Below are 56,087 nucleotides of genomic sequence, written 5' to 3' on the forward strand. Positions count from 1 at the left end.
AGCGCCGCGCCAGCGCCACCACCGAATTCTGCCACGGCCGCTCGGTCAGTTTTCCTTCGTTCCAGAACGCGATGCGCCCGGAGGGAAACAGCACAACCGCCTTGCCTTCGGAGAAGGCGCGCGCCGTCATTTCGAGCGTGTCGCGGCTCTTGGAATGGGTCTTCTCGCCCTGTCGCCATTCGACGGGAATGATGAGGTCGCGGAAGCCTGCGGCGACCCGCAACGCGTCCCGGTTGGCGAAGATCGCCATGTCCGGGCGCCGCGACTTCAAAAAGTCGAACACCGCAATGCCGTCGGCGATGCCGGTCGGATGGCTGGGCGCGAGAATGAACCCGCCGGTCGCAGGCAGGTTGGAAGCGCCCGTAATGCTGACGTTCAGATCGAGCAGGCGGCTGAGATATTCCATCGCGTCATGGCCGGACAGCAAAGCCACGTCGTCGGCCATCCGTACGGCCTGCCGGTAGTGAAAGAAACGGTAGAGGACCGGACGAATCACCGGCCATAGGGGATGACGCGACAGGCGCGTCGCACGCTCGGCGATCAACTGGTCGATGACATGCCCGGAACCGCCTGGCACGCTGTCACGCACAAGGGCTGATGTGAGAGAAGCGGGCATCATTCTCAAGTTCATTCGCAACCCCTCCGTCACGCCTGTCTGGGCCACAACGGTGACGTCCCTGTGACAGCCCGCACTCGACCGAAACATTCAACGCGGAACGATCGGAAAGGTTCCGCGCGAAACGAGGCATGAAGCGGTTACCGCGACCGCGCGCCGACGGTTCCTTCGGCACGTGCGCTGTCTTCGATCTCTTCGGGGCTGGAGACGATTGCCGGCACCGAACGCGAGGTAGGCTTCTCGAGTTCCTGCGCCACGACGAGCCGCATCAGTTCCGCAAGTTCGCGTGCGGCCCTGTTTTCCGCGTCGCGCACGGCGCGAAGTGCGGCAAATTCCTGGCTCGGAATGTCGTAGGGCGCCTGCATCGAACGCACGCCGCGCGAGATTTCCTTTCCCGTCGCGGTCTCGATGAGACGATAGTTCGTCCGAACCGTCATGACACCCGAGGTCGGCTCGAGATTGACGCGGCTCGTGCTGACTGCCGTCGCGCTCGACGCGATCGCAGTCGTTGCCAGCGTCAGCGTGTAGGCCGGACGCGACGGTTGGCCGGCACCGCCTGCCAGAAGGAAGATGAGCTGGTTGCGCAGTTCCTGCCCGACGCGTGTCGTCGCGGGCTTGATCTCGACGGAGGCCAGCGCGGCAGACGTGGCGCTCTGCGACGAGCCGGGGCTCATGTCGCCATACATCGGGCGCACGGTGCAGCCGGCCGCTGTGACCAGGGCTGCGAGCACGCCGATCACGACGGCGCGACCGAAATATCCTGCGCTTCGGACGCGGGCACGATCAGATGACGACATTGACGATCCTCTGCGGAACGATGATCACCTTGCGCGGCGATTGCCCCTCGAGCGCCTTCTGGACGAAGTCCAGCGCCAGCGCGGCAGCCTGTACGGAAGATTGATCTGCGTTTCGCGCGATTGTCAAATCGCCACGCTTCTTCCCGTTGATCTGCACCGGCAGCACGATCTCATCATCCACGACAAGCGCCGCGTCGAAGCCGGGCCACGGCTGATTCGCAACCATCCCCGCGCCGCCGATGACCTGCCAGCACTCTTCGGCCAGATGCGGCATCATCGGCGCGATCATCTTGATCAGCGCTTCGACCGCCTCGCGCATGGCGGCTCTGGATGCGGCATCCGCCGACCCGGCATTCGCCACCTGCGGCGACAGCGCGTTGACCAGTTCATAAAGGCGCGCCACGGCTTTGTTGAAGCCCAGGCGCTCGATGTCTTCGCCGACCGCCTTGATCGTCTTGTGCGCGATGCGCGAGATGGCGGCAGCCTCTCCGTCGCCAGAGGCAGCGGGTGCGACGCCCGTCAGCGCGGGACCGGCCTCGCCGATCAGGCGCCAGACACGCTGGACGAAACGGTGCGCGCCTTCGACACCTGCCTCGGTCCAGATCACGTCGCGCTCGGGCGGCGAATCCGACAGCATGAACCAGCGCGCGGTGTCCGCGCCGTAGCTGGCGATGATGTCGTCGGGGTCGACCACGTTCTTCTTCGACTTCGACATCTTCTCGATCGAGCCGATCTCGACGTCTTCCCCGGACGACAGAAGCGTGGCGCGGCGCTTGCCGTCACTCTCCTCGATCCGGATTTCGGCGGGCGTCACCCACGCGCCGTTCGCGCCGGAGCCGAGACGATAGGTCTCGTGGACGACCATGCCCTGTGTGAACAAGCCTTCGAAAGGCTCCTCGACCGTGTTGAGATGCCCGGTCGCCTTCATCGCCCGCGCGAAGAAGCGCGAATAAAGGAGATGCAGGATCGCGTGCTCGATTCCGCCAATATACTGGTTGACCGGCAGCCATCCGTTCGGCCCGTCCACATGCGCCAGGTCGGTCGGCTGCGTCTCGTTCCACGGATCGGTGAAGCGGGCGAAGTACCAGGACGAATCGACGAACGTATCCATCGTGTCGGTATCGCGCCGCGCAGCCTTGCCGCATTGCGGGCAATCGACATGCTTCCACGTCGGATGATGATCGAGCGGGTTGCCGGGCTTCTCAAACGAGACCTCGTCGGGCAGCAGCACAGGCAGTTGCTCGGCCGGAACCGGCACCGCGCCGCAATCGTCGCAGTGGATGACGGGGATCGGGCAGCCCCAGTAGCGCTGCCGCGAGATCAGCCAGTCGCGCAGGCGGAACTGCACCTTGCGCTCGCCCTGAGGACGATTGCCGAGCGTCTCGCCCGAAAGCCGCATCGCGACTTCGTCGAACGCCTGCGTCGGCTTCATGCCATCGAGGAAGCGCGAGTTGATCATCACGCCGTCGTCGGTATAGGCCTCTTCGGTGATCTGGAATGTCGCGGCATCGGCGCCTTCCGGCATCACCACGGGCACGACCGGCAGGCCGTATTTGTTGGCGAAGTCGAGGTCGCGCTGGTCGCCCGATGGGCAGCCGAAGATCGCGCCCGTGCCGTAATCCATCAGCACGAAGTTCGCGACATGGACCGGCAGCGTCCAGTTCTCGTCGAATGGATGGACGACACGAATGCCGGTGTCGAAGCCCTTCTTCTCGGCAGTTTCCAGCGCAGCCGCCGACGTCCCCGTACGACGCACCTCCTCGATGAAGGCAGCCAGTTCGGGGTTGTTCTGCGCAGCCTTCCGCGCCAGCGGATGGTCGGCCGCGATCGCCATGAAGGACGCGCCGAAGATCGTGTCGGGCCGGGTCGTGTAGACTTCGAGTTCGGTTTCACCGTCAGGCGCGGTCGCCGGATCGAGCTTCCAGCGGATCTGCAGGCCCTCGGAACGGCCGATCCAGTTCGACTGCATCAGCTTGACCTTTTCGGGCCAGCGATCGAGCGTATCGAGGCCGTCGAGCAGGTCCTGCGCCATCGTCGTGATCTTGAAGAACCACTGCGTCAGGTCGCGCATCTCGACCGGAGCGCCGGAACGCCAGCCGCGTCCGTCGATCACCTGCTCATTGGCGAGCACGGTCATGTCGACCGGGTCCCAGTTCACCTTGGCGGTCTTGCGCTCGACGAGGCCCGACTTCCAGAAGTCGAGGAACATCTTCTGCTGGTGGCGATAATAGGACGGGTCACAGGTCGCGAATTCGCGCGCCCAGTCGAGCGACAGGCCCATCGTCTTCAACTGGCCCTTCATCGTCGCGATATTTGCGTAGGTCCAGTCGCGCGGGTTGACCTTGTTGTCGCGCGCCGCGTTCTCGGCCGGCAGGCCGAACGCGTCCCAGCCCATCGGATGCAGGACGTTGAACCCCTTGGCACGCTTGTAGCGCGCGACCACGTCGCCCATCGTGTAGTTGCGGACGTGGCCCATATGGATGCGACCCGATGGATACGGGAACATCTCGAGCACGTAATATTTATCGCCCGGTGCGTCGTTCTTGGTGGCGAAAAGCTGCGCCTCGTCCCAGGCCTTCTGCCATTTGGGTTCGGATGCGCGCGGATTGTAGCGTTCGGTTGCCATGATCAGGAATTCGCCGGATAAGGTGCTCGAATTTTCAAACCGGGTCTTCACCACGGATAGGGTGAAAGATCAACCAACTGTTGAATAGGCCAATCTCGGAGAAACGATGATCGACGCAGTTACGCGCCTCTCCGCCGTCAAGACAAACATCGCACAGGCCGAGCGTGAGGCGAACCGCGCGGCGGGCGCGGTGACGCTGGTCGCGGTGTCGAAGACCTTCGAGGCGCACGAAATTCGCCCGGTGATCGAGGCCGGGCAACGCGTCTTCGGCGAAAACCGCGTGCAGGAAGCGCAAGGCAAATGGCCCGCGCTGCGCGAGGCGTTTCCAGACCTCGAATTGCATCTGATCGGCCCGCTCCAGTCCAACAAGGCCAAGGAGGCGGTCGCCCTTTTCGACGTGATCGAAACGGTCGATCGCGAGAAGATCGCAGCCGCGCTCGCGAAGGAGATCGCGGCACAGGGCAAGGCCCCAAAGCTCTACGTGCAGGTCAACACCGGCTTGGAAGACCAGAAGGCCGGCATCGATCCACGCGAGGCGGTCGCATTCGTGCAACGCTGCCGCGACGTTCACGGCCTCGCGATCGAGGGCCTGATGGCGATCCCCCCCTTTGACGAGAACCCCGGCCCACACTTCGCATTGCTCGAAAAGCTTGCCCGCGAAGCCGGCGTCGAAAAACTCTCCATGGGCATGTCGGGCGACTACGAAACGGCGATCGCCTTTGGCGCAACCAGCGTCCGCGTCGGCTCCGCGATCTTCGGCAGCCGCTGACGCTCAGTAATAGCGGGTCAGCCGTGGATGCCTCGAAAGCGTTCGTGGCCGGTAGGATGGCTGATGCTTGTCGAACCGCATCTCCACATCACCGCACAGCGCATCGACATCGTGTGACATGCCTCGGATCGTCCGCTCGCCCGGAAGCCAGAGCGTACCCATGCCGGTGCGCTCGTCATGCGCGTTTCCGAGAATGTTGTCGGCGAGCGTCACCTGAAGCGGGATATGAAGCGTCGCCAGCTCTTGCAGCCGCTCGATCATCCAGGCGAGCGTGAGGTCCGCGAGCCGACCGTCCTCATAGCCGCCGCCGATATCCGAGTGTGCGCCCGGAAACCAGCATTGCTCGATGACCTGACCCGCCGCGATCGCATCGGCATCGGGATCGTCCCAGAGCACCGGCGCAAAGGTCTTGCGATTCTCGTCGATCGACAGCGCGTGCAGGCCGACCGGCACCCGGTTCGACAGTTCCGTGTCGTGAAACGCGTGCTTCCATGGATTGGCCATATCCATGATCCCCGGCAGGCCAAGCGCCTTGACCGTGTCGAACACGCCGACGACGTCCGGCGTCATCGGTGCCGCGCCATAACGCTGCGCGAAGTCGCGGCCGGCGGCCTGCCGCTGCACCTGTTCCTTGATCTTGTAGGCGGCGACCGCCTCCTCGACGATTTTCCGCCGTCGTTCGGCATTGGGGCCTTCCGCGTCGCGCGGGATCGGCGCGCCGCCCGCCGTCGTCGCCACGCCGCATGTCGAGAGAACTCCGCCGAGGCAGCGCACCGTGTAGGCCCCGCGGCTGAACCCGAACAGGCCGATCCGCATGCCCGGCTTCCACCGCACCAGGAGCGCCTCGTAGCAATCCACGATGTTGGCGGTGATGCCCCAGCCGGTCGCCTTGCTCCAAAGATTGCGAAACGAGCGCGTCCAGTCGTTGGAGCCGTCCTCCGGCGCGCCGAGACCGGGGTCGTAGAACGCCTCGAAACCGGGCTTGTCCTCCACCGCGACATACATCTGGAACACGTTCGTGTTCTTGACGTTCGCATCCTCGCGAACCCCGCGCTGGCCGGTTCCATCCGAAAAGATCAGGCACCAGGGTTCGGGGTTGGGCATGCGTGCCTCGCGAACTGGACAGGGCCATCATCCTCGGCATCACGACGCGCGTCAATTGGCCGGCGATGCCGCCTATGAGCCATATGCGCCGGCGTAGCGCCGCCCGCAGATGCTCACACGCCGAGGGAAACCCGCCGTCGTGGTTCTCTCTGCCAAGGAGTACGGTGAACTCACGGCAGGCAAGCCCAACTTTATCGAGCATCTCCTGTCAGGACCCGAATGGGACGACGAGATGCATGAGGAGGTCAATCGGCGGTCGAAAGGTCCAAGTCGCCCGCCGATCGAGTTCTGATGTTCGTTCTCGATACGAGTATCGTCTCGGATCTCCAGAAGCGCCGTCAGCCAGTGGTCGATTGGATCTCCGGAAAGACGTCGGAGCAATTGTACATCAGCGTCCTCACGCTTGGCGAAATTGCGCGCGGTGTCGCCATGAAGGCGCGCCGCGACCCATTATCCGCGGAGGCGCTGGAAAGATGGCTCGAGCGAACGCGAACCGCATTTGCCGACCGCGTCCTCCACGTCTCGGAAGACATAGCCATCGAATGGGGCAAGCTGTCGTCGATCCGCACGCGAGGCGACGCCGACGGCCTTATCGCTGCCACGGCGGCGATTCATGGATTCGTGCTCGTCACGCGCAACGTCAGCCACTTCTCCGACGCCGGCCTCACCCTCATCAACCCGTGGACGATCTGATCCTGCCTCTCAGTGCAGCACCAGTTCGCCGGACACGTTTCGCCATTCATTGGGCGCGATCAGGCGCTTGTGCGTGTAGCTCACCGAATGCAGAGCGCCCTCGATTTTTTCCTGCCAGAAGTCGATGAATGTGTAGAGCGCCGGAAACTTTGGCGCGAGATCGTAGTGCTGCCAGATGAAGGTTTGCAGCAGGCTTGGATGATCCGGCATGCGATAGAGAATCTGCGCAGTCGTCAGGCCGTAGCCCTTCAGCATCAGTTCCAGTTCACCGTGTTCCCGCATCGGTCGCTCCCGCTACGTTTGACTCCTCCACGCAAGGAAGTGTGCAGCGAGTCTGACGCTTCGTCCACGGGATTTTCAGCGCTCACGATTGATTTACCGCACGATTCCAACGACTTGGCAGCCGCGAGATGCGAGTGCTGACATAACATGGCGTGTCATCGGGATGAGATGTCATCCGTGCCCATCGTCTAATGTTGTGGCCCGGCGCGAATTGGTAATAATGCGCGCGATACAGGGCGGCGACAGTCCGCGCACCGGCTGGCGACAGGCCGGCAGAACGATCCGGGAAGGAAGAGTGCATGTCCGAGGTAAAGCTTCATCGTGTCCAGCCTGCATGGAAGAAGGACGCGCTGATCGACAACGACACCTATCAGAAATGGTATCGCGACAGCATTTCCAACCCCGATAAATTCTGGGGCAAGCACGGCAAGCGCATCGACTGGATGAAGCCCTACACCAAGGTCAAGAACACGTCGTTCGACGGCAAAGTGTCGATCAAATGGTTCGAGGACGGCCAGACCAACGTCTCGGTGAACTGTATCGACCGCCATCTCAAGAAGCGCGGAAACCAGGTCGCGATCATCTGGGAAGGCGACAACCCGTATGACGACAAGAAGATCACCTATAACGAGCTCTACGAGCACGTCTGCCGCCTCGCCAACGTGATGAAGAAGCACGGTGTGAAGAAGGGCGACCGCGTCACCATCTACATGCCAATGATCCCCGAGGCGACCTATGCGATGCTCGCCTGCGCCCGCATCGGCGCGATCCATTCCGTGGTCTTCGGCGGCTTCTCGCCCGACGCTCTGGCGGGCCGCATCGTCGATTGCGAATCCACTTTCGTCATCACGGCCGACGAGGGTTTGCGCGGCGGTAAGCCGATCCCGCTGAAGGAGAACACCGACAAGGCGATCGATATCGCCGCGCGCCATCACGTGAAGGTCGAGAATGTTCTGATCGTGCGCCGCACCGGCGGCAAGATCGGCTGGGCCGATGGCCGCGACCTCTGGTATCACGACGAAATGGCCTCCGTTAAGCCCGACTGCAAGCCGGAGAAGATGAAGGCCGAAGACCCCCTCTTCATCCTCTACACGTCGGGCTCGACCGGCAAGCCGAAGGGCGTGCTGCACACCACCGGCGGCTATCTCGTCTATGTCTCGATGACGCACCAATACGTCTTCGACTATCACGACGGAGACATCTACTGGTGCACCGCCGATGTCGGCTGGGTGACGGGCCACAGCTATATCGTCTACGGCCCGCTCGCCAACGGCGCGACGACCCTGATGTTCGAGGGCGTGCCGAACTACCCGTCCGCCTCGCGCTTCTGGGAGGTCATCGACAAGCACAAGGTCAACATCTTCTACACCGCCCCCACCGCCCTCCGCGCCCTGATGGGCGCTGGCGACGCGCATGTGAAGAAGACCTCGCGCAAGAGCCTGCGTATTCTGGGCTCGGTCGGCGAACCGATCAACCCGGAAGCCTGGGAGTGGTATTACAAGGTCGTCGGCAACAAGAAGATTCCGATCGTCGATACATGGTGGCAGACCGAGACCGGCGGCATCCTTATCACGCCGCTGCCGGGCGCGACCGACCTGAAGGCCGGCTCGGCGACGCGTCCGTTCTTCGGCGTCCAGCCGCAACTCGTCGACGGCGAAGGCAAGGTTCTCGAAGGGGCCGCCGACGGCAATCTCTGCATCGCCGATTCCTGGCCGGGCCAGATGCGCACGGTCTATGGCGATCACGAGCGGTTCATCCAGACCTACTTCGCGACCTACAAGGGCAAGTACTTCACCGGCGACGGCTGCCGGCGGGACAAGGACGGCTATTACTGGATCACGGGCCGCGTGGACGACGTGCTGAACGTGTCGGGCCACCGCATGGGCACGGCGGAAGTCGAGTCGGCGCTGGTCAGCCACGACAAGGTCTCGGAGGCAGCCGTCGTCGGCTATCCGCATGACATCAAGGGCCAGGGCATCTACTGCTATGTGACCCTGATGGCCGGTGAGCAGGGCTCGGACGCCCTGAAGAAGGAACTCGTGGCCCATGTCCGCAAGGAGATCGGCCCGATCGCCTCGCCTGACCTGATTCAGTTCTCGCCCGGCCTGCCCAAAACCCGCTCCGGTAAGATCATGCGCCGCATCCTGCGCAAGATCGCCGAGGACGATTTCGGCGCCCTGGGCGACACCTCTACACTTGCGGATCCGGCGGTCGTCGACGATCTGGTCGAGAACCGCCAGAACAAGAAGAAGTAAGCCCATGCGCAGGGGGTTGCACTGCGACGGAAACCGACCCACATTGGGGTCGTGTTCAACGAACTGAAAGGAGGTGATCCAATGTCGAGTGATTCCATGTTCCGTAGCGTGGTCCCGGCGGATCGTCCTTTCGGGAAGCAGTCTTCCTGACAGGCGCGTGAGGCGCGGCTGGTAGTTACCTACCGCCACGGGTCGCGCCACGAACGGAAACACGGGGGCCGCTCTTCGGAGCGGCCCTTTGTTTTTGCGAACCGTCGGCTTGCTGGATTATTGTGTCAGAGCAAGGCGTTCGACGTTGCGGGCAATGGTCATGAAGGCGTCGTTCAACTCTTCGCCGCTGGATGTCTCGTAGTAGTGCTTCAACGAGCCGGTGTCGGCCGAGGCACAGTTCTTCATGACGTTCCGGGCATTGTTGCTGTCAAGCTTGAAACCGATCGTGAAGACCTCGATTCCGTCTGCCTTCATCCGATCGCAGAGAGATTCGGCATAAGAGCGCGACTTGCTGTCCTGCCTGCGCACGGCTTTCTCGTCTCCCGCAACATCCGCATGCGCCGTGTTGAACGCGCCATCGGTCATGAGGATCGCAATTTTCGCGACTTCCTTCGGATCCGCGTCGGCAGGGCCGTCTCCCAAGCCCGCCTTCTGGATCGCGGGCCGCCATTTCTGCGAAAGCATGTAGTAGGTCCACTGAACACCGATGGCGCCTGCGGTGTATCCAGCAACGGAAAAGTCGTCGATCTGCTTTTTCAAGGCCGTCGCATCGGGGCTTAGCGGCTTGAGAACAGCCTTGGCGCAACTGTTCAACCTGTCGTCGCGGTTTACCTTTGCAAGGTAACGCTGGCCGTCCTTGCGCTCGCGCACCGCGTCTGGCGCATCGTCACTGAAGTCGGCCTTCAGATTCACGTCCTTGCGTTCGGTCGCGCAATTGTTGTCCTGCTTGCCGGTGTTCGCGTCGATTTCCGCTTTCTTGGCATCCATGGGTGGCGGCAGGTCGGACCCGCCCTTTCGCTCAACGAAGACCACGTCCTTGGCAAGCGCACCGACATTGACGCCGTCCGAGTAAGGCACGAGTGCAATTCTTACCCGCGGATTGGTCTGGTTCTGCCCCTTGGTTAGCGCATCCACGGCGTTCTTCGCGGCAACTTTCAAATCCTTGATCTTCTGGCCGCCCATGGAGTCGGTCACATCCAGCATCATCGCGATCTCGATCTTCTTGTCCGAATAGAGCGAAGCCGACTGCGCCGTGATCGTCTGCCGGTTCGCGGCCCCGAACAGCGGGAAGGCGACGTCGAGGATGATGCTCGCCTCGGCGCTGACCGTTCCGCGTGCCTTGTCGATCACGAGGCTGTCGAGCGTGATGCGGTCGGCATCGGCAAACGCACGGCCGCCATTGGCGAGCAGGAACGCTTCCACCATCCCCCTCGCATCCTTCTCGGCGATCACGCCCGTGGTAAGGTCGCGCGCGGTCGAGGTGACGGCGGAATCGAGCGCGGCCAGAAGGTTCGAACGCACGATCGTCATCTGCGCAATGTTCAGCCCGTATCCGGCCGACAGCGCCAGAAGCGGCGTGACGATCGCCATCATCATGCCGAAATTGCCGCGCCGGTCGCGCCGGAACGCCTGTGCCGCTTTCATGATCGTCGTGCCTGCCCGCATCGCCTGTCTCCCTTCGAAACACCTGAACCCCGTTCACGAAGACAGGTGCAGAAGACGGGCCGGATGAAGCAGTGCCCGGCTCATGGCGCGGGCACGCAGGCTTAAGCTATTGAAATGGCTTGATCGCGGCGGTTGCCATGGTTGATGCCGAGTTAACATCATCTGGCGCCCATCGCGTCCGCCGCTAAGCAGACGCCGGCGTGTCCCTGTCCGGCACAGCTTGCGCTATCCGCAACGGCTTTCGCGCTTTCCGCCGCCATAAGGGCGCACGACGGCGAGATCGAGCAGCGCCGGCGCGACCGCCGTGCCGCTCGCGGTCGATACATCCGCCAGCACCCGACCGTAATATTTGTCGCCGCCGATATTGGAGATCGAGACGGGTTCGTCGCCGATCAGGCGCTGGAGCACCTGCCGCGCATGCAATCCCGCCGCCTTCTCGGCCTCGCATCGGCTCCTTGTCTCCGGCGCGTCGATGCCACGGATGCGTATTTTCACCCGCACGGAATGGCCGGGCCAGACACGCGCATCGGCTTCGAACGTGTCGCCGTCGAGAACCCGGACCACATGGGCCTCGACCGGTCCGGTCATGCCGTCGCGTCCATGCGCCGGTCCGAAAACCAGCATCACGAAAACAGCGGTCGCCACGAGAAGAATGCCTTGCCTCATGGCAAGGTATATATTCCTATATCGCGTTCGTTTGCAAGCGGGGATGTGCAATAGCGGCTGTGCAGCGATGCCGTCGCGGAAACTTCCTCAGAAGTCGCAGGCCATCCCCTTGACCTCCCAATCGCCGTAGCGCACGGGATCCTTTCCGCCACGTCCACCAAGCTCCGTGGGCAGTTCCGCTTCGCGTTGCAGCGCCTCCCGACGACGAGCCTCCGCCTCGTCCAGCGCCCGTCGCGCGGCGGGCGACACGGTTTTGGATGACGTGTCGCGCACGATTTCGGTGGCCTCGGCGGTTGGCTTGGTGTTCATGGGCGGACTTCCGGAAACATTGAATTTTTACATCGCGTTTCCCATCATATATTCCAACATGGCGGTGCATTCGAGCCCCGCGCCTTTTTTCGAACCGGAGACCTGGATGAACCTCATCCGCACTGCGATGCTTCTTGCCCTCATGACGGCGCTCTTCATGGGCATCGGCTATATGATCGGCGGCTCCGGCGGCATGATGATCGCCTTCGTGATCGCCGCGGGCATGAACCTGTTCAGTTACTGGAACGCCGACAAGATGGTGCTGCGCATGCATCACGCCGTCGAGGTCGATGAGCGCAATGCGCCGGAATATTACGGCATCGTCCGCGAGCTGGCCGCACGCGCCCAGCTTCCCATGCCCAAGGTCTACCTGATCGACAATCCCCAACCCAACGCCTTCGCGACCGGCCGCAACCCGCAAAATGCCGCTGTCGCCGCGACGACCGGTCTTCTCCAGCGCCTCACCCAGGAGGAAGTGGCCGGCGTGATGGCGCACGAGCTGGCGCACGTTCAGAACCGCGACACGCTGACCATGACCATCACCGCGACGCTTGCCGGCGCGATCTCCATGCTGGGCAATTTCGCCATGTTCTTCGGCGGCAACCGCAACAACAACAACCCGCTCGGCATCATCGGCGTGCTTCTGGCGATCATCGTCGCGCCGCTTGCCGCGATGATGGTTCAGATGGCGATCAGCCGCACCCGCGAATATTCGGCCGATCGGCGCGGCGCGGAGATTTGCGGCAATCCGATCTGGCTGGCATCCGCGCTCGACAAGATCGCGCGCAGCGCAAAGGCGATCCACAATCCCGACGCCGAGCGCAATCCCGCGACCGCGCATATGTTCATCATCAATCCGCTCTCGGGCGAGCGCATGGACAATCTCTTCTCGACGCACCCCAACACCGACAACCGCATCGCGGCGCTGCAGGCGATGGAGCAGGAGTTCAGCGGCGGTGGCAGCGCGCCCCGGTCCGCGCCACGCCCGGAACCGCGCGCCGCGCCGCAGGCTTCCACGCCAAGCCCGCAACAGGACGAACAGGAACAAGGCGGTCCATGGGGCCAGGCCAAGGCGCAGCCGTCGCCGGAGTCTGAAGCACCCCCGGCCGAGCCGGAATCGAACCCGTGGGGCCGCAGCCCGACAGGGCCGAAAAGCCGCAAGGGCGGCTGGTCGTGACGGCCGACCGCCGTCGCGCAGGCGGCGGGAAGCGAAACAGCGCGCCACGATTCGACGAATTTGCGGACATGCCGGGCCTTGCTGCCCGGCGGGCCGCGACGAGGCTTCTCGCAGCCGTGGTCGAAGCGAAGACGTCGCTCGACGGCCTGACCGACCATGACAACGGACACCCGCAGTTCCGCGTGCTCGAAATGCGCGACCGCGCCCTCGTCCGCGCGATCCTGACGACCGCGCTGCGCTTCCGGCGCACCATCGAGGCGCTGATCGCGGCGCGCCTGGAGCGCCCCTTGCCGGGAAATGCCCACACGCTGTCGCATGTGTTGCATGTCGCGGCGGCTCAGATGCTGTTCCTTGACGTGCCGGACAGCGCGGCCGTCGACCTCGCCGTCACCCAGGCGAAGTCCGACCCGCGAACGGCCCGCTTTGCAGCGCTCGTCAACGGCGTGTTGCGCGAGATCGCGCGGCGCAAGGATCGCGCTTTGCCAGCAGCGCTTGGCGCCACCACCGAAGCGCCGGACTGGTTCGCGGAGCGCCTGAAGGCCGCCTACGGAGACGACCACGCAAACGCGATCCTGGCCGCCCATCGCGTCGAGGCGCCGGTCGATCTGACCGTCAAATCTGATCCGGCTGGCTGGGCGGAAAAGCTTGGCGGCGTCGTTCTGCCGACCGGCGGCGTCAGGCTGGCCAAGCTCGAAGGCCCTGTCGTCGCCTTTCCCGGTTTCGAGGACGGCGAATGGTGGGTGCAGGACGCGGCGGCATCGATCCCCGCGCAGCTCTTCGGCGACATCAAGGGCCTGCGCGTCGCGGATCTGTGCGCCGCGCCAGGCGGCAAGACGGCGCAACTCGCGCATGCCGGCGCCCGCGTGACCGCGCTCGAACTCTCGGCCAATCGCGCCAAGCGCCTTGCCGGCAATCTCGAACGATTGAAGCTCGACGCCGAGATCGTCGTCGCCGACCTGATGGCCTACGAGCCCTCGGAACTCTTCGACGCGGTGCTTCTCGACGCACCGTGCTCCTCCACCGGCACCGTGCGCCGCCATCCCGATGTCCCATGGACGAAAGGCCCGGAGGATGTCGCCAAGCTCGCAGACGTGCAGGCGCGCATGCTGATGCGCGCGGCGACACTGGTGAAGCCCGGAGGCGTCCTGATCTTCTCGAACTGCTCGCTCGATCCGCTGGAGGGCGAAGGCCTTTACCGCGACTTTCTGTCGGAGACGACGGGGCTGGCGGCGGACCCGATCAAACCGGGGGAGTTCCCGCTGGTCGATCCGTTCCTGACAGATGAGGGAACGGTACGCACGACACCGGCGGGTCTCGACATGGGTTCGCCCGCGCTGTCGGGGCTGGACGGATTCTTCGCCGCGAGGCTGCGCCGACGCTGAAATCGGCGTCATATGCCTAAAAATTAATTCAACTTCGCACAAATTCTTGAATCATTTACCCTATCCGCACAATCGTCGGCCCGGGACGGCGATTCGGAGGTTTTCAGCTTTGGCGGTTGCGAGGGGCGACTCCCCGCAGATTTGGGCGCTTGTCGCCTCCACGATGTGGCGAAGGATGCGCGGGCGACTGCGCGTCGGGCCGCTCTATCGTTGGCGCTTCACCGGCCGCACGCCCGAGCGCGTCCTGATCGCACCACCTGACCTGCGCCTTGCCGATCCGCAGATCGCCCACGAGATTTACCACGGGCGCTTCCCCTTCGCGGGCTACATGGTCGATGCGGATGGCGCATCGCCCTTCACGATGGAGGTGGTCAATCCGGCCTGGCTGTCCGCACTGCACGGCTTCCGCTGGCTCCGCCACATGCGCGCCGCAGAGACCGAGCTTGCCGCCGCCAATGCGCGCGCGCTGGTCAGCGACTGGATCACCATGCACGGCCGCAGGATCGGCGGCGTCGCCTGGGACCCGGCGATCACCGCGCGGCGCATCATCGCCTGGCTGCAGCATTCGGCCGTCGTGCTGCAAGGCGCGGAGTTCCCCTTCTATCGCGCCTTCCTGAAGAGCCTTGCGATCCAGATCCGCTATCTGCGCGCCATGACGCCGGAAATGGCGGATGGCGAGGAGAAGCTTCGGGCCCGCATCGCGCTGGCCTTCGCGGCGCTGTCGCTGCCCGCGCCGACATCGGCGCTGCGCTCGGCCTCCCGGCTGCTGTCGCTCGAACTCGACACGCAGATCCTGCCGGATGGCGGTCATGTCTCGCGCAGCCCCGAAGCCGTGCTCGAGCTTCTGGCCGATCTGCTTCCGCTGAGACAAACCTACTCGAACCAGGCGGAAGCGCCGCCCGAGGCGCTGATCGGCGCGGTCGAACGGATGCTGCCGTGCCTGCGGTTCTTCCGCCATCAGGACGGCACGCTCGCCCGCTTCAACGGCATGGGCGCGACCAGCCACGACCGCATCGCCGCTATCCTGCATCATGACGACACCGCAGGCTCGCCGCTCCTGCATGCGCCGCATTCCGGCTATGAGCGCCTGTCGATGGGCGGCACCACCATCATCGCCGATACGGGCGCGGCGCCTGCACCGACCGTCTCGCAGGCGGCACAGGCGGGGTGCCTGTCGTTCGAAATGTCGTCGGGCCGTAGTCATTTCATCGTCAATTGCGGCGTCGACACCTATGGCGCCGACGATTTTCGTCCGCTGTCGCGCTCCACCGCAGCGCATTCGACGGCGACGCTGAACGACACGTCGTCCGCCCGCTTCGCGCTGCCGCGCGGCTTTGGCGGTGTCATCGGCGCACCCCTAATCAACGGCCCGCAGCACGTGCCCTGCCGCCGCATGGATTCCAGCGGCATCCAGGCCTTCGTCGCGCGCCATGACGGCTATGCCGCGCGCTTCGCGCTCTATCACGAGCGGGAGATTTCCCTGTCGGCGTCGGGCGCGATGATCGAGGGGATCGATCGTATCTTCCGCAAGGGTGGCGAGATCGCCAAACCCAACGGCCGCGACCTGGTGGTTGTCCGCTTCCATCTCCATCCTGAGATTTCGCTCTTCCAGAACCGCCGCAACGACCTCGTTCTCGGCGCGCCCAACGCCGATCGCTGGGAGTTCTCCTGCGAGGAGATCGCGGCTGAAGTCGAGGAATCACTGTTCTTTGCGGGCCTTGGCGGACCGCGAAAGAGCCGCCAGCTCGTGCTGTCCTTCAAGGCCTCGGAGCATCCTGAAATCCACTGGCGTTTCGTGCGGATGTAGCGCGCTTCGACGTTTGCATTCTGGCAGGCCTGTGCTACGGCCCCCGGCATCCCTTGGAACCTGCCGGAGACTGCCCGACATGGCCGTTGCGTCGAAGAAAATCCCCGCACCCGATCTCGTGACGATCCGCAGGGCGCTCCTGTCCGTCTCCGACAAGACCGGCCTCGTCGACTTCGCCAGAGCGCTCGCCGATCGTGGCGTCGAGCTGGTCTCGACAGGCGGAACCGCCAAGGCGATCGCGGACGCCGGCATCGCCGTGAAAGACGTCTCGGACATCACCGGTTTCCCGGAAATCATGGACGGGCGCGTCAAGACGCTGCACCCATCGGTCCATGGCGGCCTGCTCGCGATCCGCGACGATGCCGAACACATGGCGGCGATGGACGCCCATGGCATCGAGAGCATCGATCTGGCCGTCATCAACCTCTACCCCTTCGAGGACGTACGCGCGGCGGGCGGCGACTACCCCTCGATCGTCGAGAACATCGATATCGGTGGTCCGGCCATGGTCCGCGCGTCGGCCAAGAACCACGCCTATGTGGCGATCGTCACAGACCCGGCTGACTACAGCCGCGTCCTCGATACGCTTGGCGACCACGACGGCGCGACGCCCTACCGCTTCCGGCAGGAGCTCGCGGCCAAGGCCTATGCGCGCACGGCCGCCTATGACGCGGCAATCTCCGGCTGGTTCGCAGAGGCTCTGGAGATCGAGAGCCCGACATGGCGCGCATTCGGCGGCAAGTTGGAAACGGTGATGCGCTACGGCGAGAACCCGCACCAGAAAGCCGGCTTCTACGTCAATGGCGACAAGCGCCCCGGTGTGGCCACCGCGCGCCAGCTTCAGGGCAAGCAGCTCTCCTACAACAACGTCAACGACACCGACGCGGCCTTCGAGCTGGTCGGCGAGTTCGATCCGGCGCGCACCGCCGCCGTCGCGATCATCAAACACGCGAACCCGTGCGGCGTGGCCGAAGGCTCGACGCTCAGGGATGCCTATCTCAAGGCGCTGGCCTGCGATCCGGTGTCGGCATTTGGCGGCATCGTCGCGCTCAACAAGCTCCTCGATGCGGAAGCCGCCGAAGAGATCGTCAAGACCTTCACCGAAGTGATCATCGCGCCCGAAGCCTCGGCGGAAGCTGCGGCGATCGTCGCCGCCAAGAAGAATTTGCGCCTGCTGGTCACCGGCGGCCTGCCCGACCCGCGAACCATGGGCATGATGGCGAAGTCCGTAGCCGGCGGCCTGCTCGTCCAATCACGTGACAATGCCGTCATCGACGATCTCGATCTCAAGGTCGTCACGAAGCGCGCGCCCGGCGAACAGGAGATGGCCGATCTGCGCTTCGCCTTCCGTGTGGCCAAGCACGTCAAGTCGAACGCGATCGTCTATGCGAGGGGCCTCGCCACGGTGGGCATCGGCGCGGGCCAGATGAGCCGTGTGGATTCATCGCGCATCGCCGCGCGCAAGGCGCTCGACGCGACCGAGGCGGCTGGTCTCTCCGAGCCGATGACCAAGGGCTCGGTCGTCGCCTCCGACGCTTTCTTCCCGTTTGCCGACGGGCTGCTTGCAGCCGTCGAAGCGGGTGCGACAGCCGTCATCCAGCCGGGCGGCTCGATGCGCGACGACGAGGTGATCGCCGCAGCCGACGAACACGGCATAGCGATGGTGTTCACCGGGGTCCGCCACTTCCGGCATTGATGCAAAATGCCCCCTCCGGCCCTCTGGGCCACCTCCCCGCTTCGCAGGGGAGGATCCGCCGTTGAGGCCTATCTCGACCTTAGATCCTCCCCCGTTTACGGGGGAAGGGGACCATGCTTCGCATGGTGGAGGGGGTGCGGCGCCCTCTAATTCCTGGGCTGCGCTGCGGGATAGGGCGTGCGCAAGAGAACCAGAAAGCCGCCGATCAGGAAGATCAGGATCATCGACATGCCGAGGCGCGGCGACCCGCTGAGTGCGGTCACCGTCGCGACCATGAACGGGGCGAGGAAACTCGTCACCCGGCCGGCGAGCGCGTAGATGCCGAAATAGCGACCCGCTTCCTCGGGCTCGACGCTGCGCGCGAGATAGGACCGCGACGACGCCTGAACCGGACCGAATGCGATGCCGATCAGCAACCCGAACAGGATGTAGGCGATCTCGGCGGGCGTGCCGAACAGCCCGCCGCTGTCCTCTCCCGGCAGCATGAGCGCGCCGAAAAGCGTGAAGCCCGGTCCGGTCGAAATGATGCCGATCGTCGCGACCATCAGCAAGACGAGCGAGATGATCACGACCGTCTTCGAGCCCAGCGCAGTGTCGATCCTCGCCGCGATCCAGCATCCGAAGATCGCGACGATGTTGAGGATGATGCCGAAGATGCCGATCTCGGTGACGGACCAGCCGAACATCGCGGCGGCGAAGACCCCGCCCAGCGCGAGCAGCGCGTTGACGCCGTCCTGATAGATCATGCGCGCGATCAGGAAGCGCAGGATGCCGCTGCGCTGGCGCACCTCGCCAAGCGTGGATTTGAGTTCGGCCAGGCCGCTGCGCACGGCCGGGCCGATGGCCTTGCCCTTCGCCGCGTCGGGCGTGAAGAAGAACATCGGCAGGATGAAGATCAGATACCAGATCGCCGAGAGCGGACCGGTCGCCCGCGCGTCTTCGCCTTGTACGGGGTCGAGGCCGAACAGGGGATCGACGCCGATGATCGTCTTGCCGGTGTCTGGCGATGCCGCGAGCATCGCGACGACGAAGATCAGGACGATCATGCCGCCGAGATAACCGAGCCCCCATGCGATGTTGGACACGCGACCGATCTCCTTCTTGGAGACGAGCCTCGGCATCATGGAATCATTGAAGACTGTCGAGAACTCGGCCGCGATCGACGCCAGCGAGAACACCAGGATGACGGGCACGAGAGGTGAGTTCGGCACGGCGAACCACAGGGCGCAGAGGCACGCGATCTTGATGACCGCGAAGAACGCGATCCACGGCTTGCGGCGGCCGGTCTGGTCGGCGATCGAGCCCAGGACGGGCGACAGGATCGCGATGACGAAACCGGCGATCGCGATGCCGTAGCCCCACGCCGCCTGCCCCATCGCAGGATCGCTCGCCATGCGCGAGACGACATAGGGGCCGAAGATGAAGGTGGTCACGACCGTGAAGAACGGCTGCGCCGCCCAGTCGAAGAACATCCATCCCCAGATGCCGCGGCGCGGCACGCGTTTTGTCTCGTCCATGATGTCCGTCCCCCCGGGCCGAAGCTGCCCTCGATCTAAAGCGCTTCGCGATCTTTCAGATTCGCTTACCGCGCTTCAGGTCCCTGTTTTTATGCATGTCGTTGCCCCAAAACCGGTTCCCACTTCTGGGCGACATGCATCAACTTAGATCAGACATCAGGCCGGACGCTACTGTCAGACGCGACACGGTGAGATCTCCGCCCTCCGTCAGCGCCTGGAGCCGGTCCCGCGTGCGTGCAAGACGCTCGCCCCCGGCCTCCAGCCAGGCCTCGACAGGTTTGGCCTCCTTGCCGAAACCGGCAAGCGCCGACACCGCCATGCCGCGCCGCGCGGTGCCGATCGTCTCGGTAGCGCGCGAGAGCGCCAGCCCGTCGTAATAGTCGGCAGGCGTTATCGAGCGCGCTGCATCCGAAATCCGCCCGACGCGGAACGCATCCGTCACGCCGAAGAACGCGTGCGCGGCGGCCACCAGATCGGCCTTCGCAAGCTCGGCCACCCGCGCGATGTCCGGGATCAGCTCCGCGATGTTGAGGAAGGCGATGCGCTGGGCGAGCTTCTCGGGCACGCCCGCCTTGAACCACCCGTGCGCCCGATCGGCAAGCCGCTCTTTCGTGAAGTCGGGCAACATGGCGGGGATCTTGCCGTCCAGAGCCTTGCGCGCATCCCTGAGGCGGCCGATTCGCGTTGCGAGCGATGCGGAATTGTCGTCGTTTTTGAGGAACCAGGCGGTCGCGGAATGGACCAGCCTGCCGACCGACGAGTAGAGCTCGAGCTGGACATCGCCCTCGACCCTGGTGTCGAGCGCATCGATCTCCGCATAGAGAGCCGGCAGGTCGAACCCGTCGCGCACAACGGCGAACGCCGCCACCACATCGGCGGCCGACCGCCCCGTCAAATCCTGCATGCGGCTGATGAAGGACGGCCCGCCCCGATTGATCGCGTCGTTGCCGAGCACGGTGGCGATGATCTCGCGGCGCAACCGGTGTCCCATGATCTCGGCGGCGTATTTCTTGGCCATCTTGCCCGGGAAATAGCTCATCAGGTCGGTTTCGAAATGCGGATCGTCCGGCAGATCGCTCGCCACCACGTCGTCGAACAGCACGATCTTGGCATAGGCGAGCAGCACGCCGATTTCGGCCCGCGTCAGCGGTTCGCCCCGCGCTTCTCGCTCAGCGAGCGTCTGCGTGCCCGGCAGAACCTCCACCGCGCGGTCGAGCAGCCCCCGCGCCTCCAGCGCCTGCATGAAGCGTTCCTGATGCGCGAGATCGGCAAGTCCGCGGCGACGCGTCAGCGAGATGGCGAGCGTCTGCTCGTAATTGTTGGCGAGAACGAGCGCCGCCACCTCTTCGGTCATGTCGGCCAGAAGCTTGTTGCGGGCGGGCCGCGTCAGCGATCCTTTCCGCATGGCGGCTGCGAGCGCGATCTTGATGTTGACCTCGACGTCCGACGAGTTCACGCCGCCGGAATTGTCGATCGCATCCGAATTGCAGCGCCCGCCGGCCAGCCCGTATTCGATGCGGGCGCGCTGGGTCATGCCGAGATTGGCGCCCTCGCCGACCACCTTGGCGCGAACCTCGCGCGCCGTGACGCGAATGGCGTCGTTGGCGCGGTCGCCGGCATCCGCGTTCGATTCCGCCGCGCCACGCACATAGGTCCCGATGCCGCCAAACCAGAGAAGGTCGATCGGCATCTTGAGGATCGCGTTCATGATCTCGCTCGGCGATGCGGTCGTCTTGCCGAGCCCGATCGCTTCCGCCGCCTGCGCGCTGAGCGACACCGACTTCTGCGTACGCGAGATGATCGCGCCGCCTTCGGAAAGCTTCGAGCGGTCGTAATCCTGCCAGTTGAGCTGCGGATTGTCGAAGAGACGCTGGCGTTCCCCGAAGGACGAGGCCGCGTCAGGCGTCGGATCGATGAAGATGTCGCGATGATCGAAGGCGGCGACCAGCTTGATGCAGGGCGAGAGCAGCATGCCATTGCCGAAGACGTCGCCCGACATGTCGCCGACGCCGGCGACGGTGAAGGGTTCCGACTGGATGTCCTTGTTCATCTCGCGGAAATGACGCTTCACGGCCTCCCATGCGCCGCGCGCCGTGATGCCCATCTTCTTGTGGTCGTAGCCGGCCGAGCCGCCGGACGCGAACGCGTCGTCGAGCCAGAAATCATGCGCCTGGCTGATGGCGTTTGCGGTGTCGGAGAAGGTCGCCGTGCCCTTGTCGGCGGCAACGACGAAATACGGATCGTCGCCATCCCGGCGGATCACGTCAGAGGGGGGCACCACCTTGCCGTCATGCAGATTGTCGGTGATCGACAAGAGGCTCGACACGAAGTTCACATAGGCGCTCTTGCCTGCCTCGAAGATCGCGCCTCTGCTGGCGCCGGCCGGAAGTTTGCGCGGGAAGAACCCGCCCTTTGCGCCCACCGGCACGATCACGGCGTTCTTCACCTGCTGCGCCTTGACGAGGCCGAGCACCTCGGTGCGGTAATCCTGCGCGCGGTCCGACCAGCGAAGGCCGCCACGCGCGACGGATCCGAAGCGCAGATGCACGCCTTCCACCTCCGGCCCGTAGACGAAGATTTCGCGCCACGGGCGCGGCTCCGGAAGGCCGGTGATCGAACGCGAATCGAGCTTGATCGCCAGCGACCGCGGCGCGTCGGTCTCGCCCATGTAGAAGTTCGTGCGCAGCGACACCTCGATCAGGTTCTGGTAGCGGCGAATGATCGTGTCGTCGTCGAGGCTCGGAACCTCGTCCAGCGCATCCTTGATCGCGGCCTTGAGGTGCTTCGCGGTGACTTCGCTTTCCTTCTGGAGAGTTGGGTCGAACCGTGCCGCGAAGAGCTCGAACAGCGCACGCGCGATGTCCGGATAGCGGTTGAGGACGGCGGCGATGAAATCCTGGCTCTGCGGGATGCCCGCCTGTTGCAGATAGCGCCCATAGGCACGCAGAAGCTGGATTTGAGCCGAGCGCAGGCCGGCCGTCTGGACGAGGGCGGCATAGCCGTCATTGTCGGTCTGGCCGCGCCAGATCGACAGGAAGACCTCTTCGAGCAATTCGCCGCCGTCGCTGAGATCGATCGGCTGCCCGAACGCGTTGGCCAGTTCCATGTCGTGGATGAAGACGGGCACGTCACCATCGCCGGGGCGGATCTCGAAGGTCCGTTCAGAGATGACCCGGAACCCCATATTCTCCAGCAGCGGCACGCGCCGCGACAGCGCCACCGGTTCCCCGCGATGGTAGATCTTCAGCGCGGCGCCGGTCTGGTCGTGATCCTGCAGATGATAGAAGTCGATCGCGATCGGGCTCGCTTCGCTGATCGTCGCGATGCGGCCTGCATCGCGCAGGCCCGTTTCCGCCGAGAACGAGTTGCGATAGCTCTGCGGCAGCCGGTTGGCGATCGAGAGGAGATCGGGGACGGTCTGGCCGTCGGACGCAGCATCACGCAGCGCATCTTCCCAGGTCCGCACGATGGAGCGCAGGCCGGCCTCGAGCGTCGATGCAACGACCTTCGGCGTCTTGCCGCCGGAACGCCCGATGATGAAATGGACACGCGCCAGCCCGCCTTCAGGGAATGCGGGATAATAGGCCGACAGGCGCCCGTCGAACACCGTCTTCAGGAACGTGCCGATGCGTTCGCGCACATGCGAATCGTAACGGTCGCGCGGCACGAACACGATGACCGACACGAAGCGGTCGAACTGGTCGACGCGAAACAGGACGCGGACGCGCGGGCGCTCGCCCAGCGCGAGGATCGCTTCGGCATGCTTGCGCAGGATCGGCACGCTGATCTGGAACAGCTCGTCGCGCGGATAGGATTCCAACACGTTCGTCAGCGCCTTGCCGGAATGGTCGCCCGGATCGAAGCCCGATTTCGCGATCACCGCATTCACCTTGGAACGCAGATACGGGATCTTCATCACCGAGCGCGTGTAGGCCGTGGACGTGAACAGCCCGACGATGCGCAGTTCGCCCGTCAGCTTGCCCTTCGCATCGAACGTCTTGACGCCGATATAGTCGAGATAGATGCGGCGGTGCACCACCGACTTGGCGTTCGCCTTGGTGACGATGAGCGGTTCCGGCCCATGCAGGAAGGCGCGGATTTCAGGCGTGGTGGTGACCGCCTCCGTGCCGCGCCGCAACACCAGAACGTCCGGATCGGCGAGAATGCCGAGCCCCGTCTTCTTCGAGCGCTCCAGCGTGCCGCTTTTCTCGCCGCCCGAATATTTGAACTCGCGCATGCCGAGAAAGGTGAAATTGTCGTCGCGCAGCCATTCGAGGAACGCGATCGCTTCGGTCACGTCGTCCCGGTTGAGCGGCACCGGCGCATAGCGGAAATCGTGGATCGCCTGGTCGAGCCGGGCAAGCATGTGCTTCCAGTCGGTGACCGCCGCGCGAACCTGCGTCAGGATATGCGCGAGGCGCGCCTTGAGCGTGCGTGCGGCCTCTTCGCCCAGCCGCCCGACATGGACATGGATCAGGCTGACGCGATCGGCATCCGGCTCCGATCGGCCGGCCGAACCGTCTCCGATGAGCTGCGCCACGCCGGCCCTGTCATGCTTGACGAGGATCACCGGATGCAGCACGAGCGTCGGCTCGCCCGCCGTCTCCGTGATCTCGCCCAGGATCGAATCGAACAGGAAGGGCATGTTGTCGTTGACGACGGTGATGACCGTCAGCGGCCTGCCCCTGCGCACGATGGTGGGATCGGTGTCGATCGCGATGACGCTGTCGCCGCGGCGATGCTTCTTCAGCGCGGCATAGGCGAGCGAGGCGGCATGCTCGACGACGGGCAGGTCGTATTCGGCGATGTCCTCGGCGGGAGCACGCGCCTTCAGGAGATCGGCGAGTTTAAGCGCAGCCGCGCCCTTCGCCTCCTTTGCGGATGACGACGCCTTCTTGCCCGCTGCCATGACGAATCCCTCTCCCGAACCTGCTTTTTGTCTGTATCGTAGCAGACAAAGGCCATTTAGCGACCCGCGCAAGGGCCATTCGCGGGCTAAACTGAAGCGAAACGATTAAAGGGTGATGACGCGATGGACGATCGAGTGACCGCGCTGGATCTCGCGCCAGCCGGCGACCTCTCCAGCGACACGAAGGCCTACTTCGCCAAGTGCGAGGAGAAGCTCGGCCTGGTCCCCAACGCGCTCCTCTCCTACGCCTTCGACGAGAAGAAGCGGCGCGACGCCGGCTTCACCGACCGCGACATCTGGGACATCGCCTCGACGGCCGCTTTCTTCAACATGTCCAACCGCGTGGCCGCCGCCATCGACATGCGCCCGAACGCCGAATACCACGCGATGGCGCGGTAGGAGGTCACTCGCCCCTCGCCCGCGCGGCGATTGCGGACCTGTCCGCTCGTCCGGATACGTCGAGTGTTACCCAGATTCCATTCCGCAGCGGCCGCGAAAGGGCTTTCCTGCCGGCATCCGCGATAACGAGACGCCCTGAGGATGCGAGGGCTTCCACCTCACCGCGCGACAGGCCAAGCCCGTGTGCGATCAGTCTGTCGGCCCGCCCGCTCGGTCCCGCAGCCAGTGCGATGTTGATGACCAGCACTTCCGGTTCCTTACAAATCGGCGCGAGCGCCTGCCTGAGAATGGTGGTTTCGGACCGGCTCACTCGCAATCCCGTGCCCGAGAGGTCGCAGGCGATACGCCCAGCCAGAACGGGATCATTGGCGTGCAGGGATTCGATCAGCGCCGGCTCGATCTCGCTCCGGCTTCTTCGTTCGAAGATGGAGCGGTTCCAACTGTTGTCACAGGCATCGCAACGATAGACGAGCCAGGCATCCAGCTTCTTGCCATTGGCGTTGAGGCGGAACTTGCCGCTGCTGGTGAAATGACGGTCCCCGTCGCAGCGGCTGCAATGCAGGAGAAGTACGGGTGATGTGGTGGATACGATGTCCAGATAACAGTGAGGGTGCCCGACATGAGCGCTTGCCCTTCCCTTGGGGAAGTCCGGCAAGACGGCTTTTGTCGAGGGCCTCAATGGAGGCGCGGTGCGGCTGCGCTGAAAACGGCTTGATCTGAGGGATGCCCGGAGAAGCTCATGGCGATGCCATACCGGTCTCGAACCACCGCCCCGACGAACGATAACGATCTCCAGGCCACGTCTGTGCGCAGCCCGCATGGGGAATGTTGGTGAGACCGGTCGTTACTGAGGCAAAACGCGTCTATCCGTGCGGGTTTCGAGACCGCCTCAATAAATCGGGATCGCAGAAACGGCAAGACTCTGTGCTGATGCCCTCTGAAGATACCGCCCGCCGCGTTGCAGGAGCTCGATCTTAGGATCAGCGCGTCCTGCCCAGCAACGCATCCCGGTAAGCAGCGAATTCGAACCGAAACGGTCCAACCGCGTCGATGGCTTCGAAGCCTTCCTCGTCGTGGCGATGGGTATCCCGAAAGTCGCTCCATACGATGTGGGGGCCCTCGCGCGTGATCTGAACCGAAATGGCGCCACAATCGAGGTGAGCACAATACGAGCAGACATACAGCGCCACCCGTCCGCTTGGATAATCGCCTGGTTCGACCAAGAGCAGCCGATCAATGACGGCTGGCTCGAATTCGAGTCTCACTGATCCGAGGATGCAGACGTTGCCCGAGCCAAACGCGTGATAGAGAGACTGCCCGGAAACGATCATGTCCCAGAAGGAGATGTCGTCGGCATCTTGGGTGACCGTGGTCCATTTGAGCGTCAGATCATGCGTGCGGCTCATCATGCGCGGGTAACCCGTCCTCGCCTCAGCGCGTCGTAAACGCCAGGCGCAGTCCCAGAAGCGCGAAAGCGGCGGCGAAGCTGCGCCGCAGCCATGCCATCGCCGTGCGGCTACCGAGCACCTTGCCGCGCACCAGCGCCGCGCATTGGCCGTAGATAACGAAGACGACGAAGGTCATCACCATGAAGATGAAGCCCAGCCAGAGCATGGTGAGTGTCGGCGCGGGATCGCCGACCGGGACGAACTGAGGCAGGAACGCCAGGAAGAAGATCGACAGTTTCGGGTTGAGGATGTTGGTCAGAACACCCCGCCTGATGATCGCGCCATGCGAGAGCCGGGCGCGTTCGGGCTCGGCGCTCAGCATGCCCTTCTCCTTGAGCGTGTTCCACGCCATCCAGAGCAGATAGGCGACGCCCGCGAACTTCACGATCTGGAACAGCACCGCGCTCGTGTGCATGAGCGCCGCAAGGCCGAGGATAGCAGCCGCCATATGCGGCACGATGCCGAGCGTGCAGCCAAACGAGGCGGAGACGGATGCGGCGGCCCCACGCCCCAGCGCCACCGCGAGCGTATAGATCACCCCGGTACCGGGCGAGGCGACCACGACGAGCGCGGTGATGAGGAAGGCCGGATCCATGACGAACGCTCCATCGGATGAGGGTATCATCTCTGTCGCTGACGGCATGTCAATCCGCACCGGATGAGGCGAGGTCTGGGCGCCGCTCAGGCTTCGTCCGTGACGTCGCCCGGTTCGGGCGTCTCTCCATTGCGCCGCACATCCGCCAGAAGCGCCAGCGCATCACCCACGTCGGAACGATGCACCATGACCGGCACCCCGGTGCCGCGCGCTCTGGGATTACCGGTGAGGTCGATGAAGCCGGCGGGAAAGTAGGCGTGAATGCCGTAAGCCCGGAGCATGGAGACGCAGATTTGCGCCTCCATCTCGGTTTCGAAGGTTTTCAGGCGAACGAAATCGCCATCCATCAGCGTCCTCAGGCAGCGCCGGCGACGGCCTTGCTCTTTTCGAAGCGCTTGCGCTCGTTCGGGTCGAGGTAGAGCTTGCGCAGGCGGATCGTCTTCGGCGTCACCTCGACCAGCTCGTCGTCCTGGATCCAGGCCAGCGCGCGTTCCAGCGTCATGCGGATCGGCGGAGTGAGGCGAACGGCCTCGTCCTTGCCGGCAGCACGGATGTTGGTCAGCTTCTTGCCCTTGAGGACGTTGACCTCGAGGTCGTTGTCACGGCTGTGGATGCCGATGATCATGCCCTGATAGACCTTCACGCCGGCGTCGATGACCATCGGGCCGCGATCTTCGAGGTTCCACATCGCGAACGCGACGGACTCGCCCTGCTCGTTCGAGATCAGGACGCCGTTGGTGCGGCCCGCGAGCTCGCCCTTGTAGGCCTGGTAGGAATGGAACAGGCGGTTCATCACGGCGGTGCCGCGCGTGTCCGTCAGAAGCTCCGACTGGTAGCCGATCAGGCCGCGCGTCGGCGCGTGGAAGACGAGGCGCTGGCGATCGCCGCCCGAGGGGCGAAGCTCGACCATATCGGCCTTGCGCTCCGACATCTTCTGCACGACCACGCCGGAATGTTCTTCATCGACGTCGATGACGACTTCCTCGATCGGCTCCAGCAGATTGCCGTCCTCGTCCTTCTGCATGACCACGCGCGGACGCGACACGGCCAGTTCGAAGCCTTCGCGGCGCATCGTCTCGATCAGAACGGCAAGCTGCAACTCGCCACGGCCGGACACGTAGAACGAGTCCTTGTCGGCCGATTCCTCGATCTTGAGCGCCACGTTGCCTTCGGCTTCCTTGAGCAGGCGGTCGCGGATCACGCGGCTCGTCACCTTGTCGCCTTCGGTGCCGGCAAGCGGGCTGTCGTTGACGATGAAGGACATGGTCACGGTCGGCGGATCGATCGGCTGCGCCTGCATCGGCTCGCTGACGGACAGATCGCAGAACGTGTCGGCGACGGTGCCCTTGGAAAGGCCCGCGATGGCGACGATGTCGCCCGCCTGCGCTTCCTCGATCGGCTGGCGCTCGAGTCCACGGAAGGCGAGGATCTTGGAGATACGGCCGGTTTCGATCTGCGTGCCGTCATGGTGCAGCACCTTGACGGCCTGGTTCGACTTCAACGTGCCGGACGCGATGCGGCCGGTGATGATGCGGCCGAGGAACGGATTGGCTTCGAGGATCGTGCCGATCATGCGGAACGGTCCGGGCTCGACCGTCGGCTCAGGGACGTGCTTCAGCACGAGGTCGAAGAGCGGCGCCAGGCGCTGGTCCTTGGGGCCTTCCGGATTCTCCGAAACCCAGCCATCGCGGCCCGAACCGTAGAGGATCGGGAAGTCGAGCTGCTCGTCGGTCGCGTCGAGCGCGGCGAACAGGTCGAACACCTCGTTGACCACTTCGACGTGGCGCGCATCGGGACGGTCGATCTTGTTGATGACGACGATGGGCTTGAGCCCCACCTTCAATGCCTTGCCGACGACGAACTTGGTCTGCGGCATCGGGCCTTCGGCGGCATCGACGAGCACGATGGCGGAATCCACCATCGACAGGATGCGCTCGACCTCGCCGCCGAAATCGGCGTGGCCCGGCGTATCGACGATATTGATGCGCGTGTCCTTCCAGTCGACCGAGGTCGCCTTGGCGAGGATGGTGATACCACGCTCCTTTTCGAGGTCGTTCGAGTCCATGGCGCGCTCGGCGACGCGCTGGTTCTCGCGGAACGAGCCCGACTGCTTCAGAAGTTCGTCGACGAGGGTCGTTTTTCCATGGTCGACGTGCGCGATGATCGCGATGTTGCGGAGCTTCATTCTTGTACCCGGGAGTTTTTGCGGCCAGCGCCCAAAGAAGGCACGGCGATTTCGTTGGCGCGCTCATACAGGCTTTTTCGCAAATGCGAAAGGGGCCTGCCGCAACGGCGGCCGAGATCACGGCCGAGCTTCCGATACGTTGGGCGAAATCCCCGCTGTGAACGGATTGTTTTGCGCTCATCGTCGCTTCGGCATTTCGTACTCACTCGAAACCGGTGCAAGATACGCGATCACGTTCCGGGGAGGACAGCATGCAGAAGCTACAGTCACAGGGCGTACACCACATCACCATCGTTGGCGCCGATCGCCGCACCTCGATCGATTTCTGGGAAGGCGTGCTCGGCATGCCCTTTATCTTCGAGCAGCCCAACCTCGACCGCGCCAGCGAAAGCCATCTCTACTTCGATCCCGGCGATGGGCGCCTGATCACGATCTTCACCGACGAAACCCGCAAGCCCGAGCCGTCGCGAACGCCCACCGACATCGGTTGCGTGCACCACATCGCGTTTTCGGTGTCCCGCGTCACCTTCCTGCAGGCCGTAAGCCGGCTGGACGAGCGCGGCATTACGCATTCCGGCGTGAAGGATCGCGGCTTCATGGATTCGATCTATTTCAAGGACCCGCTGGGCCTTCTGATCGAGCTCGCCTCGTATCGCTTCGATCCTCCGCACGGGTTCACCCACGCGGACGTCCTGATGGAAGCGCATCATCTGCGTGTCGCGCGCGGCGATTATGCAATCGCCGAAACTCACCTCGCGGACGCCATCGAGTTGATCATCAAACGCTCACGTCCTTCTCTTTCGGAGGATCGCGTAGCGAAGAACCCTTACTGACGGGGCTCCCCTGTTTCTGGACGTTGAATGCCAGGGTACAAGAAAATTTCGGTTCCACGGCCGCGAGATCGGGTCGTGTTGGAACATTGTTAAATCTTCGTCGTTACAGCTCCAATGTGAGAGAGGCTGTCATGACGCGCCCGATTTGGATTCTGAAGCTTGCCGCCGCCGCCGTGATCCCGGTGGCGCTGGGTATGGGGGGCGCTGTCTCCGCACCGTCGTTCCTCGTCGAGGGCAACGATGTTTCGAGCGCCTTGATGGATGACGACTACACACCCGGCGAGTTCGGCGTGGATTACGCTGCCGTGACCGGGCCGATGGGTCCGTCCAATGCGAAAGCGCCTGAACAGGCAAAGCCGGGCGACAAGATCGACGTGAATGACGCCAAGGCCCCCTGCGAAGACGCGACCTGGCCGTACATTCCGGCAGGCTGCCTCGACGGCGTCGAAGCCAGCCCGTCGCGCAACATTATCCGGTCGAACTGATCCGGCTCCATCCGTAGCCACAAGCGATCCGCCGAAAGCGGATCGCTTTTTTCGTGACCCTACAGCAGGCCGCGCTTTTCCATCATGGCATCCGGCGACGGCATCTTGCCCCGGAAAGTCGTGTAGAGCTCCTCCGGATCGCGTGATCCGCCGGCCGCGTAGATGTGCCTGCGCAGCCTTTCTGCGGTGGCCGCGTCGAACGCATCGCCGGTCTCCTCGAAGGCGGAGAACGCATCCGCGTCGAGCACCTCCGACCACATGTAGGAATAGTATCCCGCCGAATAGCCCTCGCCCGAAAAGACATGCAGGAAATGCGGCGTGCGATGGCGCATGGCGATCTCGGCCGGCATCGAGAGCGAAGCCAGCGTCTCCGCCTCGAACGCGGCCGGATCGGCCGGCGCTTCGGCTTGCGAATGATACGCCATGTCCACGAGCGCCGACGCGGTGAACTCGACGGTGGCAAAGCCTGCATTGAAGGTGCGGGCTGCAAGCATCTTGTCGAGCAGCGCCTTCGGCATCGGCTCGCCCGTCTTGAAATGCACCGCGTGCTTTTCCAGGATTTCAGGCACCGTCAGCCAGTGCTCGTAAAGCTGCGACGGCAACTCCACGAAATCGCGCGACACGGATGTGCCCGACACCGAAGGCCATGTGACGTCCGTCAGCATGCCATGCAGCGCATGGCCGAACTCGTGGAACAGCGTGCGCGCATCGTCCATCGAGAGCAGCGCGGGCTGTCCCTTCGGCGGCTTCGCGAAGTTCATGACGTTGTAGATGATCGGTGACGCCCCATCGCCGAGCTTGTGGCCGCTTTCGAGCGAACTCATCCAGGCGCCCGAGCGCTTCGAGGGCCGGTTGAAATAGTCGGCCAGGAAGGTCGCACGGTGCGAGCCATCGGCATTCTTGACGTCGAACACGCGCACATCGGGGTGCCATGCGCCGATGCCGGCCTTCTCCTCGATGATCAGACCGAAGAGGCGCGAGGCGACGTCGAAACAAGCCTCGATGATCCGGTCGAGTTGCAGATACGGCTTCAGCTCCGCTTCATCGAACGCGTACTTTTCAGCGCGCAGCTTCTCCTGCCAGTAACGCCAGTCCGACGCGGCGATCGCATCGTTGCTGCCAGCCGCGGCCGCGATCCGCTGGAGTTCGGCGCGGTCCGCCGCAGCCTTGCCACGCGCGCGATCCCACACAGGCTCCAGAAGCTGCATGACGGCTTCCGGCGTCTTGGCCATCGTGTCGTCGAGCTTGAGCGCCGCATAGTTGGCATAGCCGAGCAGCTTCGCCTTTTCCGCGCGCAGCGCCAGCGTCTCCGTCACGATCGCGGCATTGTCGGTCTCGCCGCCATTCTCGCCGCGCTTGGTGAAGGCTTTGAAAGCCTGCTCACGCAGATCGCCGCGGGCGGAAAAGGTCAGGAACGGCTCGATGATCGAGCGTGACAAGGTGACTGCGAAGCGGCCCTTCTGGCCGCGTCCTTCGGCGGCTTCCGCCATCGCGTCGCGCAGAAAGTCCGGCAGGCCGGCAAGCTCGTCCCCGTCATCGAGGAACAGTGCCCACTCCGCCTCGTCGGCCAGCACGTTCTGCCCGAATTGTGCACCCAGAGAGGCCAGCCGCTCGCCGATCGCGGCCAGACGCGTCTTGCCCGCCGGATCGAGCCTCGCGCCCGACTTGACGAAACCCTTCCAGCTTTTTTCGAGAACACGCCTGGTCTCGGCATCGAGGCCCAGCGTGTCGCGCGCGCTGTAAAGCGCGTCGATGCGCGAAAACAGCGTCGCATTCATGTAGATCGCGGAAAAGTGACGCGACATCTTCGGTGCGATGGCGCGTTCCAACGCCTGAATGTCTGGGTTCGTGTGGGCGCCCGACCGGCACCAGAAGATCGCCGAGACACGGCCGAGCGCATCGCCCGCAAGCTCAAGGGCTGCAAGCGTATTCTCGATCGTCGGCGCTTCGGGATTGTCGGCAATCGCCGCGATCTCCGCATCGTGCGCGGCGAGCGCCATATCGAAGACCGGCGCGAACTGATCGTCCGACAGCGCGTTGAAATCCGGCAGGCCGAGCGGCCCGGTCCAGTGCGTCAACGGATGGGTGGCGAGATCGATCGCGCTATCGCTCATGGGGGGAACCTCTGGAAAATCACCGGGATGGCAGTGCTGATGCCTCGTGATTTAGGAGCATGGCGCGCCGTGTGCAACCGCCCCGCCCCTTGACGCAGTGCACCATGAACCATAGGTATCGCATATAATAAGGCTTACTTATCAATGCCCCGCAGAATCGACCCCGACACGATCGGGTTTCTCATCTCCGATGTCGCGCGCCTGCTGCGTGCCGAATTCGACCGCCGCACCAGCGACGCCGGATTGGGCCTGTCGCCGGGCGAAGCGCGCGCGCTGTCTCACGTCGCCCGCGCGGGCTCCGTGCGCCAGTCCGTGCTGGCCGAACGCATGGGCGTCGAGGCCATGACGCTGTCGACCTATGTCGACAAGCTCGAGGCGCGCGGCCTCGTCGAGCGCACGCCAGACCCGTCCGACCGCCGCGCCAAGCTCGTCGGCATCACCGACGCCGCCGAACCTGTCCTTGAGGACATCATCAGGATCAGTGCCGCGCTCCGGTCCGACATGTCGGGCGGCCTGGCACCGGAAAAGGTCGACGAACTGCGCGAGATGCTCAAGCAGATCCGCGCCAACCTCGTCGAGATGAAGCCCGAATGCTCCAGGAAGAGCAGCGCGGCATGAACGTGCAATCCATCAAGCCCGCCACTGCCGAACCGGTGATGAGCGAGCGCAGGGTCAGCCTGATCGGCGCTCTGCTGGTCGCTGTGGGACCCATCTCGATGGCACTCTTCACGCCGGCCATGCCCGAGATCGTCGACGCGTTCGGCACCACGGAAGCGGCGGTGAAGATGACGCTGTCGATGTATTTCGCCGGCTTCGCCTTCGCCCAGCTCGTCTGCGGCCCGCTGTCGGACGGTTTCGGCCGCAAGCCGATCACGGTCGCCTTCATGGGCATCTATCTGGTCGCATCGGCGATCGCGCTCATCTCGCCCACGATCGAGGTGTTGATCGCCGCGCGGTTCCTTCAGGGCGTGGGCGCTGCGGTCGGCGTCGCGATTTCGCGTGCGATCGTGCGCGACCTCTTCACCAACGAACGCTCCGCGCGGATCATGAACCTGATCGGCCTGATTCTCGGCATCGGGCCTGCCTTCGCTCCGACGCTGGGCGGCATCACCATGCAGCTCTTCGGCTGGCATGCGATCTTCCTTCTGATGCTCGTATTCGGGCTCATCATCATCGCGGTGACGCAGATCTCGATGGTCGAGACGGTCAAGCGCGATCTGTCGCGCATCCGTCCCGCCGCGCTGGTGAAATCCTACGGATCGCTCCTGCGCGACGGCTATTTCATGACGTCGAGCCTCGTCCTGGCCGGTGCGGTCGGCGCGCTTTACACACAGGCGACCGTGTTGCCCTTCATCATGATGGACCGTATCGGGCTGACGCCGACGCAGTTCGGTGTCGGCATGCTGATGCAGTCGGGCATGTTCTTCGCGGGCTCGCTGGTGGTCCGGCAGATCATGGGCCGTTTCGGCGCGTACCGCATCGTTCCCGTGGGGCTGGTCTTCATCTTCATCGGCAGCGCCGCCATGGCGGTCGGCCTGCGGATCTTCGACCCGACATTCCTCTCGGTCATGGGGCCGGTCGCGTTCTATTCGTTCGGCATCGCCTTCATCATGCCCGCGATGTCGACGGCGTCGCTCGCCCCCTTTCCGCATATTGCGGGCGCGGCGGCCTCGATGGGCGGCTTCCTTCAGATGGGTGGCGGACTTGCCGGTGGTGCGGCCGCGGCCGCCTTCGGCGATCCGGTCCTCGCGCTCGCGACGATCATTCCCGCCATGGGCATGCTGGCGGTCGTCTCATGGCTGGTTTGGCGGACGCTCCCCGAACCCGCTTTCGCCAGCGCGGTGCTGGCGCGAGAACCGCAAGTCCCGCCCGTTCCGCCCGCGGAATAAAGGATCGAACCGCGATCCCGCCTAGCCGAGTTCGGGCCGTTCGAAGTCGCCCGTCTGCGGGTCCATCGCCCACAATTCACCGGTCGAGATGTCGAACCAGGCGCCGTGCAGGGACAGGCGTCCCTTGCCCTCGAGTATCGACACGCACGGAAAGCTGCGCAGGTTCGCCAGCGAATAGCGGATCGATATCCGCTCCAGCGCGGTCTGGCGTTCTCCGGCCGTCATCATCGTGCTGCTGGTGACGGTTTCGGCCGCGGGCGCGACCAGCCCCATCCACTTGCCGATGAAATCGCCGGGCGACAATGGCTTGGCGTCCGGATCGAGAGCCGCGCGGATGCCGCCGCAGCGGCCGTGACCCAACACCACGATATGCTTGACCTTGAGGCTCTGCACGGCGAATTCGAGTGCGGCTGACGTCGAATGGTGCTTGTCGTCGGGTTCGTAGGGCGGCACCAGATTGGCGACGTTACGCACCACGAACAATTCACCCGGCCCGCAATCGAAAATGATCTCCGGCGCCGCGCGCGAATCGCAGCAGGCGATGACCAGTGTTTCGGGCGTCTGGCCTTCGCGCGCCAGTTCACGATAGCGGTCCCGCTCGGTGGCATATCTGCCGTCCATGAAATTGCGGTAACCGGTGAGCAGTCTCTCGGGCAGATGGGTCATGGCACTGCCAGTAACGCCAAAGTGCGGCCCGCGCAATCCGGTCAATCAGGTCCAGATCGCGACCGGAATTCCGTACGCGTCGGCCAAAGGCGGATCGGGAAAGGGCACCGTTTCTCCACGCGCGTGGCGCTCCGCCACCAGAAGCATCGCGCACGCGTCGAGATAGTCGTCCGACGCGGCCCCGCGCGGCGGCGCAGCCTCCAGAAACGCCCGCGACAGGCCGTGCCGCGACAGCAGCCCGCGCCGCTCCTCCATGCCGGGCGCGTTCACACCTCCCTTCACCTTCTTGGGCAGCGACATGGCTTCGGAATCGTTCAGCCGCCAGAAAGCAGCCTCCGGATGCGATTCGATCACCCGCATCCGCAATTCCGGCCGGGCGATCATCAACGCATCGATCTCTCTGATTTTCGAGAAGATGCCAAAAGCCTGGATCGACACGCCGCGCGGCGGGTCTGATGTCTCGCGTGCCACGGCGCTCGCGCGGCGGTGTGCTGCGTACCAGTCCTCGACACCTGAAAACGGACCTGGCTCGGCATGAACCGCGCGACGCGACGGTATCGAGAACACGCTCGACTGCCGCTGGCCGAGATGCCGCCGCACCAGTGCCTCCGGCCCCCTGCCGCCTGCTCCCGCGCGATCCGGCAAGCCGATCGGCATGTCGACCGCAACGATCGCGGTATCCGGCAACGCGTCCAGCAATGCGGCGAAATCGGCGACGACCCGCACCTCGGGGGCCTCACCTGGCGCCCGCCGAACGACCACCCAGCCGGCCTTGCAGCCATCGACGCCAGCGCAGACATGGCTGCTCATGCCCGCCTTTCGCCGTCGGGATGCATCAGGCGGCGCATCTGAACCATCGCCATGGGGTGAGAAAAACTCTGCGCGTCGGTTTCCAGCATCAGTTCGTCGGAGCCGCGTTTGGTCGCGCGCGCGATGATCTCGAACACCGCCGCCGTCGCCATCTGCAGCGCCTTCTCGGGCTTCATCCCGCTCATGAGGCGGGCGAGCAGCAGCGCGGCCGTCAGGTCGCCGGTTCCGTTGGGCGGGTTCGCCATCAGCCGATGCTCCGCCAGAACGACCTCGCGCGGCGTAACGAGCAGATTGCCGATGGACCCGGACATCATGGCATGCGCGGACGTCACCAGCGTCGTCGCGGGCCCCATCCTCAGCGCAGCCAGCGCGGCGGCCTTGTTATCGGCAAGCGCGGTGCCGACCAGCCATTCCAGCTCGAAACGGTTCGGCGTCGCGATGTCGGCGAGCGGCAGGAGCGTGTCGCGCATCGCGAACGCCGTTGCCTCCGGCACGTAGAGCCCGCCGGCATCGCCCATCACCGGATCGCAGAGGTAGAGCGCTTGCGGATTGCGTGTCTTCACCGCCCTCACCAGCGCCGCGACGGCCTGCGCCTGACCGGCATCACCGAGATAGCCCGACAGCACGGCACCCACCTCGCCGAGCCAGGGTGAGCCTGCGAGATCCTGCATCAGGGAAGAAAATTGTTCCGCCTCCGGAACGATCCTTGTGGCGCGCCCGTGTCCCGGATGCCACGGCAGGATGACCGTCGGCACGGCCCAGACGGGATGGCCAAGCGATTCGAGCGCGAACACCGCTGCCCGGTTGCCCACGGAACCGCGCGCCACATGGCTGGAGATGACAATGACCGCGTTCGGGCGGTTCGCGTCCTGTTCGGCGCTCACGGGTCAGCCGCCCCGCATGAGGAAAGCGATGAGCCACCAGACGAGATAGATTAGCAGGGCCACGCCGAGCCACCGCCCGATGCGCGTGCCCCAGACCTCGACCCAGTCGTTTTCGTCGGCGTCGCGCGCGTTCATATGATTCTGCACGCGCTTGGCCATCGAAGGCTCCGTCTCCGCGCCGACCCGTCCGATGATGCGGCGGGATTCGCGTTCTTTCTCGTCGTCCTGGCTCATTGTGCGCCTCTTGAAACCCATCGCGACCCTAGACGCTCAGCCTCCGCCCACACAAGCGGCGTGCGGGCGCGCATCCGCATTTTCATCTGCGGGAATTGCGGATAAGTTCACGCAGCCAACCTACGGGGATCATACCATGTCCACACGGACTTTCGGCAGCTTCATGCCGCGCCGCTTCTTATCCGCCGCTATCCTTATTGCCATGCTTCCGCTGCTCGCCGGATGTGGCTTCAACACGATCCCGACGAACGAGGAGAGTGCCAAGGCCGCGTGGAGCGAGGTGCTGAACCAATATCAGCGCCGCGCCGATCTGATCCCGAACCTCGTCGAGACGGTGAAGGGGTTTGCCGCGCAGGAGCGCGAGGTGCTGGAAGCCGTGGTCGCAGCCCGCGCCCGCGCGACGCAGGTTCAGGTAACGCCTGAACTGCTGGAGAACCCGGAAGCCTTCAAGGCATTCCAGGACAGCCAGTCCGGCCTGACGGGTGCGCTGTCGCGCCTGCTCGCCGTGGTCGAGAACTATCCTGACCTGAAGTCGAACCAGAACTTCCTCGCGTTGCAGGCGCAGCTCGAAGGCACCGAAAACCGCATCGCGGTCGCCCGTCGCGACTACATCGAGGCCGTCCGCGTCTACAACACCTCGCTGCGGACCTTCCCCTCCATGATCTGGGCGTCGCTCTGGTTCACCGACAACGAACCCTTCCAGAACTTCACCGTCGCGGAAGACAAGATGGACGTCCCGAACGTGAACTTCGGAAACGGCGGCTAGGCGGCGAACCCCAGCCATCATGACCCTGATCGCAGGTCTACGCTTCGGACGGTTTGCGTCGCCGCTGGCGGCGATGCTCATGCTGTCGCTCGCCATCTGGTGCGCGCCGGCATTCGCCCAGACGTTCCCCCCGCTGACCGGACGCGTGGTCGACACCGCAGGCATGATCGACGATCAGGCCGAGCGCGATCTCGTGGCCAAGCTGGCCGCTTTCGAGCAACGGTCGTCCGACCAGATCGTCGTCGCCACGATCCCGAGCCTCGACGGCGAGGCGCTGGAACCCTATGCGAACCAACTGTTCCGCACATGGCAATTGGGACAGGCGGGCGAAGACAACGGCATCCTGCTGCTCGTCGCCCGAGACGACCGCAAGATGCGCATCGAAGTTGGCTACGGGCTCGAAGGCACGCTCACCGATCTCCATTCCCGGCTGATCATCGAAAACACGATGGTTCCGGCCTTTCGCGCGGGAGACTTCACCCGCGGCATCGTCTCCGCAGTCGACGACATCATCCTGGTTCTGGAAGGCAACGCGGCCGAACTCGAAGCGCGCTCCAAGCGCAATCAGCCATCCGATCCCGGCGTCGACTGGTTCGGTTTCGTCTTCATTTCGATGTGGGTGGCCATCTTCGTCAACTCGTTCGGCTTCGCGCTCCTGGCGCGCATCTACGGCCGCAAGATCGGACCCGGCCGCTATCGCTGGCTCGGCATGGACATCACCTATGGCGGGTCGGGCTCGTCCGGCAGGGGCAGGTCCGGCTGGTCGTCAGGCGGTCGCGGATCGTCAGGCGGCGGCTTTTCGGGCGGTGGTGGCTCGTCAGGCGGCGGCGGATCGTCGGGAAGCTGGTAGGAACACGCATGACCCGTACCCTCTCCAACGATGAACGCGAAGCTTTGTCCGGCCGCATCCGGGAGGCCGAAAGCCGCACCAGCGGCGAGATCTACTGCGTCGTGGCACGGTCGAGCGACAGCTATTTCTATCCGGCCGCCTTCATCCTCACGATCGGCATCGTGCTTGCCGGCATTCCGGTCGCGCTCTGGCTGGACCGAACCTGGCTTGCCCTGCCCCATCTGATGGTGGTGCTGTCGCAGGTGGCGGCACTTGCCACGGCGCTGCTGGTCCTGTCGGTGGCGCCGGGCCTGCGCATCCTGCTCGTCCCGCGCCGGCTTCGCTACCGTCGGGCGCACGACAACGCTGTCCGGCAGTTTCTTGCGCACAACGTCCATGTGACGACACAGCGAACCGGCGTCCTGATCTTCGTGTCGCTTGCCGAGCGCTACGCCGAAATCGTGGCCGACGCCGGCATCGACGACAAGGTGTCGCAGGCGGAGTGGGACGGCATCGTAGGCCACATCATCGAACACGCCGCCTCCGAGCGTCTTGCCGACGGCCTGGGCGAAGCGATCGACCGCGCCGGCGCGCTGTTGTCCGCGCATTTCCCGGGCGGACTCGACAATCCGAACGAGCTCGAGGACCACGTCGTCGAGATCTGACGCACGTTGAAGTTTCTGCCTGTACGGAATGCCGGAACACGCACGCGGACTCTTGCCGATCCTGCCGACTGCGGTTTATGATTAACAAATCATGAATACGATAAGCATCGACATCAGGAGAGCAGAGCCGCGAGACGCGGACGCGATCGCTGACGTGCATCATGAAGCATGGCAGGGCGCCTATGCGGGGATCATCCCCTACAAGGCCCTGACGTCGATGATTCACCGCCGCGGGACATCCTGGTGGTCGAACGCGATCAAGCGCGCCGCGAGCGTTCTCGTGGTCGAGATCGGCGGCGAAGTTGTCGGCTATGCCACGCTGGGGCGCAACCGCGCCCGCGAATTGCCCCAGGAAGGCGAGATCTACGAGCTTTACCTCCGCCCCGAATATCAGGGCGTCGGCCTCGGGTCCCGACTGTTCAAGGCCGCGCGCGACAAGCTTGCTTCGCACGGGCTCTCGGGCCTCGTCGTCTGGGCGCTCGAGGAAAACACCAACGCACTCGGCTTCTATGAGGGAGCCGGCGGCCGCGACGTCGCCGAAGGCGTCGAGGTCTTTGACCAGAAGGCGCTGCGCAAGGTCGCCTTCGTCTGGGATTGACGTCTTTCCAGCCTGAGCAGCATCGATCCCGCGCCATCGCCTGAACCGATTCCACCGGCCTCGGATTGCATTGTTGTGCGGCGCGGTATATTCGGCTGCGCCGGGAGGCCCCCGCGAAATACAGGAACGGATTCATGCGCATCGACGCCATCTCCATCGGCAACAACCCGCCAGAGGACGTCAACGTCATCATCGAGGTTCCGGTCGGCGGACAGCCGATCAAGTACGAGATGGACAAGGAAGCAGGCATGCTGGTCGTCGACCGCTTCCTGTACACGCCGATGACCTATCCCGGAAATTACGGCTTCGTCCCGCACACGCTGTCCGACGATGGCGATCCGATCGACGTTCTGGTGTGCAACACCCGCCAGCTCATCCCCGGCTGCCTGATCAATGTGCGCCCCATCGGCGTGCTTGTGATGGAAGACAATGCCGGCATGGACGAGAAGATCATCGCCGTGCCCTCGCCGCACCTGACGCGCCGCTACGAGAACGTGCACGAATATTCCGATCTGCCGGAAATCACGCTCAAGCAGATCGAGCATTTCTTCGAGCACTACAAGGATCTGGAGCCCGGCAAGTGGGTGAAGATCGGCGACTGGCGCAATGCCGAAGCCGCCCGGTCCATGATCGTCGAGGCGATCGAACGCGCCAAGCGCTGAGATACATCTCCGGCCGGCGTCGAACCGCACCCGGCCGGAATCTCCATGATTCTATTGCGCAAGCGCGTCCAAACGCTGGACGATCTCGCCTGCATCGCCCGCGGCGAACACCGTCTTCAGGCGCGATGTTCCGCCACTGCGGATCGTCACGGTTGAGGACGGCCGGCCCAGCACACCCGCGAGAAGCCGGACGAGCGCGTCATTGGCCTTGCCCTTTTCCGGAACGGCACGCACCCGCGCCTTCAGATAGCTGCGCCCATCCGATCCCGTGTCTACGCCATCCACCGCGTCACGCGCGGATTTCGGCGTCAGCCTGACGGCGATTTCGACACCGCCCTCGCAAAGCCGGTAGACGGTGCCCGTCGTCACAGGATCGCGGGCGCGACCGTCGTCAGAAGGAACTGGCGGATGAAGAAGATCAGCAGGAGCAGGATGATCGGCGAGATGTCGATGCCGCCGAGATCGGGCAGGATGCGACGGATCGGCCGCAGCGCGGGCTCTGTCAGCCGGAACAGCATGTTTCCGATCGTGCCGACGAACTGGTTGCTCGAATTGATGACGTTGAAGGCATAGAGCCACGAGAAGACCGCCGACAGGATGATGATCCACCAATAGATATCGAGCGCGAGCACGATGGTCTGGATAAGAGCAATCATTGTGGTCTCCCCTTCAAAGCCTCGCGACATGTAGCCATTGAAGCCTTCTGCGGCAAGGCCCAACGGAACATCCGGCGTGCACGGTAAAGTGTCCGTGACCAGCGCGCCGGGCGTATGAGGTCTCCCAACGGGAGCACGCGAACTGCCGCTTGACAGAAACGCGGCGCGGTTCATTAATGCCGGCCATCCGCTGGAACGGGGCTGTAGCTCAGCTGGGAGAGCGCGTCGTTCGCAATGACGAGGTCAGGAGTTCGATCCTCCTCAGCTCCACCAGCGGATTTCTCGGGAAACGACCGGCTTCGCATCGTGCGGCGCACGCGCGAAAGAGACCGTGAGAAACATCGCTGGCACTCGTCTTTCGCGACGCTGTGCCTTGCCGCAGGCGGGGTTTCGGACACATACTCCCGGCAATGGCATTCCCGATGACATCCGTGCTCGCCGTGCGGGCAATTCCCAAACCGGTCGGCGCGGCCGCGCCGATGGCGCGATCATCCGCCTCGCCCCGCCTGGCGCCGCCGTCCGGTGCAGCCTAGCTCATGCCGGACAGACCATCGCCTCTCCTGCCGCTGAAGACGAACAACGCCTACCGGGCCTTCTGGCTGGGCTTCGCGCTGTCCAGCTTCGGAACCATGATCCAGAGCGTCGGCGCGGCATGGCTGATGACGTCGATCGCCGGGACACCCGGCTGGATTTCGCTCGTGCAGGCCTCCGTGACCTTGCCGGTGATGCTGTTTTCGGTCGCGGCCGGCGTCTTGGCGGACGTGTTCGACCGCAAGGCGATCATGCTGTCGGCGCAGCTCTTCATGTTCGCCGTCTCCATAGCGCTGGCGATCACCACATGGCTCGGCCTGATCACGCCGTCCCTGCTCCTGGCATTCACCTTCCTGCTCGGCTGCGGCACGGCGCTCAACAATCCCGCATGGCAGGCCTCGATCGGCGATCTCGTCCCGCGCGACCAGGTGGCGAGCGCAGTGTCGCTCAATTCGATCGCCTTCAATGTCTCGCGCAGCGTCGGGCCGGCGATCGGCGGCTTCATCGTCGCCACGGCGGGCGTGGTCGCGGCCTTCGCGCTCAATGCGTTGAGCTACGTCGCGCTCCTCGCCGCCCTTCTGCACTACCGCCCCGAAAAGCCTGCCGACACCTTGCCGCGCGAGCATCTCGCGTCGGCGATGACCACCGGCCTGCGCTACGTCTTCATGTCGCCGCGCATCGAGGTCGTCCTGCTGCGCGCCTTCCATTTCGGCTTTGCCGCCGTGTCGATCCAGGCGCTGCTGCCGCTCGTCGCGCGCGACATGCTGGGCGGCGGCCCGCTCGTCTTCGGCGCGCTTCTGGGCGCATTCGGCATCGGCGCCGTGGGTGGCGGCGTGCTGGGGCATGAACTGCGCGAGCGGCTGTCGAGCGAATGGTTCACCCGGCTGTGCAGCGCGGGCATCGCGGTCGCCATCGTCGTCGTGTCGCTGTCGACCTTCCTGTGGCTCTCGATGATCGCACTGATGCTGGCCGGCGCGTGCTGGCTGCTGTCGCTGTCCTATTTCAACATCTCGGTCCAGCTTTCGACGCCGAGATGGGTGGTCGGTCGCGCGCTTGCCGCCTACCAGACCGCCGCATTCGGCGGCATGGCGATGGGAGCGGCGTTGTGGGGCTACACGGCCGACGAGCTGGGCCTGTCGATGGCGCTCCAGATTTCGGCCGTCGTCATGCTGGTTGGAACCGCCAGCGGCCTGTTTCTCGCAATGCCCGACCTGGCGCGCGAGAACCTCGATCCGATCAACCGCTGGAATGCGCCCAAGATCGCACTCGACCTGCGCGAGCGCAGCGGTCCGATCGTCGTGCAGGTGGAATACGAGATCCGCGAAAACGACCTGACCGCGTTTCTCGAGGCGATGCGCGCCCGGCGGCAGGTTCGGCGGCGCAACGGCGCCATCCAGTGGACGCTGATGCGCGATCTCGAGCGGCCGGACTATTGGATCGAGACGTTCCACATCGCCAACTGGACGGAATATGTCCGCCACCACACCCGCACGACCTTTGCCGATGCGGAGGTCACGGAGCGGATCCGCAAGCTTCATGCCGGCGAGGAAGCACCCGTCGTGCGCCGCATGATCGTCCGGCCGCCCAAGCAGGCCGACGCTCCAAAACCGCTTCCCGACCAGAGCACCATAGGCTGACGACAGGATCGCATGACGACCGACACTCCACAGAACACCGACATCGTCGTGGTCGGAGCAGGCATCGCCGGCGCGTCGGTGGCAGCGGAACTTGCTGCGACGCATCGCGTGGTCATGCTCGAAATGGAAGCCCAGCCGGGTTACCACACGACCGGCCGCTCGGCGGCGCTGTTTTCGCTCACATACGGCCCACCGGTGATCCGCGCACTGTCGCGGGCGTCCGCGCCGTTCCTGCACGAACCGCAGCCCAGCTTTTCCGCCACTCCGCTCCTGAAGCAGCGCGACGTCCTGACCGTCGGTCGGGCGGACCAGCGCGCGTCGATCGATGCCGCGTTCGACGAACTTGCCGGGCGCGGCGGGATGCGCAGGATTTCGTCGCAGGAGGCGCGCGAACGCATGCCGCTGTTGCGGTCGCAGAGCGTGGACAGCGTCCTGCTCGACCCGGACGCGGCAGACATCGACGTCCACGCCCTGCATCACGGCTATCTGCGCCGATTCAAGGCTTCTGGCGGGAAGATCGAGACGGCAAGCGAAGTGACGGCCATCGAGCGCGACGGCGCCGCGTGGCTGGTCGTGACCCGGAAGGCGACGTTTCGCGCGCCCATCCTCATCAATGCGTCAGGCGCTTGGGCCGACGGGATCGCCGCGCTGGCGGGCGTTTCACGCATCGGGCTGACGCCCAAACAGCGGACCGCGCTGATGATCGCAGCGCCGGACGGCAATGCCCCCGACCACTGGCCGATGGTGGTCGACGCGGACGAGGACTTCTACCTCAAGCCTGATGCGGGGCGTTTCCTGATCTCTCCCGCCGACGAGACGCCCTCGCCTCCATGCGACGCGCAGCCCGACGAGATGGATGTCGCCATATGCGTCGAGCGCATCGAGACCGCATTCGACATCGCGGTCACACGCATCGAGAACAAATGGGCGGGATTGCGAAGCTTCGTCGCCGACAAGACACCGGTCGTGGGTTTCGATAGCAGCGCCGGCGGCTTCTTCTGGCTCGCGGGTCAGGGCGGTTACGGCATCCAGACCGCACCCGCCATGGCGCGCACGGCAGCAGCGTTGGCGATCGGTGCCGAGATCCCCGCCGACATTGCGGATCAGGGCGTGACCGCGGCTGGCCTTTCCCCCACGCGCCTTACGACGAAACCCGCCTGAGGCTCACCGCCGGCGGAAATTGCGCTCGGGCAGCGAGTCCGGATCGGGCGGCAAGGTTCTCCCGCCGTTCAGGCTGAGCTGCATGAAGGCGGTGTCCAGCCATTTGCCATGCTTGTAGCCCGTCCCTTCCAGAATGCCGGACGGCTGGAAGCCGAGCTTTGCGTGGAGTTTGACAGACGCGCTTTGCGGGTGGCCGTCGCCGATGACGGCGATCATCTGGCGGAAGCCGAGCGCCTCGACCTCCTGGATCAGCCTGCGCATCAGTGCCAGACCGATGCCCCGGCCTTTCGCCTGCGGTGATACATAGACCGAGTTTTCGACGATGAAGCGATAGGCAGGCCTCGGCCGGAATGCGCCCGCATAGGCGTAACCGAGAACGCTCCCCTCCATGTCCGCGACGATGTAGGGATAGCCGCCGTCGCTCAGCGTGCGAAACCGTACCTCCATCTCGGCGCGCGAGGGCGGTTCCAGTTCGTAGCTGGCGGTGCCGCTCAAGACCGCGTCTGCATAAATCTCCGTGATCGCGTCCAGATCGCCGGACGTCGCTGGGCGGATGGCCGGTTCGTTCATGTCCCCTCACAGGCAGCTTTTGTGCTTTGCAGCACGATACCGGCGGCGGCACAAAAGCAAAGGGGCGACCCGAAGGCCGCCCCGTATTTTTGCTTGGTCCAGACGCTGCTATTCGCGGTTGCCCAGGAACTGCAGCAGGAACATGAACATGTTGATGAAGTCGAGGTAGAGACGCAGCGCGCCCATGATGGCCTTGCGGCCAGCGACGAGCGTGCCGTCGCCCTCGTAGTACATTTCCTTGATCTGCTGCGTGTCGTAGGCGGTGAGGCCGGCGAACACGAGCACGCCGATCGCCGAAATGGCGAACTGCAGCGCGGACGAGCCGATGAACATGTTGACGATCATGGCGAGGAGAAGACCCCAGACGCCCATGATCAGGAACGAGCCCATGCCGGACAGGTCACGCTTGGTCGTGTAGCCGAAGAGCGACAGCGCCAGGAAGCCGGTCGCGGTGATGAAGAAGGTCTGCACGATCGATCCGCTGGTATACACCAGGAAGATCGACGACAGCGAGATACCCATCAGGGCGGCAAACGCCCAGAAGGTGGTCTGCGCGGCAGACAGGCTCATCTTCTCGACGCGGTACGAGAGGAAGAAAACCATGGCGAGAGGCGCGAGCATGACGACCCAGCGGAGCGGCGACGTGTACAGCAGAACGCCAAAATTCGTCAGCGAAGTGCCGTTCGGCAGCGTTGCCACGGCCGCGGACGGGTTGGTCGCGAACCACACCGTACCGAGCGCGGCAACGCCCGTGACGGCAAGGCCGAGCGCCATGATGTTGTAAACCTTGATCATATAGGCGCGGAGGCCCTGATCGATTGCTGCATCGGCGCGCGTACCGGCGGTCGCCATGCGGCCCTGATAGTTGCGAAGGGGTTCAGCCATAAGTTCCTCTACTGCTTCTGTCCCGTCGGGTGTCGGGCATACACCCAGGCGCCGCTGGCGGGACTCCAGCATGCCTGACAGTGAATATGATCATTCTTCGTGGCAAGGACAAGACCTGTTGCGACCTGCAACGGCGCGTGAACGCGGCAAATCGTCCAATTTGGGCAATTTTTGTCCCTGATGGTTACGACTAAAGCGGTTCCGAATGAGATAAAATCGCTTTTGCGCGAAACACCCCCTCCACCACTTCGTGGTTCCCCTCCCCCGCTTCGCAGGGGAGGATCCGGCGTCGCGGACGGCCGCAACCTGGATCCTCCTCCGTTTACGGGGGAGGGGAACCACGAAGTGGTGGAGGGGGTGTTTTCGCGAAAACCTGAAACGGTCTAGAGGTTGCGCAGCACCGGCGCCGCCTTGTGTCCGAGCACCCGCCATGTGCCGATCAGGCCGAATCCGACCGTCAGGACCAGCGCGATCACCACCGTCGAAACCGCCACTTCCGGCAGGAAGACCGACGGCAGCGACATGATCCGCGAGATCACGAACCACGCCGCCACGCCGCCCGCAAGCAGCGCGAAGGTGGCGGTCGCCAGTCCGATGATCGTGTACTCGAGCGAAAAGGCACGGATCAACGTGCCGCGCGTCGCCCCGAGCGTCTTGAGCACCACGGCATCGTGGACACGCGCCCGGTTGCCGGCGGCCAGTGCGCCCGACAGCACCAGCACGGAGGCGATGAGCGCGACGGCAGCCGCCGCACGGATCGCGACCGCGAGCTGGGAGACGATGTCGTTGACGATCTCCAGCGCGTCCTTCACCCGCACGCTGGTGACGGCCGGGAACGCCCGCGTCACGGCATTGAGGATGCGCGCTTCCTCGGCCGTCGTGGAACCGGGATCGGACAGCGTCGCCAGCCAGGAATGCGGCGCGCCTGCGAAGGTGTTGGGCGAGAAGACCATCACGAAGTTGATGCCCATCGATTCCCACTCGACCTGCCGGAAATTCGCGATTCGCGCCGTCACGTTGCGGCCAAGCACGTTGACCGTGATCGTGTCGCCCAGCTTGAGGCCGATCTCGCCGCCTTCTTCGGCGGCGAAGGACACGAGCGGTTCGCCGTCATAGTCGGCCGGCCACCACTCGCCCTGCGTCAGCGTGGAGTTTTCCGGCGCGTTCTGCGCGTAGGTGATGCCGCGATCGCCGCGCAGAACCCACGCGCCTTCCGGCGGCACCTGGATATCGCGAATGTCGACGTCGTTGAGCGCCATCACGCGCCCGCGCAGCATCGGCACGCGAATGAGCTTGCCGTCCGGCGCTTCGGTCGCGAGCAGTTCCGAGAACGCATCGACCTCGCCGCTCTGGATATCGACGAAGAAGAAATTCGGCGCCTGTTCGGGCAGGTTGCCGGCGATCTGGCGACGCAGATTGCCGTCGATCAGCGCCAGCGTGACGAGCAGCGTCAGGCCGAGGCCGAGCGACAGGACGACCGAGGGCGTCAGCGCGCCCGGTCGATGGATGTTGCCGATCGCGAGCCGCAGCGCGGTCGAGCGCACGCGCGGCGCACGGCGCGCCAGCCACTGGACGCCGTAGCCCACCGCGCGCAGCACCAGAAATGCGAAGATCGCGGCCCCGACGAAGATGATGGCGATGCGCCGGTCGGTCGATGTCCAGATCGCAAGGCCGGCGAGCGCGACCGCGATGCCGAACGCGCCGGCCACGTAGACAAGGCGCGGCCAGCCGCGCGCGTCGAAGCCGAGTTCGCGAAACAGCGCGGTCGCCGGCACGTCGCGGGCGCGGCCGAGCGGCAGGAGCGCGAAGGCCAGCGTGACCAGCAGCCCGAACAGTGCTGCCATGCCCAGCGCGCCGGGATAGATGCCGCCGGCGGTCGGAACGGGTAGGACCGAGGAGAGCATCGCGGTCGCCGCAGGCGGCATCAGCGCGCCGAGCACGAGGCCCGCGACGATGCCGACCGAGGCGATCGCAAGGATCTGAATCAGGTAGACCGTGAAGACGAAGCGGCCCGAGGCCCCCAGGCTCTTGAACGTCGCGATCACGCCGCGCTTGCTGTCGAGATAGGCCCGCACCGCGTTTGCGACGCCGACGCCGCCGACGACGAGCGCGGTCAGGCCGACCAGCGTCAGGAATTGCGAGAACCGCTCGACATTGGCGGACAGCGACGGTGCGGCGTTGTTGCGGCTGCGGATGCTCCAGCCGGCCTCGGGAAACTCTTCCGCCGCCCGGTCGCGAATCTGCGTCAGCGCGGCCTCATTCGACCCATCGGCGAGTTTCACCTTGTAGGAATATTCGACGAGGCTGCCGGGCTGCACGAGACCCGAGGCGCGCAATCCGTCCAGCGACACGAGCAGGCGTGGCGCGAGGCCGAAACCGTCCGAGATCGCATCCGGCTCGGAGACGACACGGGCGCGCAACTGGAAGTCGGCGTCGCCCAGACGGATCGTGTCACCGATCTCGACACCGAGGCGCGAAAAGAGGATGTCGGCCGCCGCCGCACCCTGCACGCCGTTCTCGACCGCGAAGATCTGGTCCAGCGGCAGGTTCGGCTCGGCGGTGAATTCGCCATAGAGCGGGTAGGCGCCATCGACCGCCTTGACCTCGACCAGCGTCTGGTCCGAGCCGTCGCCAAGGCGCGCCATCGAGCGCATGCCCGCGCCCTCGGCGATATCGCCAAGCCCGGACAGGAACGCGGCTTCGCGCGCGTCTGCCTCGCGATGCGTGAATTGGAAGCGCATATCGCCGCCAAGCAGCACCTGTCCCTGCGCCTCGACACCGCTGGTGATCGCGCGCGCCACGGAATTAACGCCGCCGATCGCCGCGACGCCCAGCGCGATGCAGGTGATGAAGATCAGGAACCCCGCCAGCCCGCCACGCATCTCGCGCAAGGCAAATCGAAGAGCGAGGCGGAAGGTGTCGGCGGTCGTCATCGGGCTACGCTCGCGGTGCGGGATGACACGGTGTCTGTGGCGAAGAACCCCCACCCTCTATCCCTCCCCACAAGGGGAAGGGAGGGCACCAGCGTCGCGAGCGATTTACCTTGCGCGGCGCTCGGAACTTTGTGACCGCGTGGGCGTCCCCCTCCCCCTTGTGGGGAGGGATAGAGGGTGAGGGTCCGACCGAGAAAGCTCGGGTCCGCAATCACGCGCGCACCGCCTGCAATTGCGGCGCAGTCTCGATCCGGCCCGACCGCATCGCGATCTGGCGCGAGCAGCGCGCCGCGAGGCTGGGATCGTGGGTGACCAGCACCAGCGTCATGCCGCGCTCGGCGGCCTTGTTGAAGAGCAAATCCGCGATCTGCTTGCCGGTCGCCTGGTCGAGATTGCCTGTCGGTTCGTCGGCAATGAGAATCTTCGGGTCCGGCGCGAGCGCCCGCGCGATCGCGACGCGCTGCTGCTCGCCGCCCGACAATTCGCCCGGATAGTGCGTCATGCGCTCCGAGAGACCCACAGCAGCAAGCTCGCGCTCGGCGATCTCGAACGCATCGCGCTTTCCCGCCAGTTCCAGCGGCACCGCCACATTTTCCAGCGCCGTCATGTTGGGGATCAGGTGGAACGACTGGAAGACGATGCCGACATTGCGGCCGCGAAAGGCGGCGATCTGGTCTTCGGTCCGGCCGGTGATCGCTTCGCCCGCGATGTGCACGTCGCCCGAATCCACGCGCTCCAGCCCGGCGAGCACCATCAGCAGCGTCGACTTGCCGGAGCCCGACGGACCGACGATGCCGGTCGCCTCGCCCGGCATGACCTCGAGGCTGACGCCCTTGAGCACGTGAACCGACGAAGCCCCCTCTCCGAGCGTCAGGGATACGTCCTTCATCTGGATGACGGCTTCTGTCACGAGGCTATGTTCCTATATGGATGGAAGAGTTCGGGCGAACAGCAACGAATATGGGTTGGAAAACATGGCTTTCAAACGATTGATCACGCTTTTGCTGGGCGCGGGAATGGGTCTTCTCGTCGCGGTGGCGTCGGCAAGCGCCGAGCCGTACCGAATCGTCGGCTTCGGCGACAGTCTGATGGCCGGATACCAGCTTGGAGCGGGCGAATCGTTCCCCGAAAAGCTCGAAGCGGCGCTCAAGGCCAAGGGTCACGATGTCGTGATTGCCAATGCCGGCGTCTCCGGCGACACCACGAGCGGCGGCCTGTCGCGGCTCGACTGGTCCGTGCCCGATGGCACCGACCTCGTGATCCTCGAACTCGGCGCCAACGACATGCTGCGCGGCGTGTCGCCATCGGTGACCGAAAAGAACCTCGTGACCATGATCGAAAGCCTGCAGGCGCGCGATATCGGCATCCTGCTCGCCGGCATGGTCGCCGCACCCAGCATGGGGCAGGATTACGCCGACGCGTTCAATGCGATTTTCCCGCGCCTCGCACAGACATACGATCTCGATCTCTACCCGTTCTTTCTCGATGGCGTCGCCACGGAGCGCGGGCTGCTGCTCGAGGACGGGATGCACCCGAACGCGGAAGGCGTCGACCGCATGGTCGAGCGCTTCGTGCCCACGATGGAGACGGTTCTGGGGGAAGTCGCCAGCCAGTGAGCCGCCGCCGCTGCGATACGTTCCGTAACGGAATCGCCGCGCTGCACAAAACAACTTGCCCGGGCAGGCAAACGATGATTCGCTGAGGTTGAGTAGTCGATTCGAGGAGGTAGTAATGCCGCGACTTTTCACCGCCCTCGAGATTCCGCGTGACGCCGCTCTCTCGCTTTCGCTGCTGCGGGGCGGCCTCCCCGGGGCGCGCTGGATCGACACCGAGAACTACCACCTCACCTTGCGCTTCTTCGGCGATGTCGAGGGCCATGTCGCCGACGAGATCGCCAATGCGCTCGATCGTGTCCGCAGGCCGTCCTTCAGCCTGACGCTGTCGGGCGTCAGCGCTTTCGGCTCGAAGAAGCCGCACTCGGTCTATGCTGCCGCATCCGGCTCTCCCGATCTGTTTGCGCTCCAGGCGGAAATCGAGCGCATCTGCCAGCGCCTCGGCTTGCCCGCCGATCCGCGCAAATTCGTGCCGCATGTCACGATCGCGCGGCTGCGCAATTCGAGCCCGCTGGATGTCGCGGGCTACCTCTCGGCGCGCGGCAACTTTTCCACCATTCCGTTCAAGGTCGGGCGTTTCGTCCTGATGTCGTCGCGCGATTCGGTCGGCGGCGGCCCTTACGTGGTCGAGGAAGCCTGGCCCCTGATGGGTGCCGAAACCGCCAACAGAGGGGTCGCGGCGGCTGCCTACGACGCCTTCCGGATCATGCGGTAGGGGCGTCTTGGCCAGGGAAAAGCGCGATGGCTGGACGCGCGAAGACGTCAAGCTGGCCGCCAGGATGAACGCGTTTGCCGCGAAGGGCTGACATGCCATCGCCCCGCATCGGATCGGTCTTGCAATCCGCCTTGCCGCCGCCCATCTCATTGCCATGAAGAACCGTACGATCGACACAGCAAAAATCGGTGAAATCCTGGCCCCGGTCGATGGCGCCGAAAACGATCGGCGCGAGCACCGGGTGCGCGAGGGCTTCTGGCGCACGACGAAGCGTGCCGCGCGGCACATTCCGTTCATGGACGAGGTGGTCGCCTCCTACTTCGCGGCAATCGATCCGAAAACGCCGCTGCGCGTGCGCGGGACGCTTTTGGCGGCGCTCGCCTATTTCGTCATGCCCGTCGATATCATCCCGGACTTCATTTTCGGACTTGGCTTCACGGATGATCTCGCGGTGTTGACCGCGGCGATCACGGCGATCCAGGGCCACATCAAGCCGGCCCATCGCAAGGCCGCGCGCGCGGCCCTGTCCGAAAAGTAGACGCGCCCGCTACGGTTTTCGAAACCGCCCTCTCGTTTCAGTCAAACTCTCGCCTTTTTTGCCCTCTTCAACGGCGTGGAAGGGACGATGCCGTCGTCTTCCCCGGGCGCGCAACAGCCCAGGCTGGGTGACGGGGGGTGGCAAAGCGGCGGGCGTGAATTGTATCGGTTCACCCTTTGGTAACCCTGATTAAATTAAGGTGAAGCGAATGGCACCTGAATTGGGACCAGTTCGATCACCCGTACACGACCACGGACAGGGATAACGCTATCAAAATGCGCGGAACCATTTCGACCGTCACCTGCCTCGCAATGCTCGCGTTCGCCTCGCCTGCGCTCGCGCAGTCGGCGACCAAGATCGGCCAGCATAATGCATGGGGCACCTACTCATACGCGGCCAACAACGGCAAAGTCTGCTATGTGCTGACCGTGCCCACCGACAAGCAGCCGCCCAGCCTCAATCACGGCGACATCTTCTTCTTCGTCAGCCAGAAGCCGGGTCAGGCCTCGTCCTACGAGCCCCAGTTCATCGCATCCTACGATTTCCAGACGAATTCCAAGGTGCAGGTGAGCGTGGGCGACCGCTCGTTCTCGATGTTCACCCGTGGCAAGTCCGCGTGGATGGAGAACGCAGCCGACGAGCCACAACTGCTTGCGGCCATGCGCGCCGGCGCGGACATGCGCATTCAGGCGAAGTCCGGCCGCGGCAACGACACCAGCTACGTGTTCTCGCTTCGCGGCATCACCGCGGCGCTGAACTCGATCCAGACCTGCCAGTAAGGTCTTTCGCGCACCAACTGCGCAACAATCGCAAAGAGGCCGGGTTCAGTCCGGCCTTTTTGCAATTCAGCCACATGCGTCAGACCGTGACGCGGCGTCCAAGGTCTGCTATGTGCCTGCAAAACTGGCGCGCGGCGATGACCGCACCTATCTTTCCCGACCATGACCCTATCGATCGATTTCAGTATCCCCGAAACGCGCGCCGCTCTTGGCGCCCGCGCCCGTGCGCCCGAAAAGCTGTCCCTCATCGGCATGAGCCGCGACGAGATGGCCGACGCGCTGGGCGTAGCGGGCGTGCCCGAGCGCCAGCGCCGCATGCGCGTCCAGCAGCTCTGGCACTGGCTCTATGTGCGCGGCGTGTCCGACTTCTCGCAGATGTTCAACGTCTCGAAGGATTTGCGAGCGGCACTCGATCAACATTTCACGATCGCACGGCCGGAAATCGTCGAGGAGCAGATTTCCAATGACGGCACCCGCAAGTGGCTGTTCCGCTTCCCGCCGCGCGGCGCGGGCCGGCCCGTCGAGATCGAAACCGTCTACATTCCCGAGGAGGGGCGCGGCACGCTCTGCATCTCGAGCCAGGTCGGCTGCACGCTGACCTGCTCGTTCTGCCACACCGGCACGCAGAAGCTCGTCCGCAACCTGACTGCCGAGGAAATCCTCACCCAGTTGATGACGGCCCGCGACCGGCTCGGCGATTTTCCCGATCGCGACACGCCCGACGGCGCGATCGTTCCCGCCGAAGGCCGCAGGATCACCAACATCGTCATGATGGGCATGGGTGAGCCGCTCTACAATTTCGAAGAGGTCAAGAAGGCCCTGCTGATCGCCTCCGACGGCGACGGGCTTTCGCTGTCCAAGCGCCGCATAACGCTGTCCACTTCGGGCGTCGTGCCGGAAATCTTCCGCACCGGCGACGAGATCGGCGTGATGCTGGCGATCTCGCTCCATGCCGTGCGCGACGATCTGCGCGACATGCTGGTGCCGATCAACAAGAAATATCCGCTGAAAGAGTTGATCGACGCCTGCCGCAACTATCCCGGCCTGTCCAACGCCCGGCGCATCACCTTCGAATATGTGATGCTCAAGGACGTCAACGATTCGATCGCCGACGCCAAGGACCTCGTCCGGCTGCTCAAGGGCGTGCCGGCCAAGATCAACCTGATCCCGTTCAATCCGTGGCCGGGGACGAACTACCAGTGCTCCGACTGGGAAACGATCGAGAAGTTCGCCGACTACATCAACCAGGCTGGCTACGCGTCACCGATCCGCACCCCGCGCGGGCGCGACATCCTGGCCGCCTGCGGCCAGCTCAAGTCGGATTCCGAGCGCATGCGCAAGACCGACCGCCTGGCGCTCGAGGCGATGATGATCGCAGGACACGGCGAGGCGTGAGCCGCCTCTTCGTCTATCTCGGACGGCTTTCCGCTATCGTTCTTGGATACATCTGCGCGTCACTCGCCGCGAGCGCTTTCCTGCACGTGCTGATTCTGGGCGGGCAAAGCTGGAGCGCCGAAGAAACGCCCTATGTGCTCGCCGGCTCCGCGTTTGTATCCGTGCCGTTCGTCGCGCTCTTCGTGTCCTATTTCGCCTTCATGCCGACGATCCCGGTGCTGATCGTCGCCGAATATCTCGGCCGTCGTGACTGGCTCTTCTTCACGCTCGCCGGTGGCGTGATCAGCCTTGCGATGCTGTTTCTCTATCGCTTTGGCGTGGAGACGAACAATGGTCTCGATATCCCCACGCTCGCAGCCGGGCTCGGAGCGACAGGCATGGTGGGCGGCATCGTCTACTGGCTGGTCGCCGGGCGGACGTCAGGCATGTGGCTGGAAGAAGCCTCGCGTTGAATGTCTAGCGTGCACTCGCCATCAGAATCCTGATCGCGAAGGCCGAGAAAATCCCTGCAAACAGGTAATCGACGACGCGCATCACGCGCGGCTTGCCGCGAAGCAGCGCCGAAAAGCGGTCTGCCGCGAGCACCATCGGCACCGTCACCGGCAACGAGATCGGGATGAACAGGAGCCCGAGAAAAAGCAGCTTCTGCGCGGCGTGAGGATCGTTGGCCGAAACGAATTGCGGCAGGAACGTCATGAAGAACAAGACGATCTTCGGGTTGAGCAGGTTGATCGCCAGCCCCATCGCCCAGTTGCCGACGAGCGAGCGCTGCGAAACCGCCTTGCCATCGGGCGAAAAAGCCGAGCCGCGGCGGATCGCCTGGACGGCAAGCCAGATCAGATAGCCCGCGCCGAATATCTTGAGCGCCAGAAACGCTTGCGGCGACGCGGCGATCAGCGCCGAAAGGCCGAGCGACACCAACAGCGTATGAACCATGATGCCGGTCATCGCGCCGGTCATGCAGGCAAGCCCCGCCGCGCGTCCCTGGCTGAGCGAGCGCCCGACGAAGAGCGTCATGTCCGGTCCGGGCGTGATGGCGATGATCAGCGTCGCGACGGCAAACTGCGCGAGGGTCGCAAGGTCGGGCAGGAAGGTCATGGAGGTGCGCTCGTTTCGATCGACTGACGCTTCGATAGAGCATTTCCACGAGCGGCGGAAGGTCCAGGAGCGACCGGTCATTGCCCAGCCATCTAATCCGAAAGTCTAATTAAACGAGACCTTTTGTCGCACTGCATCCCTGTCATAATGACCTCCGGTTGAGCCGAAAAAAAAGACGGCCGACCCTAACGGGAGGAAATAGAATGACTGAAGCTGCGATTTCTCGCCGCAGGTTTTTGCGCGCGTCGACCATGGCCGGCGCTGCCGTGGCGACTGTGGGCACCCTTGCCGCTCCGGCGGTCCTTGCCCAGGCTCCGAAGCTCTTGCGCATGCAGACGTCCTGGCCCGAATCCGACGTGTTCCAGGACATGGCCCGGCAATATGTCGAGCGCGTACATGCGATGTCCGGCGGCCGTCTCAAGATCGACCTTCTGCCGGCAGGCGCGGTCGTCGGCGCGTTCCAGGTGCAGGACGCCTGCCATGACGGCACCATCGATGCCACGCACACCGTGCCGGTCTACTGGTACGGCAAGAACAAGGCCGCCTCGCTGTTCGGCACCGGTCCGGTCTTCGGCGCCGACGCAAACCAGATGATCGCATGGCTCTACCATGGCGGCGGTCAGGAGTTCTATCGCGAGCTGACGCAGGACATTCTCGGCCTGAACATCGTCGGCTTCCTGTCTTTCGGCATGCCCGCACAGCCGCTCGGCTGGTTCAAAAGCGAGATCACCGACGCCAGCCAGCTTTCAGGCCTCAAATACCGCACTGTCGGCCTCGCCGCCGATCTCTTCCAGTCGATGGGCTGCTCGGTCGCGCAGTTGCCCGGCGGCGAAATCGTGCCCGCCATGGAACGCGGCGTCATCGACGGCTTCGAGTTCAACAACCCGACTTCGGACATGCGCTTCGGTTCGCAGGACGTCGCCAAGAACTACATGCTGGCGTCCTACCACCAGGCCTCGGAGTCCTTCGAGTACATCTTCAACCGCGACACGTTCGAGGATCTCGACCCGGACCTGCAGGCCATCCTGCAATATGGCGTCGAGGCGGCTCACCTCGCCAACTATTCGCTGGCGATGCACCAATACTCGGAAGATCTCGAAAAGCTGTCCTCGGAACACGGCGTCAACGTGAAGCGTACGCCCGACTCCGTTCTTCAGGCACAGCTCGATGCGTGGGACAAGATCCTGCCGCCGCTGATGGAAGACGCGTATTTCGCCAAGGTGGTCGACAGCCAGAAGGCCTGGTGCGAGCGT

At 64.4% G+C, this 56,087-nt stretch carries 54 protein-coding genes and 1 tRNA gene (2 of these 55 only partly in view); 28 read left to right on the top strand and 27 right to left on the bottom strand.

Annotated elements, in window-relative coordinates:
- The 3 genes from AAFN55_RS20850 to leuS all read right to left on the bottom strand — a co-directional run.
- On the bottom strand, positions 1-631 hold the 5' portion of the coding sequence (locus AAFN55_RS20850; protein ID WP_347800891.1) for a 1-acyl-sn-glycerol-3-phosphate acyltransferase. 263 nt of this gene lie to the left of the window's left edge; the window shows 631 of its 894 coding nt (coding positions 1-631); it begins with the start codon at positions 629-631; the stop codon falls past the left edge of the window.
- A 125-nt stretch (positions 632-756) separates the two neighbouring features.
- Positions 757-1,413 (bottom strand): LPS assembly lipoprotein LptE, encoded by a 657-nt coding sequence (gene lptE / locus AAFN55_RS20855; RefSeq protein WP_347800892.1) that lies wholly within the window; start codon positions 1,411-1,413, stop codon positions 757-759.
- Complete coding sequence (gene leuS, locus AAFN55_RS20860; RefSeq protein WP_347800893.1) at positions 1,400-4,039, bottom strand: leucine--tRNA ligase; 2,640 nt, start codon at positions 4,037-4,039, stop codon at positions 1,400-1,402. The genes lptE and leuS overlap by 14 nt, the downstream gene beginning before the upstream one ends.
- A 106-nt stretch (positions 4,040-4,145) precedes the next feature.
- Between leuS and AAFN55_RS20865 the strand changes: the two genes are divergently transcribed.
- Positions 4,146-4,808, top strand: coding sequence for a YggS family pyridoxal phosphate-dependent enzyme (locus AAFN55_RS20865; RefSeq protein ID WP_347800894.1), 663 nt, complete (start codon positions 4,146-4,148; stop codon positions 4,806-4,808).
- 3 nt (positions 4,809-4,811) lie between these two features.
- Here the strand turns inward: AAFN55_RS20865 and AAFN55_RS20870 are convergent, their stop codons facing one another.
- Positions 4,812-5,912: a DUF2235 domain-containing protein gene (locus tag AAFN55_RS20870; protein ID WP_347800895.1), complete on the bottom strand. Its 1,101-nt coding sequence runs from the start codon at positions 5,910-5,912 to the stop codon at positions 4,812-4,814.
- A 109-nt stretch (positions 5,913-6,021) separates the two neighbouring features.
- On the opposite strand from AAFN55_RS20870, the gene AAFN55_RS20875 reads away from it, so the two are divergent.
- Both AAFN55_RS20875 and AAFN55_RS20880 read left to right on the top strand, forming a co-directional pair.
- Positions 6,022-6,204, top strand: coding sequence for a prevent-host-death protein (locus tag AAFN55_RS20875; protein WP_347800896.1), 183 nt, complete (start codon positions 6,022-6,024; stop codon positions 6,202-6,204).
- Complete coding sequence (locus AAFN55_RS20880) at positions 6,204-6,605, top strand: type II toxin-antitoxin system VapC family toxin (protein WP_347800897.1); 402 nt, start codon at positions 6,204-6,206, stop codon at positions 6,603-6,605. The genes AAFN55_RS20875 and AAFN55_RS20880 overlap by 1 nt, the downstream gene beginning before the upstream one ends.
- 9 nt (positions 6,606-6,614) lie before the next feature.
- Here the strand turns inward: AAFN55_RS20880 and AAFN55_RS20885 are convergent, their stop codons facing one another.
- Positions 6,615-6,887 carry an aspartate-semialdehyde dehydrogenase gene (locus tag AAFN55_RS20885; protein ID WP_347800898.1) on the bottom strand — a complete coding sequence of 91 codons (273 nt, stop codon included), beginning with the start codon at positions 6,885-6,887 and terminating at the stop codon, positions 6,615-6,617.
- 299 nt (positions 6,888-7,186) lie between these two features.
- On the opposite strand from AAFN55_RS20885, the gene acs reads away from it, so the two are divergent.
- Positions 7,187-9,142 carry an acetate--CoA ligase gene (gene acs, locus AAFN55_RS20890; protein ID WP_347800899.1) on the top strand — a complete coding sequence of 652 codons (1,956 nt, stop codon included), beginning with the start codon at positions 7,187-7,189 and terminating at the stop codon, positions 9,140-9,142.
- A gap of 267 nt (positions 9,143-9,409) precedes the next feature.
- On the opposite strand, the gene AAFN55_RS20895 is transcribed toward acs, so the two are convergent.
- The 3 genes from AAFN55_RS20895 to AAFN55_RS20905 all read right to left on the bottom strand — a co-directional run bounded on the left by AAFN55_RS20895 (position 9,410) and on the right by AAFN55_RS20905 (position 11,773).
- Positions 9,410-10,798, bottom strand: coding sequence for a TadE/TadG family type IV pilus assembly protein (locus tag AAFN55_RS20895; protein WP_347800900.1), 1,389 nt, complete (start codon positions 10,796-10,798; stop codon positions 9,410-9,412).
- Between the two features lie 225 nt (positions 10,799-11,023).
- Positions 11,024-11,443 (bottom strand): thermonuclease family protein, encoded by a 420-nt coding sequence (locus AAFN55_RS20900; RefSeq protein ID WP_347800901.1) that lies wholly within the window; start codon positions 11,441-11,443, stop codon positions 11,024-11,026.
- A gap of 108 nt (positions 11,444-11,551) precedes the next feature.
- Positions 11,552-11,773, bottom strand: coding sequence for a DUF1674 domain-containing protein (locus AAFN55_RS20905; RefSeq protein ID WP_347800902.1), 222 nt, complete (start codon positions 11,771-11,773; stop codon positions 11,552-11,554).
- Between the two features lie 106 nt (positions 11,774-11,879).
- Here AAFN55_RS20905 and htpX point away from each other — a divergent pair, with 106 nt between their 5' ends.
- From htpX to purH, 4 genes are all read left to right on the top strand, one after another.
- Positions 11,880-12,950, top strand: a complete 1,071-nt coding sequence (htpX, locus tag AAFN55_RS20910) for a zinc metalloprotease HtpX (protein ID WP_347800903.1) — start codon at positions 11,880-11,882, stop codon at positions 12,948-12,950.
- Positions 12,899-14,332 carry an RsmB/NOP family class I SAM-dependent RNA methyltransferase gene (locus AAFN55_RS20915; protein ID WP_347800904.1) on the top strand — a complete coding sequence of 478 codons (1,434 nt, stop codon included), beginning with the start codon at positions 12,899-12,901 and terminating at the stop codon, positions 14,330-14,332. Before htpX ends, AAFN55_RS20915 begins: the two co-directional genes overlap by 52 nt.
- A 163-nt stretch (positions 14,333-14,495) precedes the next feature.
- On the top strand, positions 14,496-16,139 hold the full coding sequence (locus AAFN55_RS20920; protein WP_347801062.1) for a heparinase II/III family protein: 1,644 nt from the start codon (positions 14,496-14,498) through the stop codon (positions 16,137-16,139).
- Between the two features lie 79 nt (positions 16,140-16,218).
- Complete coding sequence (gene purH, locus AAFN55_RS20925) at positions 16,219-17,835, top strand: bifunctional phosphoribosylaminoimidazolecarboxamide formyltransferase/IMP cyclohydrolase (protein ID WP_347800905.1); 1,617 nt, start codon at positions 16,219-16,221, stop codon at positions 17,833-17,835.
- Positions 17,836-17,981: 146 nt separating this feature from the next.
- On the opposite strand, the gene AAFN55_RS20930 is transcribed toward purH, so the two are convergent.
- Both AAFN55_RS20930 and AAFN55_RS20935 read right to left on the bottom strand, forming a co-directional pair.
- Positions 17,982-19,352: an MFS transporter gene (locus AAFN55_RS20930; protein WP_347800906.1), complete on the bottom strand. Its 1,371-nt coding sequence runs from the start codon at positions 19,350-19,352 to the stop codon at positions 17,982-17,984.
- A 139-nt stretch (positions 19,353-19,491) separates the two neighbouring features.
- Positions 19,492-24,261, bottom strand: a complete 4,770-nt coding sequence (locus AAFN55_RS20935) for an NAD-glutamate dehydrogenase (protein WP_347800907.1) — start codon at positions 24,259-24,261, stop codon at positions 19,492-19,494.
- A 123-nt stretch (positions 24,262-24,384) separates the two neighbouring features.
- Between AAFN55_RS20935 and AAFN55_RS20940 the strand changes: the two genes are divergently transcribed.
- The gene (locus tag AAFN55_RS20940) at positions 24,385-24,660 is read left to right on the top strand and encodes a hypothetical protein (protein WP_347800908.1); all 276 of its coding nucleotides are present in this window, start codon (positions 24,385-24,387) and stop codon (positions 24,658-24,660) included.
- A 4-nt stretch (positions 24,661-24,664) separates the two neighbouring features.
- Here AAFN55_RS20940 and AAFN55_RS20945 read toward each other — a convergent pair whose 3' ends face one another.
- The 5 genes from AAFN55_RS20945 to typA form a co-directional block, all read right to left on the bottom strand.
- On the bottom strand, positions 24,665-25,315 hold the full coding sequence (locus AAFN55_RS20945; protein ID WP_347800909.1) for a DUF1062 domain-containing protein: 651 nt from the start codon (positions 25,313-25,315) through the stop codon (positions 24,665-24,667).
- 325 nt (positions 25,316-25,640) lie between these two features.
- Positions 25,641-26,069 carry a hypothetical protein gene (locus AAFN55_RS20950; RefSeq protein ID WP_347800910.1) on the bottom strand — a complete coding sequence of 143 codons (429 nt, stop codon included), beginning with the start codon at positions 26,067-26,069 and terminating at the stop codon, positions 25,641-25,643.
- Positions 26,070-26,091: 22 nt separating this feature from the next.
- Positions 26,092-26,703 (bottom strand): LysE family translocator, encoded by a 612-nt coding sequence (locus AAFN55_RS20955; RefSeq protein ID WP_347800911.1) that lies wholly within the window; start codon positions 26,701-26,703, stop codon positions 26,092-26,094.
- An 86-nt stretch (positions 26,704-26,789) separates the two neighbouring features.
- On the bottom strand, positions 26,790-27,050 hold the full coding sequence (locus AAFN55_RS20960; RefSeq protein ID WP_347800912.1) for a hypothetical protein: 261 nt from the start codon (positions 27,048-27,050) through the stop codon (positions 26,790-26,792).
- An 8-nt stretch (positions 27,051-27,058) separates the two neighbouring features.
- Positions 27,059-28,888, bottom strand: coding sequence for a translational GTPase TypA (gene typA, locus AAFN55_RS20965; protein ID WP_347800913.1), 1,830 nt, complete (start codon positions 28,886-28,888; stop codon positions 27,059-27,061).
- 251 nt (positions 28,889-29,139) lie between these two features.
- Here typA and AAFN55_RS20970 point away from each other — a divergent pair, with 251 nt between their 5' ends.
- On the top strand, positions 29,140-29,721 hold the full coding sequence (locus tag AAFN55_RS20970) for a VOC family protein (protein ID WP_347800914.1): 582 nt from the start codon (positions 29,140-29,142) through the stop codon (positions 29,719-29,721).
- Positions 29,722-29,852: 131 nt separating this feature from the next.
- The gene (locus AAFN55_RS20975; protein ID WP_347800915.1) at positions 29,853-30,206 is read left to right on the top strand and encodes a hypothetical protein; all 354 of its coding nucleotides are present in this window, start codon (positions 29,853-29,855) and stop codon (positions 30,204-30,206) included.
- Between the two features lie 59 nt (positions 30,207-30,265).
- On the opposite strand, the gene AAFN55_RS20980 is transcribed toward AAFN55_RS20975, so the two are convergent.
- Positions 30,266-32,320, bottom strand: coding sequence for a M3 family metallopeptidase (locus AAFN55_RS20980; protein ID WP_347800916.1), 2,055 nt, complete (start codon positions 32,318-32,320; stop codon positions 30,266-30,268).
- 144 nt (positions 32,321-32,464) lie between these two features.
- Between AAFN55_RS20980 and AAFN55_RS20985 the strand changes: the two genes are divergently transcribed.
- On the top strand, positions 32,465-32,938 hold the full coding sequence (locus AAFN55_RS20985) for a MarR family transcriptional regulator (RefSeq protein WP_347800917.1): 474 nt from the start codon (positions 32,465-32,467) through the stop codon (positions 32,936-32,938).
- Entirely contained in the window at positions 32,911-34,209 is a 1,299-nt protein-coding gene (locus tag AAFN55_RS20990) for a multidrug effflux MFS transporter (RefSeq protein WP_347800918.1), read from the top strand. The genes AAFN55_RS20985 and AAFN55_RS20990 overlap by 28 nt, the downstream gene beginning before the upstream one ends.
- A 21-nt stretch (positions 34,210-34,230) precedes the next feature.
- Here AAFN55_RS20990 and AAFN55_RS20995 read toward each other — a convergent pair whose 3' ends face one another.
- From AAFN55_RS20995 to AAFN55_RS21010, 4 genes are read right to left on the bottom strand one after another with little or no spacing between them, the layout of a single operon-like run.
- Entirely contained in the window at positions 34,231-34,875 is a 645-nt protein-coding gene (locus AAFN55_RS20995; RefSeq protein ID WP_347800919.1) for a carbonic anhydrase, read from the bottom strand.
- Between the two features lie 45 nt (positions 34,876-34,920).
- Positions 34,921-35,685 (bottom strand): DUF429 domain-containing protein, encoded by a 765-nt coding sequence (locus AAFN55_RS21000; RefSeq protein ID WP_347800920.1) that lies wholly within the window; start codon positions 35,683-35,685, stop codon positions 34,921-34,923.
- The gene (gene pdxY, locus AAFN55_RS21005; RefSeq protein ID WP_347800921.1) at positions 35,682-36,569 is read right to left on the bottom strand and encodes a pyridoxal kinase PdxY; all 888 of its coding nucleotides are present in this window, start codon (positions 36,567-36,569) and stop codon (positions 35,682-35,684) included. The genes AAFN55_RS21000 and pdxY overlap by 4 nt, the downstream gene beginning before the upstream one ends.
- Positions 36,570-36,572: 3 nt before the next feature.
- Entirely contained in the window at positions 36,573-36,803 is a 231-nt protein-coding gene (locus AAFN55_RS21010) for a hypothetical protein (protein WP_347800922.1), read from the bottom strand.
- A 163-nt stretch (positions 36,804-36,966) separates the two neighbouring features.
- On the opposite strand from AAFN55_RS21010, the gene AAFN55_RS21015 reads away from it, so the two are divergent.
- The 5 genes from AAFN55_RS21015 (at position 36,967) to ppa (ending at position 40,323) form a co-directional block, all read left to right on the top strand.
- A complete protein-coding gene (locus AAFN55_RS21015; RefSeq protein WP_347801063.1) occupies positions 36,967-37,569 on the top strand; it encodes a LemA family protein in 603 nt (200 codons plus the stop codon).
- Positions 37,570-37,642: 73 nt separating this feature from the next.
- The gene (locus tag AAFN55_RS21020) at positions 37,643-38,419 is read left to right on the top strand and encodes a YgcG family protein (protein ID WP_347801064.1); all 777 of its coding nucleotides are present in this window, start codon (positions 37,643-37,645) and stop codon (positions 38,417-38,419) included.
- A gap of 8 nt (positions 38,420-38,427) precedes the next feature.
- Positions 38,428-39,063, top strand: coding sequence for a TPM domain-containing protein (locus AAFN55_RS21025; RefSeq protein WP_347800923.1), 636 nt, complete (start codon positions 38,428-38,430; stop codon positions 39,061-39,063).
- 91 nt (positions 39,064-39,154) lie between these two features.
- Positions 39,155-39,661 (top strand): GNAT family N-acetyltransferase, encoded by a 507-nt coding sequence (locus AAFN55_RS21030; protein ID WP_347800924.1) that lies wholly within the window; start codon positions 39,155-39,157, stop codon positions 39,659-39,661.
- Between the two features lie 134 nt (positions 39,662-39,795).
- Positions 39,796-40,323: an inorganic diphosphatase gene (gene ppa, locus AAFN55_RS21035; protein ID WP_347800925.1), complete on the top strand. Its 528-nt coding sequence runs from the start codon at positions 39,796-39,798 to the stop codon at positions 40,321-40,323.
- Between the two features lie 51 nt (positions 40,324-40,374).
- Here ppa and AAFN55_RS21040 read toward each other — a convergent pair whose 3' ends face one another.
- Both AAFN55_RS21040 and AAFN55_RS21045 read right to left on the bottom strand, forming a co-directional pair.
- Entirely contained in the window at positions 40,375-40,692 is a 318-nt protein-coding gene (locus tag AAFN55_RS21040) for a DUF167 family protein (RefSeq protein WP_347800926.1), read from the bottom strand.
- On the bottom strand, positions 40,689-40,979 hold the full coding sequence (locus AAFN55_RS21045; protein ID WP_347800927.1) for a YggT family protein: 291 nt from the start codon (positions 40,977-40,979) through the stop codon (positions 40,689-40,691). The genes AAFN55_RS21040 and AAFN55_RS21045 overlap by 4 nt, the downstream gene beginning before the upstream one ends.
- Before the next feature lie 197 nt (positions 40,980-41,176).
- Between AAFN55_RS21045 and AAFN55_RS21050 the strand changes: the two genes are divergently transcribed.
- The 3 genes from AAFN55_RS21050 (at position 41,177) to AAFN55_RS21060 (ending at position 44,308) form a co-directional block, all read left to right on the top strand.
- Positions 41,177-41,252, top strand: a tRNA-Ala gene (locus tag AAFN55_RS21050).
- A 263-nt stretch (positions 41,253-41,515) separates the two neighbouring features.
- Positions 41,516-43,147 (top strand): MFS transporter, encoded by a 1,632-nt coding sequence (locus AAFN55_RS21055; RefSeq protein ID WP_347800928.1) that lies wholly within the window; start codon positions 41,516-41,518, stop codon positions 43,145-43,147.
- 12 nt (positions 43,148-43,159) lie between these two features.
- Complete coding sequence (locus AAFN55_RS21060; protein ID WP_347800929.1) at positions 43,160-44,308, top strand: FAD-dependent oxidoreductase; 1,149 nt, start codon at positions 43,160-43,162, stop codon at positions 44,306-44,308.
- A gap of 3 nt (positions 44,309-44,311) precedes the next feature.
- Here the strand turns inward: AAFN55_RS21060 and AAFN55_RS21065 are convergent, their stop codons facing one another.
- The 4 genes from AAFN55_RS21065 to AAFN55_RS21080 form a co-directional block, all read right to left on the bottom strand.
- Positions 44,312-44,878, bottom strand: coding sequence for an N-acetyltransferase family protein (locus tag AAFN55_RS21065; protein ID WP_347800930.1), 567 nt, complete (start codon positions 44,876-44,878; stop codon positions 44,312-44,314).
- Positions 44,879-44,986: 108 nt separating this feature from the next.
- On the bottom strand, positions 44,987-45,763 hold the full coding sequence (locus AAFN55_RS21070; protein WP_347800931.1) for a Bax inhibitor-1/YccA family protein: 777 nt from the start codon (positions 45,761-45,763) through the stop codon (positions 44,987-44,989).
- 383 nt (positions 45,764-46,146) lie between these two features.
- Positions 46,147-48,696 (bottom strand): ABC transporter permease, encoded by a 2,550-nt coding sequence (locus AAFN55_RS21075; RefSeq protein ID WP_347800932.1) that lies wholly within the window; start codon positions 48,694-48,696, stop codon positions 46,147-46,149.
- A gap of 211 nt (positions 48,697-48,907) precedes the next feature.
- A complete protein-coding gene (locus AAFN55_RS21080) occupies positions 48,908-49,606 on the bottom strand; it encodes an ABC transporter ATP-binding protein (RefSeq protein WP_347800933.1) in 699 nt (232 codons plus the stop codon).
- Positions 49,607-49,670: 64 nt separating this feature from the next.
- Between AAFN55_RS21080 and AAFN55_RS21085 the strand changes: the two genes are divergently transcribed.
- From AAFN55_RS21085 to AAFN55_RS21110, 6 genes are all read left to right on the top strand, one after another.
- Entirely contained in the window at positions 49,671-50,312 is a 642-nt protein-coding gene (locus tag AAFN55_RS21085) for an arylesterase (RefSeq protein WP_347800934.1), read from the top strand.
- A 115-nt stretch (positions 50,313-50,427) separates the two neighbouring features.
- On the top strand, positions 50,428-51,024 hold the full coding sequence (gene thpR, locus AAFN55_RS21090) for an RNA 2',3'-cyclic phosphodiesterase (protein ID WP_347800935.1): 597 nt from the start codon (positions 50,428-50,430) through the stop codon (positions 51,022-51,024).
- A gap of 169 nt (positions 51,025-51,193) precedes the next feature.
- The gene (locus AAFN55_RS21095; protein WP_347801065.1) at positions 51,194-51,562 is read left to right on the top strand and encodes a YkvA family protein; all 369 of its coding nucleotides are present in this window, start codon (positions 51,194-51,196) and stop codon (positions 51,560-51,562) included.
- A gap of 275 nt (positions 51,563-51,837) precedes the next feature.
- A complete protein-coding gene (locus AAFN55_RS21100; RefSeq protein ID WP_347800936.1) occupies positions 51,838-52,341 on the top strand; it encodes an invasion associated locus B family protein in 504 nt (167 codons plus the stop codon).
- 162 nt (positions 52,342-52,503) lie between these two features.
- Entirely contained in the window at positions 52,504-53,736 is a 1,233-nt protein-coding gene (gene rlmN / locus AAFN55_RS21105) for a 23S rRNA (adenine(2503)-C(2))-methyltransferase RlmN (RefSeq protein ID WP_347800937.1), read from the top strand.
- Positions 53,733-54,188 (top strand): hypothetical protein, encoded by a 456-nt coding sequence (locus AAFN55_RS21110; RefSeq protein ID WP_347800938.1) that lies wholly within the window; start codon positions 53,733-53,735, stop codon positions 54,186-54,188. The genes rlmN and AAFN55_RS21110 overlap by 4 nt, the downstream gene beginning before the upstream one ends.
- A gap of 4 nt (positions 54,189-54,192) precedes the next feature.
- Here AAFN55_RS21110 and AAFN55_RS21115 read toward each other — a convergent pair whose 3' ends face one another.
- The gene (locus AAFN55_RS21115; RefSeq protein ID WP_347800939.1) at positions 54,193-54,834 is read right to left on the bottom strand and encodes a LysE family translocator; all 642 of its coding nucleotides are present in this window, start codon (positions 54,832-54,834) and stop codon (positions 54,193-54,195) included.
- Between the two features lie 203 nt (positions 54,835-55,037).
- Here AAFN55_RS21115 and AAFN55_RS21120 point away from each other — a divergent pair, with 203 nt between their 5' ends.
- Positions 55,038-56,087 carry the 5' portion of a twin-arginine translocation signal domain-containing protein gene (locus AAFN55_RS21120; RefSeq protein ID WP_347800940.1) on the top strand. The gene runs 75 nt beyond the window's last position, so 1,050 of the gene's 1,125 nt are visible here — the first part of the coding sequence; it begins with the start codon at positions 55,038-55,040; the stop codon falls past the right edge of the window.

Origin of the sequence: Mesorhizobium sp. CAU 1732 (genome assembly GCF_039888675.1) — a bacterium.
Lineage (GTDB): Bacteria > Pseudomonadota > Alphaproteobacteria > Rhizobiales > Rhizobiaceae > Aerobium.

Coding starts and splice junctions, on each gene's coding strand:
- lptE (WP_347800892.1), bottom strand. CDS start 1,413: ATGTCGTCATCTGATCGTGCCCGCGTCCGAAGCGCAGGATATTTCGGT.
- leuS (WP_347800893.1), bottom strand. CDS start 4,039: ATGGCAACCGAACGCTACAATCCGCGCGCATCCGAACCCAAATGGCAG.
- AAFN55_RS20865 (WP_347800894.1), top strand. CDS start 4,146: ATGATCGACGCAGTTACGCGCCTCTCCGCCGTCAAGACAAACATCGCA.
- AAFN55_RS20870 (WP_347800895.1), bottom strand. CDS start 5,912: ATGCCCAACCCCGAACCCTGGTGCCTGATCTTTTCGGATGGAACCGGC.
- AAFN55_RS20875 (WP_347800896.1), top strand. CDS start 6,022: ATGCTCACACGCCGAGGGAAACCCGCCGTCGTGGTTCTCTCTGCCAAG.
- AAFN55_RS20880 (WP_347800897.1), top strand. CDS start 6,204: ATGTTCGTTCTCGATACGAGTATCGTCTCGGATCTCCAGAAGCGCCGT.
- AAFN55_RS20885 (WP_347800898.1), bottom strand. CDS start 6,887: ATGCGGGAACACGGTGAACTGGAACTGATGCTGAAGGGCTACGGCCTG.
- acs (WP_347800899.1), top strand. CDS start 7,187: ATGTCCGAGGTAAAGCTTCATCGTGTCCAGCCTGCATGGAAGAAGGAC.
- AAFN55_RS20895 (WP_347800900.1), bottom strand. CDS start 10,798: ATGCGGGCAGGCACGACGATCATGAAAGCGGCACAGGCGTTCCGGCGC.
- AAFN55_RS20905 (WP_347800902.1), bottom strand. CDS start 11,773: ATGAACACCAAGCCAACCGCCGAGGCCACCGAAATCGTGCGCGACACG.
- htpX (WP_347800903.1), top strand. CDS start 11,880: ATGAACCTCATCCGCACTGCGATGCTTCTTGCCCTCATGACGGCGCTC.
- AAFN55_RS20920 (WP_347801062.1), top strand. CDS start 14,496: ATGTGGCGAAGGATGCGCGGGCGACTGCGCGTCGGGCCGCTCTATCGT.
- purH (WP_347800905.1), top strand. CDS start 16,219: ATGGCCGTTGCGTCGAAGAAAATCCCCGCACCCGATCTCGTGACGATC.
- AAFN55_RS20930 (WP_347800906.1), bottom strand. CDS start 19,352: ATGGACGAGACAAAACGCGTGCCGCGCCGCGGCATCTGGGGATGGATG.
- AAFN55_RS20935 (WP_347800907.1), bottom strand. CDS start 24,261: ATGGCAGCGGGCAAGAAGGCGTCGTCATCCGCAAAGGAGGCGAAGGGC.
- AAFN55_RS20940 (WP_347800908.1), top strand. CDS start 24,385: ATGGACGATCGAGTGACCGCGCTGGATCTCGCGCCAGCCGGCGACCTC.
- AAFN55_RS20950 (WP_347800910.1), bottom strand. CDS start 26,069: ATGATGAGCCGCACGCATGATCTGACGCTCAAATGGACCACGGTCACC.
- AAFN55_RS20955 (WP_347800911.1), bottom strand. CDS start 26,703: ATGGATCCGGCCTTCCTCATCACCGCGCTCGTCGTGGTCGCCTCGCCC.
- AAFN55_RS20960 (WP_347800912.1), bottom strand. CDS start 27,050: ATGGATGGCGATTTCGTTCGCCTGAAAACCTTCGAAACCGAGATGGAG.
- typA (WP_347800913.1), bottom strand. CDS start 28,888: ATGAAGCTCCGCAACATCGCGATCATCGCGCACGTCGACCATGGAAAA.
- AAFN55_RS20970 (WP_347800914.1), top strand. CDS start 29,140: ATGCAGAAGCTACAGTCACAGGGCGTACACCACATCACCATCGTTGGC.
- AAFN55_RS20975 (WP_347800915.1), top strand. CDS start 29,853: ATGACGCGCCCGATTTGGATTCTGAAGCTTGCCGCCGCCGCCGTGATC.
- AAFN55_RS20980 (WP_347800916.1), bottom strand. CDS start 32,320: ATGAGCGATAGCGCGATCGATCTCGCCACCCATCCGTTGACGCACTGG.
- AAFN55_RS20985 (WP_347800917.1), top strand. CDS start 32,465: ATGCCCCGCAGAATCGACCCCGACACGATCGGGTTTCTCATCTCCGAT.
- AAFN55_RS20990 (WP_347800918.1), top strand. CDS start 32,911: ATGCTCCAGGAAGAGCAGCGCGGCATGAACGTGCAATCCATCAAGCCC.
- AAFN55_RS20995 (WP_347800919.1), bottom strand. CDS start 34,875: ATGACCCATCTGCCCGAGAGACTGCTCACCGGTTACCGCAATTTCATG.
- AAFN55_RS21000 (WP_347800920.1), bottom strand. CDS start 35,685: ATGAGCAGCCATGTCTGCGCTGGCGTCGATGGCTGCAAGGCCGGCTGG.
- AAFN55_RS21010 (WP_347800922.1), bottom strand. CDS start 36,803: ATGAGCCAGGACGACGAGAAAGAACGCGAATCCCGCCGCATCATCGGA.
- AAFN55_RS21015 (WP_347801063.1), top strand. CDS start 36,967: ATGCCGCGCCGCTTCTTATCCGCCGCTATCCTTATTGCCATGCTTCCG.
- AAFN55_RS21020 (WP_347801064.1), top strand. CDS start 37,643: ATGCTCATGCTGTCGCTCGCCATCTGGTGCGCGCCGGCATTCGCCCAG.
- AAFN55_RS21025 (WP_347800923.1), top strand. CDS start 38,428: ATGACCCGTACCCTCTCCAACGATGAACGCGAAGCTTTGTCCGGCCGC.
- AAFN55_RS21030 (WP_347800924.1), top strand. CDS start 39,155: ATGAATACGATAAGCATCGACATCAGGAGAGCAGAGCCGCGAGACGCG.
- ppa (WP_347800925.1), top strand. CDS start 39,796: ATGCGCATCGACGCCATCTCCATCGGCAACAACCCGCCAGAGGACGTC.
- AAFN55_RS21045 (WP_347800927.1), bottom strand. CDS start 40,979: ATGATTGCTCTTATCCAGACCATCGTGCTCGCGCTCGATATCTATTGG.
- AAFN55_RS21055 (WP_347800928.1), top strand. CDS start 41,516: ATGCCGGACAGACCATCGCCTCTCCTGCCGCTGAAGACGAACAACGCC.
- AAFN55_RS21060 (WP_347800929.1), top strand. CDS start 43,160: ATGACGACCGACACTCCACAGAACACCGACATCGTCGTGGTCGGAGCA.
- AAFN55_RS21065 (WP_347800930.1), bottom strand. CDS start 44,878: ATGAACGAACCGGCCATCCGCCCAGCGACGTCCGGCGATCTGGACGCG.
- AAFN55_RS21070 (WP_347800931.1), bottom strand. CDS start 45,763: ATGGCTGAACCCCTTCGCAACTATCAGGGCCGCATGGCGACCGCCGGT.
- AAFN55_RS21075 (WP_347800932.1), bottom strand. CDS start 48,696: ATGACGACCGCCGACACCTTCCGCCTCGCTCTTCGATTTGCCTTGCGC.
- AAFN55_RS21085 (WP_347800934.1), top strand. CDS start 49,671: ATGGCTTTCAAACGATTGATCACGCTTTTGCTGGGCGCGGGAATGGGT.
- thpR (WP_347800935.1), top strand. CDS start 50,428: ATGCCGCGACTTTTCACCGCCCTCGAGATTCCGCGTGACGCCGCTCTC.
- AAFN55_RS21100 (WP_347800936.1), top strand. CDS start 51,838: ATGCGCGGAACCATTTCGACCGTCACCTGCCTCGCAATGCTCGCGTTC.
- rlmN (WP_347800937.1), top strand. CDS start 52,504: ATGACCCTATCGATCGATTTCAGTATCCCCGAAACGCGCGCCGCTCTT.
- AAFN55_RS21115 (WP_347800939.1), bottom strand. CDS start 54,834: ATGACCTTCCTGCCCGACCTTGCGACCCTCGCGCAGTTTGCCGTCGCG.